Genomic DNA, 55,712 nt, shown 5'->3' with positions numbered 1-55,712 from the left:
CCGCCGTCGAAGGCGCGATGCTATGCAAGTTCCGCAACAACGGCCAGACCTGCGTCTGCGCCAACCGCATCTATGTGCAGGCCGGTGTCTATGACGCCTTTGCCGCCAAGCTCAAGGCCGCGGTCGAGGCATTGAAAATCGGCGACGGCCTGTCCGAAGGAACAACGACCGGTCCGCTGATCAGCGACGAGGCGGTGGCAAAGGTGCAGGAGCACATCGCCGACGCCAAGGCCAATGGCGGCGCGATCCTGACCGGTGGCCTGCCGCACGATCTGGGCGGCACCTTCTTTCAGCCCACGATCATCACCAACGTGACCCAGGACATGAAGGTCGCGCAGGAAGAGACCTTTGGCCCGCTGGCGCCCCTGTTCAAATTCGAGGACGAGGACGAGGTGATCGCGATGGCCAATGACACGATCTTCGGCCTCGCCTCGTATTTCTACGCCAAGGATCTGAGCCGCGTGTACAAGGTGGCCGAGGCGCTGGAATACGGCATCGTCGGCATCAACACCGGTATCATCAGCTCGGAACTGGGGCCGTTCGGCGGCGTCAAGCAATCCGGCCTGGGCCGTGAAGGCAGCCATCACGGCATCGACGAATATCTCGAGATGAAATACATCTGCATGGCGGTCTGACCGAACCGGCCATGACACGAAGGGCGCCCGGCGGCGCCCTTTTTCTTCCGACAATCGAAAAACCCCACGCTCCGAAGGAACGCGGGGCTGGCGATAATCGAGGGAGGAAGCGATTATCGGATCGGTCGGTTGCCGCCTCAGTTCACGGGCTTGGCGTCGACCACATCCTTTTCGATGGCCTTGGCCGAGGTGATCGCGATCCGGCGCGGCTTCAGCGCCTCCGGCACCTCGCGTTTCAGGTCGATATGCAGCATACCGTTTTCTAGGCTGGCGCCGGTTACGCGGACATGATCGGCCAAGGCGAAACGGCGTTCGAAGGCACGGGTGGCGATGCCACGGTGCAGATAGGTACGCTCCTTGTCGTCAGCGGCCTTCTTGCCGGCCACGACCAACGCGTTTTCCTTCACTTCGACCGATAGGTCATCTTCGCCAAAACCGGCGACGGCCAGCGAGATGCGATAGGTGTCGGCATCGGTCTTTTCGATGTTGTAGGGGGGATAGCTGGGTTGTGACACTTCGCTGGTCAGAACCCGGTCCATGATATCGGCGATCTGATCAAAGCCGATGGTTGCACGATGCAACGGTGCAAAATCAAAACTGCGCATTGTCGTCATCCTCATGTCAGAGCGATCTACGATTTGCCCTCCATCCGGACGGGCGGTGATGTTCAACGGGCCCCGATATGGCGGCCCGCCAGACATGAGATGGGAAGCGGTTCGGCGCGGTTCAAGACCCGCCCGGGCGGATGAATTTCGCGCCCGAGCCGGATTTGCCCGAGCCGACCTGCAGCCGCTTGATCGAGGCCTTGGGCTGCGGCGCATCACGCCGCAGGATCGCCTTCAGGTCCGTCACGATCCCCGACAATTCCATTCCAAAGCCGATCTTACCCCGACCGTCGTTGCCCACGGCCGAAACGACCGACAGGATCTGCCAGCGCGGCCCGTTGCGGGCCAGAATGGCCGACCCGGACGATCCGAAGGTGATGTCGCAGTTGAAGGTGATCAAGCCCTGCCGCCGCTCGAGGATCCGGCAGGACCGCTCGCGCGTGATCGCCTCGGACCGGCCCCGGCCATAGGATGCGATGCTGATCTCGTTTCCGGCCACCCGGCCGCTGTGCAGGGCAAAGGGGTTGGCGATGCCATAGGGGATGGGCTCGTCCAGCCGCATCAGGGCCACGTCGGCGCGCACGCTTTCCGCTGACAGTCCGGCCCTAGGGTCGTAATCGGGATGCGCGGCGATCTGCACTACCTTGCGTTCGGCCAGCGCGTGGCCATTGCTGAGGCCCGCGCGAAACGTGACCTCGCCCGGCGCATAGGGCTGTCCGGTGGTTCGGTCCATCGCGCAGTGGGCTGCGGTCAGCACCAGATCCTGCGCGATCAAGGTTCCGGTGCAGAACGACCGGGTTCCGATATCCAGTCGCCCGATCGCCTCCCAGCCGTACAGGTCGTCGCGGTCGGTCAGGCGGCGTTTGCCGCTGTCCTGGGCCAGCGCGGCGCCTGCCAGGACACCCAGGCAAAGCGCTGCCCTGAAAATCGCCCCGATCATGGCCGCACGAACCTTGCGCCCAGGTTCTTGCCCGCGCCCGCCGCGCTGCCCGACAGGCCAAAGCCCCGCCCCGCGGACAGTTCCGCCTGCAATACCTCAAGCGACTCTTCCAACGCCGTGCCCAGCGCCACGCGCTTTCCTTCCAGTTCTGCCTTGGCTGAAACGACCGACACGATGCGTGGGTGATCGCCCGAGAAGGAAAAGATCGGCGCCCCCGAGGCGCCGAAATCCACATCGCAGGACATCACCAGAACCCCGGATTGCCGCGCCATGACCGAGCAGACCTCTTGCAGCGAGGGGGCCTCGGCGCGGTCATGCGCATAGGACACGACACCGACGTCCTCGCCGCGCGACGGGCGATAGCCGGTCTCGAAAGGAATGACAGCGGTGTTGCGGATGGGCTGCCACAGCTCGATCAGCGCGATGTCATGGCGCACACGGGTGACGGTGGCCCTGCCGTCATAGTCATAATCGGGGTGGATTACCGCCTGCCGCGCCGCACGATAGGCCGAGGCCCGCCCCCGCCGCCAACCGGCCAGAAACTCGATTCGCGACGGGTCGATCCGTTGGCGCGTGGCCTTGTCGAATAGGCAATGCGCCGCGGTCAGGACAAGAGTCGGGGAAATCAGCGCACCGGTGCAGAACCCGGTGCCGTCGATGTCCAGCCGCCCGACCGCCATCCAATCGCGCCCCGCCTCCGAGGTCTCGAGGCTTTGCAGCCCGGTATCCTGCGCCATGGCCGCCATCGGCAAGACACACAGCGCAATCGCCCTTATCCATCTGCGCACGCGGTTCTCCGGCTGTTTGGTTTCGGGCCATGGTGGTACGCGCCGCGTTTGGCGAAAATAGGGCAGGGCCGAGCCACGGCGATTCCTCCATCGACTGATGCGCCGGCGCACCAGGCCCGCTCACCGCAGGATCGGCACCGTATCCGCAGGCTGTCCGGCCCGGTTCAGCGCGGGAGGCCGAGGCCCGCCCGTGGCCCAATCCAACAGCTCGACCGTATGCACGATGGGCAGTCGGGTGCCCGACCCGATCTGCATCATGCAGCCGATATTCCCGGCCGCGATCAGATCGGGGTTCTTGGCCTCCAACGTGCGCACCTTGCGCTGTTTCAGCTTGGCCGAGATCTCGGGCTGCATCAGGTTGTAGGTGCCCGCGCTGCCACAGCACAGGTGGCTGTCGGCGGGTTCGACCACCGAGAACCCCGCCTTTTTCAGCAGATCCTTGGGATAGGTTTTGATCTGCTGCCCGTGTTGCAGCGAGCAGGCCGCGTGATAGGCCACCGTCAGCCCCTTGTCATCGCCCTGCGGCAAGTCCAGCTGCATCAGGATTTCGCTGACATCCATGGCAATGCCCGACACCCGCGCCGCGTCCTCGGCCAGCGGGTCGTTGCGGAACATGTGCCCATAATCCTTGACGGTGGTGCCGCAGCCCGAGGTGTTGATGACGATCGCATCCAGCCCCTTGCCGTCCATCTCGCGCGTCCAGGCGCGGATATTGGCGGCGGCGGTGTCATGGCTTTCGCGGGTCTTGCCCATGTGATGGGTCAACGCCCCGCAACAGCCGGCGCCCTCGGCCACAACGACCTCGCAGCCCAGCCGGGTCAGCAGGCGGATCGTGGCATCGTTGATGTCGGTGTTCAGCGCCTTTTGCGCACAGCCCGTCATTAGAGCCACGCGTTTGATCGCCTGCCCCTTGGGCGCAAAGCTTTGGGGGTCGTCATTGCGGCTGACCGGCGGGATGTGTTTCGGCGCCATGTCCAGCATCGCCTTCAGGCGCGCGTCGGGCATCAGAAAGCGGAACGGCCGCCCCAGCTTGGCCCCGATCAGCGCCCAGCGGAACCGCATCGGATAGGGCAGGATCCGTGCCAGAACCCACCGCAACGCCCGGTCCGAGAAGGGTCGCTTGTACCGGTTTTCGATATATTCGCGGGCGTGATCGACCAGATGCATGTAATGCACGCCCGACGGGCAGGTCGTCATGCAGGCCAGGCAGGACAGGCAGCGATCGATATGCTTGACGGTCTTTTCATCCGGCACACGCTCGTTTTCCAGCATGTCCTTGATCAGGTAGATGCGCCCGCGGGGGCTGTCCAATTCGTCGCCCAACACCTGATAGGTCGGGCAGGTGGCGGTGCAGAACCCGCAATGCACGCAGTTGCGCAAAATCTCGTTTGCGCGGCGGGTGCCGGGGTCTTTCAACTGGTCTTCGGTGAATGTGGTCTGCATCGCCCTATCCCATCAGCCCGGGGTTGAACACGCCGCGCGGGTCGAATTTCTGTCGAATCCCCTGTGTCAGAGCCGCAATGCCCTGCGGTTCCGGCTGAAACCGGCCTAGCCGGGCAAAAGTATCGGCCCCGGCCCGCACCAGCGTGGCGTGGCCGGAAAACGCGCCGATGCGCGCGCGCAGGTCGGTGCCTGCGGGCACCAGCGCCCAGATCAGCCCCCCGCCCCAGTCGAACAAGGTCCGATCGGCCTCGGCCCGCGCGGCGATTTCGGGCGCATCCCCGGGTTTGACCGAGATCCGCCAGACATCGCCTGGCGTGTCGGCAAAATCGACCGCATCGCGGATCCTCTGCCACAGCTCAGCCGATGGCTCGACCAGATCAACCGCGCCAAACTGGCCCAGCAGGTCCTGCAGGCGCCCGGTGCGATACGAGACGGACGCAGCAAACCCCTCGATCCGGATCAAGGCGCGCTGCTGCTGCGGATCATAGGCTGCTCCGGAGACTTCAAAGGGTGATTTCAGCGCCTCAGACAGGATGCGAACCGCAGTCGCGGCGTCCTTAGCGGGTACGGCCAGCGTCGCGCTGGCCTCGGGTTTGGGCAGCACCTTCAGCGACACCTCGGTCAGCACGCCCAGCGTGCCCCAGGACCCGGCCATCAGCTTGACCAGGTCATAGCCGGTGACGTTCTTCATCACCCGGCCGCCATTCTTGATGATCTGCCCTCGCCCGTCGACAAAGCGCACGCCCAACAGGAAATCGCGGCAGGCCCCGGCCTGGATCCGGCGCGGCCCCGAGACGTTGGCGGCCACGACACCGCCGATCGTGGGCGCGCCCGAGGACCCCAGCAGGCCGCGATGGTCCATCGGCTCGAATGCCAGTTGCTGACCTTCTGCCTCCAATGCCGCCTCGATCTCGGCCAGCGGCGTTCCGGCCTGCGCCACAAGCGTCAGCGCCCCCGGCTCGTAAAGGGTGATCCCGCGCAGCCCCTCGGTGCCCAGCACCCGGTCGGGGCTGGTCACACCGCGCGTGCCGCCACCGAGAACGCGTATCGGTTCGTTCAGGCCGGTCACGATTTCGGCCAGTTCAGACTCTGATTCAGGTCTCATTGCGAGGTCCGTTCTGTCTTGGGATTCATTCCGCCGCCATCGGCACGACGCGTCGGTCCGCGCTGGCATCCAGCGGGAACACCTTGGCGGGGTTCAGCAGCCATTTCGGGTCGAACACGTCCTTGACGGCCATCTGCGCCTCAAGGTCCTGAGGCGCGTATTGATGATGCATCAGGTCGCGCTTTTCGATGCCCACCCCATGCTCGCCGGTCAGGCAGCCGCCGGCATCCACGCACAGTTTCAGGATCTCGGCCCCGAAGGCCTCGCATTTTTCCAGATCGCCGGGCTTGTTCGCATCGAACAGAATCAGCGGGTGCATGTTGCCGTCGCCGGCGTGGAAAACATTGCCCACGGGCAGGCCAAACTCTTTGCTCAGTTCGCCGATGCGGCGCAGCACGTCCGGCAGGGCCGACACCGGGATCGTGCCGTCCAGGCACATATAGTCGTTGATCTGCCCCATCGCACCAAAGGCCGATTTCCGACCCAGCCAGATGCGGGCGCTTTCCTCGGCCGACTGGCTTTCGCGCAGCTCGACCGGGTTGTGGCGTTTGGCGATCTCGACGATCTTGGCCAACTGGCTGTCAATCTCGGCGTCCGAGCCCTCGACCTCGACGATCAGCAGCGCCTCGCAGTTCGGATAGCCGGCATGGGCAAAATTCTCGCAGGCCTCGATGCACAGCCGGTCCATGAACTCGATCGCCACGGGCAGGATGCCGGATTTGATGATGTCCGAAACGCATTCGCCCGCCACCGCATTGTCATCAAAACCCATCAGGACCGGGCGCGCGCCCTCGGGCTTGCGCAGGATGCGCAGCGTCGCCTCGGTGACGACCCCCAGCTGCCCTTCCGAGCCGCAGATCACGCCCAACAGGTCCAGCCCGCCGCAATCCAGATGCGCGCCGCCGATCTCGACCACGCGGCCATCCATCAGCACCATGGTCACGCCCAGCAGGTTGTTGGTGGTCACGCCGTATTTCAGGCAATGCGCCCCGCCCGAATTCATCGCGATATTGCCCGCGATGGCGCAGGCCAGCTGCGACGACGGATCGGGCGCATAGAAGAAATCCTGCTCCTCGACCGCGCCGGTGACGCTTAGATTGGTGCGGCCGGTCTGCACGCGGATGAAGCGGTTGTCATAGTCGACCTCAAGCACCTCGTTCATGCGGGCCACGCCCAGGATCACGCAATCGGCGGTGGGCAGCGCCCCACCGGCCAGCGAGGTCCCAGCCCCGCGCGGCACGACCGGCACGCCTTCGTCATGGCAGATGCGCAGAATGTCCGAGACCTCCTGCGTCGAGGACGGCAGAACCGCGATCATCGGCGCGCATTTGTAGGCGGTCAGGGCGTCGCACTCATAGGCGCGGGTTTCGGCCGGGTCCGCGATGATGGCATCTTCGGGCAGGACCTGCCGCAGACGGGCAAGCACGTTAGCCTTGCGGGCCAGAACGTCGGGGTTGGGCTTTGGCATGTCCATGGCGGGTCCTCCAGTTTGGTAAAATAATATTACCAATTTCTGCATCTGGCAAGTTGCCTTCGTCGGACGTACTGTCGCGCCATGACATTGACCGACCGCGCCCTGCTGTTTTCGCCCCTGGACTACGCCGCCGTCCTGTTGTTGTTGATCGCGTGGCAATGGATGGGCTGGCGGATCGAGAACCCCGCGCCCGGCAAGCGCTCGGTCGCGGTGATGATGGACGAATTCCGCCGCTGCTGGATGCGCGAAATGGTGACCCGCCAGCCCCGCATGTTCGACGCCCAGGTCGTGGGCACGATGCGTCAGGGCAGCACGTTCTTTGCCTCGACCACAATGATCGCCATCGGGGGCGGTTTGGCCCTTCTGGGCAATACCGAACGGCTGTCGGGCGTCGCCAAGGATCTGGCCATCGGCAGCGCGCCGGCCATGGTGTGGGAGGTCAAGATCCTGACCGTGCTGCTGTTTTTGTCGAATGCCTTTCTGAAATACGTCTGGGCGCACCGGCTGTTCGGCTACTGCGCGGTGCTGATGGCGGCGGTGCCGAACGACCCCGAGGATCCGCAGGCCTATCCCCGCGCGGCGCAGGCGGCCGAGATCTGCGTGACCGCCGCGCGCAGCTTCAACCGTGCCCTGCGCGCCACCTATTTCGCGCTGGCTTCGCTGGCCTGGATCCTGGGCCCAATCGCGCTGATCATCGGCACGCTTCTGACGCTGGGAGTCCTGTACCGGCGCGAGTTTGCCTCGCATTCCCGCGCGATCCTGCTGAGCCTGCCGCCGGACACGCAGACGTGATCGCGCCCCGCCCGATCAGACCCTAGACTGGCGAAATGCGACACCTGATCCCCTGCCTGTTTCTGGCCGCCCCGGCCCTCGCCGACCCGCCGACGGTCGAAAATGTCACCGCGACGCGCACGGGTAAGACCTGGCGATTCGACGTGACCATCCGCCATCCCGATACCGGGTGGGACCACTATGCCGATGGCTGGCGCGTTCTGGCAATGGACGGGACCGAGTTGGGGATGCGAGTGCTGCATCACCCGCACGAGACCGAGCAGCCCTTTACCCGGTCGCTGGGCGGAGTCGCGATCCCCGAAGGCGCGAGCCAGGTTCAGGTGCAGGCCCGGTGCAGTGTCGATGGCTGGAACGCGGACACCACGCTTGTGATGTTGGAATAATCGTCAGAACACGCCCAGCGACAGCCCGGCGCCAAGCGCGGCGCCGATCTCGCGGCATTTGTCCAGTTCATCCTCGGGGATGGTCTTTTCCGCCAATATCGCCTCGGGCGTCTGGGCATGGGTGCAGACAATGAGGGGCGGCTGCACCTCTTTCAGGCGCCAACCGGTGGTGATGCGCGCCAGTTGCCGCGCCGCGTTCTGACCGTCGGACCCGGCGCAGATCATCTGCGCATAGGGCCGCCCCTCGATCCTGCCCAGAACCGGGTAGTAGCAGCGGTCGAAGAAATCCTTCATGACGCCTGACAGCGCCGCCAGGTTCTCGGGCGCGCAAAAGACGTATCCGTCGGCCGCCAACAGATCGTCGGACCCCGCCTGCGCGGCGGGCTTCAGGCTGACCTCGGCCTCGGCGCTGGCCGCCTGTGCGGCCGCCTCGGCCATCTGTCGGCTGCCGCCGGTGCGCGAATGGTAGACGATCAGTAGACGGGCCACAGCGGTCAGGCCCGGTGATACGGGCCGCCCGACAGGATCGTCGCGGCACGATAGAGTTGTTCCGACAGCATCACCCGGACCAGCATATGCGGCCAGACCATCGCGCCGAAAGAGATCGAGAAATCGGCTTCGGTCCGTAGCTCCGGGTCGATCCCGTCGGCGCCACCGATGACAAAGGCCAGATCCTGCCGGCCCATGTCACGCCACCCGGCCAGCTTCTGCGCGAAATCGGGTGACGACATCACCTTTCCTCGCTCGTCCAATGTGCAGATCACCGCCCCGCCGGGCAGCGCCTTGCGCAGCAAGGCGGCCTCGGCGCCCATACCGGCATTCTTCTTGTCTTCGACCTCGATCACGCGCGCAGGCCCCAAACCCAGGCCGCGGCCGGTCCGGTCGAAACGGGTCAGATAGTCGTCAAGCAGGGTTTTTTCCGGTCCGGCGCGCAATCGCCCGACCGCACAAATGCTGATACGCATGTCGCTCTCGCCGCCGACCCTTCAATACGGGCCGGGATGGCGCCTCAGTTGGCCGAGGCGCTACCGCCCTGAGGCAGCCACATCTTTTCCAGCTGGTAGAATTCGCGCACTTCGGGGCGAAAGATATGGACGATCACATCGCCCGTATCGATCAGTACCCAGTCGCCGGCATCCTTGCCTTCGACCTTCGAGGTGAACCCGAATTCCTGCTTGATGCGATCCGTCAGCTTTTCAGACATCGCCGACACCTGTCGTGTCGACCGGCCCGACGCGATGACCATGTAGTCGGCCACCGAGGATTTTCCGCGCAGATCGATCTGCACGACGTCTTCGGCCTTGTCGTCGGAAAGAGAGGAAAGAACGCGCTCAAGCAGCTTTTCGCTGATTGGCTGAGACTGGGCCATCACCGTGGCCCCATCGTCGGCGGGCAAACCCGCCTGTGTATGCAGAGACAGGACATGGTCCTCCTTGATAAAGCGCCGCCAAACCCCGGCGCCGGGGTAGTAATAAGGTAGCAAGCCGATTGCAACAATTCAATGAATCGCGGGCCGTGTGCGCACAGGCGTGATCACTCCGTGTCGATTTGTTGCGCAACCACGCCGGTCTGCCCCTGGCCCAGAAGGCGCACCTCGCGCTGCGGGAAGGGGATCGAGATGCCCTCGGCCTTGAACGCGTCCCACAACGCCAGATAGACATTGCCGCGGATGTTGGTCAGGCCGGCGGTCGGGTCGCGGATCCAGAACCGCAACACGTAGTCGACGCTGCTGTCGCCGAATCCGGTGATGTGGCAGACCGGTTCGTGCTTGCCACCGCTCAGCACGCGCTTGACCGTTTTCACCGTCCGCACGGCGGTCTCGCGCACCGTGTGCGGATCGTCGCCATAGCTGGTTCCGAAGGTCAGATCCAGCCGGACGAACTCGTCGGAATGGGACCAGTTCACCACCTGTCCGGTAATCAGGTCCTCGTTCGGGATCAGGTATTCGCGCCCGTCGCGGGTGACGACCGAGACATAACGAGCGCCCAGCGCGTTGATCCAGCCGAACGTGTCGCCCAGCGAGATCACGTCGCCCGGCTTGATCGACCGGTCCATCAGGATGATGATCCCCGAGATCAGGTTCGAAACCACCTTCTGCAAGCCGAAACCGATGCCCACGCCCACCGCGCCGGACAGCAGCGCGATCCCGGTCAGGTCGAAGCCCAGCGTGCGGATCCCGACCAGAAAGACCAGCCCGTAGAGAGCCACCTGGATGCCCTTGGCCAGCAGAACCTGCATCGAGGGCGAGATGTCGTCGTTGCTTTTCAGCCCCCGTTCAGCCGCCCGGGTGCCCAGTCGGGCCAGAACCAGCAACGTGCCAATCAGCAAGATTGCCTTGAGGATCCCGAGAACCGAGATGTGCATCTCTCCGATCGTGATCGCGACCCCGTCCAGAAACTCGGCCACGTCGTCGGTCAGGCTCAGTGCCACCAGCGTAGCATAGACCCACATCGACCAGCGAAAGATGCGCCGGATCGTGCGGTTGCGTACAAGATGCGACAGCAGCGCAATGACCAGCCACGCGGTTGCCAGCGTTGCCAGAACGCCGATGATATAGCTGCGCGACGGCCATGTGACCTGCTGCATCACCAGGTAGACGCTCCAGGACAGAAGCACGAAATAGACCAATGTCAGCCGCCGCATGAACTGGACCAGAGTCCGTAGCCGCCATTTGGGCCAGCCGCTTCGCGCCCTTGCCCATGTTTCCCATCTACCAAGTGTGGCGGCCTTCAGAACAAAGGATGCGGCCACCAGAAGCAGCACGATCAACAATTGATACTGACGCCATCCCGGGGTCACGATCAGCTCGATCAGTGCTCCGAACTGAAGCAGGAATGCCTCGACCATTGTATCGAACAGCTCGGAAATCGAGCGGGGGATCAAGTCGTTGTCCAATCGCGCCTCCTGCCTGCCAGATTGACCAGCTATGCGCCGGTATGCAAGGCAATTGGCGGCCACTGGATTGAACCTTGATTGACAGGCGCTCGCGATATATCTGGATCGCATGAGATTCAATCAGGCCCCTGCTCCCAACCTGCAAGACCGCGCGCGCCTGCGTGAACGGTTCTTCGGGGCCGCCCGCACGGTTCTGGCCCGCCTATAATCGGCGCCCAGCCACTCGCCAGCATTTCTCAATACAGACGGGAGAGGACCGATGTCCCCCAAAACACTCTATGACAAGATCTGGGATGCCCATGTCGTGCACGAAGCCGACGATGGTACCTGCCTTCTTTATATCGACCGCCACCTGGTGCACGAAGTGACCAGCCCGCAGGCGTTCGAAGGCCTGCGCATGGCAGGCCGCAAGGTGCGTGCGCCGGAAAAAACGATCGCCGTGCCGGACCATAACGTGCCCACCACACCCGATCGCGTGAACGGGATCGAAAACCCCGAATCGCGCATTCAGGTCGAAGCGCTGGACAAGAACGCCCGCGATTTCGGCATTCACTACTACCCGGTGAATGACATTCGTCAGGGCATCGTTCACATCGTGGGCCCCGAACAGGGCTGGACCCTGCCGGGCATGACCGTTGTCTGCGGCGACAGCCACACCGCCACTCACGGCGCTTTCGGCGCGCTGGCCCACGGCATCGGCACCTCCGAGGTCGAGCATGTTCTGGCCACTCAGACGCTGATCCAGAAGAAATCCAAGAACATGAAGGTCGAGATTACCGGCAAACTGCAGCCGGGCGTGACCGCCAAGGACATCACCCTGGCTGTGATCGGCGAAACCGGCACCGCCGGCGGCACCGGCTATGTGATCGAATATTGCGGCGAGGCGATCCGCGACCTGTCGATGGAAGGCCGCATGACGGTCTGCAACATGGCAATCGAGGGTGGCGCACGGGCCGGCCTGATCGCGCCGGACGAAAAGACATTCGAATACGTCAAAGGCCGCCCGCACGCCCCGAAGGGCGCGCAGTGGGAGGCCGCTCTGGCCTGGTGGAAGACGCTCTATTCCGATGACGACGCCCATTGGGACAAGGTCGTCACCATTCGCGGCGAGGACATCGCCCCCGTGGTCACCTGGGGCACCAGCCCCGAAGACGTTCTGCCGATTACCGCCACCGTACCCAACCCCGAGGATTTCGAGGGCGGCAAGGTCGAGGCCGCGCGCCGCTCGATCGAATACATGGGCCTTAAGCCGGGCCAGAAGCTGAGCGACATCGAGATCGACACGGTCTTCATCGGCTCCTGTACCAACGGCCGGATCGAGGATCTGCGCGCCGCCGCCGAGATCCTGAAGGGCAAAAAGATCAAGGACGGCATCCGCGCCATGGTCGTGCCCGGCTCGGGTCTTGTCCGCGCTCAGGCCGAAGAGGAAGGCATAGCCGAGATCTTCAAACAGGCCGGCTTCGAATGGCGCCTTGCGGGCTGCTCGATGTGCCTGGCGATGAACCCCGACCAGCTGAGCCCGGGTGAGCGTTGCGCCGCAACCTCGAACCGCAACTTCGAAGGCCGTCAAGGCCGCGGCGGACGCACCCATCTTCTCAGCCCGGCCATGGCTGCCGCCGCAGCAATCACTGGAAAGCTGACAGATGTGCGCGAATTGATGTAAGCTTCCCTCATCATTGATTTTTTGAGGGAGAGAATGAAATGAGTGATTGGGTCAAATGGCTCCTGATGGGGCTGCTGTCGATTGTGTTCGGCATCTTCGTTCTGGGTGCGCCCATCGTGGCATCGGTGGCGGTGACCGTGGTCACCGGCGCACTGCTGCTGATCTCGGGCGTGCTCCAGGTCGTGGGCGGGTTCTCGGTGGAAGGCACCGGAAACAAGATCCTGGCCTTCATCATGGGCGCCGTGATGCTATTTCTGGGCTGGTCCTTTCTGGCCCATCCGCTGCAGGGCGTGCTGACGCTGGCCACGGTGGTGATGATCCTGTTCATCGCCGGCGGTCTCGCCCGGATCATCCTGTCGTTCCAGATGCGCGGCACGCAGTATTTCTGGCCCACGCTCATTTCCGGCCTGCTGTCCCTGGCGCTGGCCGCCTACATCATGGCCAATGCCTCGGTCGGACTGGCGCTCAGCCTGCTGGGAATCCTTTTGGGCATCGAGATGCTGTTCAACGGGTTCGGCCTGATCTTCATGGCGTTCTTCGTCAAGAACGCCGGCAACGAAACGACGGAAGCGAAACAAGCTTGAAACGCGGGGCATGGGGCCGGGCCTCTCCCGCAGGAGTGTGAACATGGAAAAGTTTGAAAAAGTCCACGGCGTGGCCGCCCCCATGCCCCTGATCAATATCGACACCGATATGATCATCCCCAAAGTGCACCTGAAAACGATCAAACGTTCGGGCCTAGGCGTCGTGCTGTTCGACGAGATGCGCTATCACGATGACGGGCGAGAGAACGAAGAGTTCGTTCTGAACAAACCCGCCTATCGCAACGCCGAGATCCTGGTGGCCGGCGACAATTTCGGCTGCGGCTCGTCGCGCGAACACGCGCCTTGGGCGATCAAGGATTTCGGCATCAAGGTCATCATCTCGACCAGCTTCGCCGACATCTTCTTTAACAACTGCTTCAAGAACGGCATCTTGCCGATCGTGGTCGAGGACGAGCATCATGCCATCCTGATGGAAGATGCCCACAAGGGCGAAAACGCCCGCATGACCGTGGACCTCGAAGAGCAGAAGATCGTCACCTCGGACGGGGTCGAGATCACCTTCGACATCGACCCGCACCGCAAGCACTGCCTGCTGAACGGCTTGGACGATATCGGCCTGACGATGGAGAAGGCGCACCACATCGACCAGTTTGAATCCCAGGTCAGCCAGGCCCGCCCCTGGACGTGACGCGGGCGGCGAATCTGTCGATACTCAACCAGACGGGGTCGCCGCGGCGGCCCCGTTCGCGTCTTAGGGGTTGACGGCCAAGCAACCACAACATGTAGTCACACCCGACGAGCCAGCGACGATTCTGCGGCGCAATTGATGCAAAGCCGCACCAGTTTCGCCATCATTTTGCCTGAAATCACCTGTTTCCTGCCCATCGGCTTGAGCAAAATGCCGCTTGTCGCTGATGATGGCGCCAATCGGCATCCGCCACTTGGGAATGGGCGGGCACAAGTTGGAATTGAGTCGGCAAAGAAACGACGGGTCCGGTTTGGAAAGGGTTCGGATAGTGATTGCACGCACAACAGGGGCGGCAGTTCGTGGGATTTTAGTAGCGCTTCTGGTGCTGACCCCCGCGCTGTATCTGCCGGTCTCGGCCACCAACGGTACCGAAGTTGTCGTCTTTGTCGCCATCCTGGCATTCATCCTGACCTTTGCCGAATACAACTCGGCCTTCCCCAGCTTCATCGAGTTCCGCGACGCGCCGCCCGTCAACCGGCTGAGGTTCGTCGGGCTGATGTCGATGGTGTCGGTCCTGACCCTGATCTGCAAGAACGTCTACACGCCAACGGATCTGACCAGCGCCGCCTATTCCGTGGGCCTGGCCGTGGCCAATGTCGTCGACTTTCCCTATTCACCGGTCCGCCTGGTGGTCCTGATGCTGCCGACCGAGGCCAGCGCAATGCTGACCGAACTGGTCCGCATCACCGCAAGCGTCGCCTATGTCGCGGCGCTGGTGACGATCGCCAGCTTCGTCTATGCGGTCAAGGTCCGGGGATGGCCCACGGGGAACGGGGCCTTCAACGTCTGGACCAATCTGCCCCTGTTCGACCCGACCAAGGGCGGAGACGTGGTGACCCGCCTGCAGCGCGACGGGCGCCTGAACATTTCGATCGGCATCCTGCTGCCGTTCCTTATCCCTGCGCTGATCAAGCTGCTGACCAATGTCATCGATCCGCTGACGCTAGCGAATCCGCAGACCCTGATCTGGACCATGAGCGCTTGGGCCTTCCTGCCCGCCAGCATAATTATGCGCGGCATCGCCACGCTGCGAATCGCCGGGCTGATCGTCGAAAAGCGGCGCGCCTATTCCACCTCCGAGGCCACCCAGACCGCATGATCCGCATTCTGGTTCTGGCGCTGCTGCCTTTTGCGGCCCAGGCCGACCCCCTGCGCGTGGCCAGCTTCAACACCGAGTTGCAGCGCGATGGGCCGGGGTTGATGCTGCGCGACATCCGCAAGGAGACACCGCAGGTCCGCGCCGTCGTCGATGTTTTGCTAGCCACGGCGCCGGATATCGTCGCCCTGCAGGGGGTGGACTGGGACCACGACAACCTGGCCCTGTCGGCGCTGACCGATCTGCTGGCGGCTGCGGGTCTGGATTATCCCTATCGGTTCGCCCGTCAGCCCAATTCGGGGCTGATGTCCAACCTCGACCTGGACGGAGACAGCAGGCTTGGCGGGCCGGGCGACGCGCAGGGCTGGGGGCGTTTCACCGGCAATGGGGGAATTGCCGTCCTGTCCCGGTATCCGATCATCGAAAGTCAGATCGCAGACTACTCGACCCTGCTGTGGAAGGATCTGCCGGACGCAACGCTTCCCAGCCGGGACGGCGCCTCGTTTCCCTCGCAGCAGGCGCAGTCGGTACAACGGCTCTCCTCGACCGCGCATTGGGTCGTTCCGATCGATACGCCGCAGGGCCGGTTGACCCTCATGACCTTCCACGCCACCCCGCCTGTCTTTGACGGCCCCGAGGACCGCAACGGCCTGCGCAACCGCGATGAAATCCGGTTCTGGTCCGTTCTTCTGCGGGGCGATCTGGGGCCGGCGCCGACCCGCCGCTTCGTAATCGCCGGAGATGCCAATCTGGACCCCGAGCGCGGAGAAGGCCACACCGAGGCCCTGCGTGCCCTGCTGACCAACCCGTTGGTTCAGGATCCGCGACCGACAGATGCAACCGGCGCAGACACCACCGTCACCTGGAAAACCGTCGGAGACCGCCGCGTCGACTATGTGCTGCCATCGGCGGATTGGGTGGTCGAAGATGCCGGCGTGTTCTGGACCGGAGCGGACGGTCAGCCCCATCCCGCGGCCCGAGCGGCAAGCCGGCACCGGCTGGTCTGGGTCGACCTGACCGGATCGGGCGCGCAGGACCGGCAGGCCGGTACCGACTGACGTGCCGCCCACCCTTGCCGACCTGCGCCCGCATGACGCGTGATACCCGGGCAAAACGGTCGGAACGCCTCATTGACCATATGCCCCGCAAACGCTAGGCCCGGTTCTGAAAAACGCAAGGAGACCGCTCATGTCCAACCCCTCGCTCCTCATCCTGCCCGGAGACGGAATCGGCCCCGAAGTGATGACCGAAGTGCGCAAGATCATCGACTGGTTCGGCGCCAGGCGCGATCTGAAATTCGACGTGAGCGAGGATCTGGTCGGCGGTGCCGCCTATGACAAGCACGGCGTTCCTCTGGCGGATGAGACGATGGCCAAGGCGCAAGAGGTCGACGCGGTTCTGCTGGGCGCCGTAGGCGGCCCGAAATACGACGATCTGGATTTCAGCGTGAAGCCCGAGCGCGGCCTGCTGCGCCTGCGCAAGGAGATGGACCTGTACTCGAACCTGCGCCCGGCCCAGTGCTTTGACGCGCTGGCCGATTTCTCGTCGCTGAAAAAGGACGTGGTCGCCGGCCTCGACATCATGATCGTGCGCGAGTTGACCTCGGGCGTCTATTTCGGCGAGCCGCGCGGCATCTTCGAGGAAGGCAATGAACGCGTGGGCATCAACACCCAGCGCTACACCGAATCCGAGATCGAGCGGGTCGCGCGTTCGGCTTTTGAGCTGGCGATGCGCCGCAACAAGAAGCTGTGCTCGATGGAAAAGGCCAACGTGATGGAATCGGGCATCCTGTGGCGCGAGGTGGTGACCCGCGTGGGCAAGGATTACCCCGAGGTCGAGCTGAGCCACATGTATGCCGACAACGGCGCCATGCAGCTGGTGCGCGCGCCCAAGCAGTTCGACGTGATCCTGACCGACAACCTGTTCGGCGACATCCTTTCGGACTGCGCGGCGATGCTGACCGGGTCGCTGGGCATGCTGCCTTCGGCCTCGCTGGGGGCGCCCATGGCCAACGGCCGGCCCAAGGCGTTGTACGAGCCCGTCCACGGCTCGGCCCCCGACATTGCCGGGCAGGGCAAGGCCAACCCGATCGCCTGCATCCTGAGCTTTGCCATGGCGCTGCGCTATTCCTTCGATCAGGGGGCCGAGGCCGACCGTCTGGAAGCCGCCATCGAGAAGGTGCTGGCCGATGGTGCCCGTACCGCCGATCTGCTGGCCGAAGAGGGCGTGCAGCCGGTGTCGACCACCGAGATGGGCGACGCGATCGTCGCCGCGCTGGAGGCCAGCCTTTGAGCTTTGATCCGGGCGGCGCCGCGCGCCGCCCGTCCGATCATCCGCGGCCTAGTTGCCGCCGAAGATATCCTTCAACAGATTGTCGACCGCCCGCGCGAAACTGCCCTGCTGTCTGCGGCGGGGCTGGGATTGCTGCGTGGTCTGAACCGGAGCCGCCGGCGCCAGCATCGGCAGGGGCGTGGGGGTCATGCCCTCGGTCACGCGCAGCATGGTTTCCCGCCAGATCTCGGCCGGCAGCCCGCCGCCGGTGACCCCTTTCAGGGGCGTGTTGTCGTCATAGCCCATCCAGACGCCGGCCACGTAATCGGCGGTGAAGCCGATGAACCACGCATCCCGCGCGGCCTGGGTCGTACCCGTTTTGCCCGCCACCTGCCATCCGGGCAGCTTGGCCCGCTGACCGGTGCCTTCGGACACCACCCGCTCCATCATCCAGATCAGCTGTTTGGCGGCCTCGTCGCGGATCACCCGTTCGCCGATCCCGGTCGTCGTCACCATCACCGGCGAGTCATCGCCCAGCAGCTTCAGCTCGGTCAGGCCATAGGGTTCCACCGCCGAGCCCCCGTTCAGGATACCCGCATAGGCGCCGGTCATCTCGATCAGCGTGCTTTCCGACGCGCCCAGCGCCAGCGCAGGACCCGCCGCCAGATCGCTTTGGATGCCGAAGCCACTGGCCACCGTGCGCACATTGTCCAGCCCGGCCACCTCGGCCACCTTGACGGCCGGAATGTTCAGCGAGTTCTTGAGCGCATCCGCCAGCGTAACACGACCGTAGAACTTGTTGGTATAGTTCTTGGGGCACCACTGGCCGGACCCCGGGATGTCGATGCAATAGGGCTCGTCCACCACCGTGGCCAGCGGTGAGTAGCCAAGCTCCAGCGCGGTGGCATAGACGAAGGGTTTGAACGAGGACCCGGTCTGGCGCAGCGCCTGCGTCGCGCGGTTGAACGCGCCCGACACCTTGGTCTTGCGCCCGCCCACCATGGCCCGGACCGCACCATCGGCCGACATCACCACGATCGCGGCCTGCGCCTTCGACCCTTCGCTGACCTTTTCGTCGAACACCTGTTTCAGCGCCGCCTCGGCCGCCTGCTGGATCCGCTGGTCCAGCGTGGTCTTGATCACCACGTCCTCGGTGGTGTTGCGGGTAAAGAACTCGGGGCCGCTGGCCATGACCCAGTCGGCAAAATAACCGCCAGCGCGCGCGGCGGCGGCCTCGGACAGCTCGGCCGGGTTGTTGCGCGCCGCAGTTGCCTGTGACGTGGTCAGGTAACCCTGATCCTCCATCAGGCTGATCACCACCTTGGCCCGGTCCTGCGAGCGCTGCAGGTTGTTGGTGGGCGCATAGCGCGTGGGCGCCACCAACAGCCCCGCCAGCATCGCCGCCTCGGCCGCGTCGACCTCGGCCGCGGACTTGCCAAAATAGCGCTGGCTGGCCGCCTCGAACCCGCGTGCGCCGGCCCCCAGAAATGCCCGGTTCAGATAGATGGTCAGGATCTCGTCCTTGGAATACTTGACCTCCATCGCCATCGCGTAGATCGCTTCCTTAGCCTTGCGCCACAGCGACCCCTGGCGGCAGTCAGCCTCATACGCCGCTTCCGACTCCCACTGGCTCGGATCATACGGGACACCCAGACACAGCAGCTTGGCCGTTTGCTGGGTGATGGTGGACCCACCATGCCCCGACAGCGGCCCGCGCCCTTCCGACAGGTTGATCCTAACCGCGCTGGCGATGCCGCGCGGGCTGATGCCGAAGTGACGATAGAACCGCTTGTCCTCGGTGGCGATGACCGCGTTCTTCAGATGGGGTGACACGGTATCGGCGGTGATGACGCCGCCGAACTGATCACCCCGCCAAGCGAAGACCTTGCCGTCGCGGTCCAGCAGGGTGACCGACCCACGCGCGCGCCCGTCCAGCAGGGCATCGACCTCGGGCAACGTGCTGTAGACGACACCGACCGCCAGCGCAATCAACAGCGCCACAACCGCCGCCACGCGCCAGGTCAGGCCCCAGATCAGCCGTCCGATCCATCGGAACAGCCGGCGAAAGAAACCGCCATGCCCGCCACCCGAACGCTTGCGCCGGGTTTTGCGCGTTGTGGTCTTGCGCGCCGTCGCCTTCTTGCCCGCCGGTTTCGCCGACCGCTTGGCAGACGCGGTCTTGCGGCCTCCGGACGGATACCGTTTGTCCGCCACCAGCGGTTTTCGACGCTTGGACTCAGTCATGCTCAAACTCTGCCCGTTTTTGCTTTTGTGGCACCATACCGTGCTGTCGCGCCCATGTAGAGGTGTGAAATAGCAGCAATTTCCCTCTCAAATTTGCCTGTTTTTTGATCACTTCACATATTTTGTGCAAAAAATGTGCAACTTTGACCCTCTTCCCCAGCGTCTTTTTGCCGAAATCGTTCCTTGAGCGGCCATGTCGGGCTCTTTTTCTGCAGGTGCAAAGCCGGACCCACCGGAACAGAAGAGGGGAAAGACGTGAAACTGATCATTGCGACAATCAAGCCGTTCAAGCTCGAGGAGGTGCGCGAGGCACTGACCGAGGCGGGCGTGCGCGGCATGATGGTGACTGAGATCAAGGGCTTCGGCTCGCAATCCGGTCACACCGAAATCTATCGGGGTGCCGAATACGCGGTGAACTTCGTGCCCAAGATCAAGCTGGAAATCGTGGTGCCTGCCGCGATGACAGACCAGATCGTCGAGACCATCACCAAAACCGCCAAGACCGGCAAGATCGGCGACGGCAAGATTTTTGTCCTCGATGTCGAGCAGGCCCTGCGCGTGCGGACCGGGGAACTCAACGAAGAGGCGCTCTGAGCGCCGCCACCGACAATCATTCGAGGACTGAACATGAACCTGATGAAATCACTCATCCCTGCCGCCGCGATCGTCGCGCTGCCGCAGATGGGCCTGGCGCAGGAGACCGCCGCAACCGGCGAAACCGCGCAGCATACGCAATATATCCTGACTTCGCTGCTGTTCCTGATGGGCGGCTTCCTGGTGTTCTGGATGGCCGCGGGCTTTGCCATGCTCGAGGCCGGTCTAGTGCGCTCCAAGAACGTGGCCATGCAGCTGGTCAAGAACATCGGCCTGTTTTCTTTTGCAGCCATCATGTATTGGCTGGTCGGCTTCAACCTGATGTATCCGGGCGACGGCTGGACCATCACCGGCATTCTGGGTGCCTTCTCGCCCACCTCGTTGGAACCGGTCGGCCTTGAAGGCGTCGAAACCGATCTGTCCTATGCGTCGGTCGGTTCGGACTTCTTCTTCCAGCTGATGTTCTGCGCCACCACCGCCTCGATCGTGTCGGGCACCATGGCCGAGCGGGTCAAGCTGTGGCCCTTCTTCATCTTCGTGATCGTCCTGACCGGTGTCATCTACCCGATCGAAGCCTCGTGGCAGTGGGGCGGCGGCTGGCTGTCCGAAATGGGCTTCAGCGATTTCGCAGGCTCGACCCTTGTGCATGCCGCAGGTGGCTTTGCCGCACTGGCCGGTGCGATCGTGTTGGGCCCCCGGATCGGCAAGTACAGCAAGGACGGAAAGGTCGTTCCGATCCCCGGCTCGAACCTGGCGCTTGCCACCCTGGGTACGTTCATCCTGTGGCTGGGCTGGTTCGGTTTCAATGGCGGCTCGCAGCTGGCCATGGGCACGATCGGCGACATGGCTGACATCAGCCGCATCTTCGCCAACACCAACATGGCCGCTGCCGCCGGCGCCGTCGCTGCCCTGATCCTGACCCAGGTGATGTATGGCAAGGTCGACCTGACCATGGTGTTGAACGGCGCGCTGGCCGGGCTGGTCTCGATCACCGCGGAACCGCTGGCACCGTCGCTGTTCCAGGCACTGATCATCGGCGGCATCGGTGGCGTGATCGTGGTCTACACCGTGCCGCTGCTGGACAAGATGAAGATCGACGACGTGGTCGGCGCCATCCCGGTTCACCTGATCGCGGGCTTCTGGGGCACCTTCATCGTGGCCTGGACCAATGGCGACGCGTCCTTCGTGACCCAGATCATCGGCTTTGCGGCCATCGGGATCTTCGTCTTCGTGGTGAGCTTCATCCTGTTCTCGATCCTCAAGGCCACCGTCGGCCTGCGGGTCGGCGAGGAAGAAGAGATCAACGGCCTCGACATGGGCGAGCTGGGCATGGAAGCCTATCCCGAGTTCTCGAAGGGCTGAGCCCTTTTCAAATCAAACAAAAAACCCGGGCATTCGTGCCCGGGTTTCTTTTTTGAGAACTGTCTGAGCTCAGACGCCGACGTCGATGATGGCCTTGGCGAGGATCGGCACGGTGGCATCATTCAACCCGGCGATGTTCATGCGGCTGTCGCCGACCATGTAGATGCCGTGTTCGACCCGCAGCTTCTCGACCAGCTCGGGCGCGGCGCCCAAGCGCGAGAACATGCCGCGATGCTGGGCCAGGAAGCCGAACCGGTCCGATCCGCTCAGCCGCTGCAGCTCATCCGCCAGTTGGCGGCGCAGGCCCAGCATCGACAGGCGCACCTCTTCCAGTTCGGCCATCCAATCAGCGCGCAGGCCCTCATCCATCAGGATCGTGGTCACCACGCGCGCGCCGTGATCCGGCGGGAACGAATAGTTCTGGCGGTTCAGAAACGCCAGCGTGCCCTGGTTCAGCGCGGTCTGTCCCGCATCGGCGCTGACAGCCATCAGCAGGCCGGTGCGCTCGCGGTAGACACCGAAATTCTTCGAGCAAGACGCCGCGATCAGGCATTCCTTGACCGAAGAAGCGACCAGCCGGGTCGCCTGCGCATCCTCGTTCAGACCGTCGCCAAAGCCCTGATAGGCGATGTCGATCATCGCCACCAAGCCGCGGTCGTTGATCAGGTTCACCACCTCTTGCCACTGCACCATGTTCAGGTTGGCGCCGGTCGGGTTGTGACAGCAACCATGCAACAGCACCACGTCGCCCGCCTTGGCAGTCTTGAGGTCCTCGATCATGCCGTCGAAATCGACGCCGCGGGTTTCCTCGTCGAAATAGCGATAGGCGACGGTTTCGATGCCCAGATAGTTCAGGATCGAGATGTGATTGGGCCAGGTCGGGTTCGACACGAACACCCGGGCCGAGGGGTTAGCCATGCGGATCAGTTCGAACGCCTGACGGCAGGCACCGGTGCCGCCCGGTGTGGCCACGGCGGCAATATTGGCGCGCGGCACGCTGGTGCCCAGTATCAGCGCGATCATCGCATCGGCATAGGCCGGGTCACCGGCCAGCCCGGTATAGGCCTTGGTCTGCTGTTCTTCCCAGATGCGATGCTCGGCGGCCTTGACCGCGCGCATGACGGGCGTCACGCCCTCGGCATTCTTGTAGACGCCGACGCCCAGGTCGATCTTCTGCTCGCGCGGGTCATCGCGATACATCTGCATCAGCGCCAGGATCTTGTCGGCTGGCTGCGGCTTGAGGTTCTCGAACATCAGGAGTCTCCGGTTGCGACGGGCAGGGTCGGGAAGGCGCCCCATTCGGCCCAGCTGCCGTCATAAAGTGCATGGTCTTTCTTGCCCATGCGCTCGAGCGCAAGGCTGAGGATCGCGGCGGTCACGCCCGACCCGCAGGTGGTGATCGCAGGTTTCGACAGATCGACGCCTGCGGCTTCGAACACCGCGCGGCAGTCCTCGGGCGATTTCATGGTGCCATCGGGGTTCAGCAACTGTCCGAAGGGCACGTTGCGCGAGCCGGGGATGTGCCCTGCCCGCAAACCTTCGCGCGGTTCGGGCTGGGTTCCGGCGAAACGGTCGGCCGCGCGGGCGTCGATGATTTCGTGATCGGCCAGCTTGGCGGCGGCCGATACCTGGGTCACGTCGCGGACCAGGTGGTTCTGCACACGCACGGTCATGTGGCGGTCACGGATGACGGGGGGCAGATCCTCGATCTCGCGCCCTTCGGCGACCCATTTGGGCAGGCCACCGTCCAGAACCGCGATGTTCTCTTGCCCCATCAGGCGGAACAGCCACCAGACCCGCGCCGCCGAAAACAGACCCGCGCCGTCATAGACCACAACCTGATGGCCGTCGCCCACGCCCATGGCCCGCAGGCGCGACATGAATTTCTCGACCGGAGGGGCCATGTGCGGCAGGTCCGAGCGGTGGTCCGAAATCTCGTCGATGTCGAAGAACCGTGCGCCGGGAATATGTCCGGCCTCGTACTCGGCCCGGGCGTCGCGCCCTTGCTGCGGCAGGTACCACGAGGCGTCGAGGATCCGCAGATCCGGGTCCTTTAGGTGGGCGGCCAGCCATTCGGTGGAAACCAGGGTTTTTGGATCGTCCAGCATCAAAGCCTCCCCTATACGCGCAAGGATTTCCCTATACGCGCAAGGGTGCGGGTTCAAGGCTGGATCGGGTCCCTGCGGCCCTATCGCACCCGTCGCAGGCGGAAATGCTGGATGATGCCGATCACGCTGATGGCGATCCAGAAGCTTTCGATCAGCATCGAGGCCAGGTTGAAGTTCTGCAGCAGCGAATAGACGATCAAAACCGACCCTACCAGGTTGACCACCGGAAAGGCCAGATCGTCGGAATTCATCATCCGCATCTGGGTGGCGAAATAGGCCGCAACCACGATCAGCGCCCCGAAGGACCCGATGCCATCGGCCAGCGTCAGGCCGTTCAGGAATTCCGTCATCGGGTCATCTCCTTCCGCCGTATCAACCGGCCGCAGCGGTCGCGGGCCGGTGTCCGTAGTGATGCATGTTCAAGAAGGCCGCGCCCTCGGGCCCGGCGCGATAGCCATGCGGCAGGTCGGCCGGAAAGCGCAGCCCCTGGCCCGCGCTCAGCGGCACCCATTCGCCGTTCCGCAGCACCTCGAGCGCGCCGCTCAGTACAAAGACTTCCTCGGTTACGCCGGCGGCATGGGCGGGGGATTCGTGGCATTGGTTGCGGTCCAGTTCGACGTGAAAGGTCTCGGCCCCCAGAACCGGGTCGAAGGGAAAGACGATCTTGACCTTCAGACTGCCCGGAAAGGTCACGGTGCGGAACCGGGCCGCATCCGCCGGGTCGCGCAGGGCGCTGGTGCCGATCAGCGCGCTCAGCGGCATCTGGAACCCCTTGGCGATCTTCCACAGCGTCGCGATGGTGGGGCTTGATTCTCCGCGTTCGATCTGGCCCAGCATGGCCTTGCTGACCCCGGTCAATTCGGCCGCTTTGGCGAGGCTCAGCCCCGATGCCGTCCGGACGTCTCTGAGTTTCAGGGTGATGTCGTCCGATTCCATGGCCACGTCCCGCGATTTACCTTGTGCGTTATAACGCACATGTGCTACGTGCGCTATAACGCACGCAACCCTGGTTTTGCAACCGGGCAAAAGGGAAACAGCATCATGCCAATGTACCGATCCAGAACTTCGACCCATGGCCGCAACATGGCCGGTGCCCGCGGCCTGTGGCGCGCCACCGGGATGGGAGACGACGATTTCGGCAAGCCGATCATCGCCATCGTCAACTCGTTCACGCAATTCGTGCCGGGGCACGTCCACCTCAAGGATCTGGGTCAGATGGTCGCCCGCGAGGTCGAGGCCGCCGGCGGTGTAGCCAAAGAGTTCAACACCATCGCCGTCGATGACGGCATCGCCATGGGCCATGACGGGATGCTGTATTCGCTGCCCTCGCGCGAGATCATCGCCGACAGCGTCGAATACATGGTCAACGCGCATTGCGCCGATGCGATGGTCTGCATCTCGAACTGCGACAAGATCACCCCGGGCATGCTGATGGCGGCGATGCGGCTGAACATCCCGGCCATCTTTGTCTCGGGCGGCCCGATGGAGGCCGGCAAGATCGACATTGCTGATCTGGATGTGAAGAAGATCGACCTGGTCGATGCCATGGTCGCCGCCGCCGATGACAAATACACCGACGAGCAGGTCAAACATATCGAAGAAAACGCCTGCCCCACTTGTGGGTCGTGCTCGGGCATGTTCACGGCGAATTCCATGAACTGCCTGGCCGAGGCGCTGGGTCTGGCGCTGCCGGGCAATGGCTCGACCCTGGCCACCCATGCCGACCGCAAGGAGCTGTTCCTGGAAGCCGGGCGTCGCATCGTCGAGATCACCAAGCGTCACTATGAGTTGAACGAAAAAGGCTTCCTCCCGCGCGAGATTGCGACCTTCGAGGCCTTCGAAAACGCCATGAGCCTGGACATCGCCATGGGCGGCTCGACCAACACGGTGCTGCACCTGCTGGCCATCGCGCATGAGGGCGAGGTGGATTTCACCATGTCCGACATGGACCGCCTCAGCCGCAAGGTTCCCTGCCTGTGCAAGGTCGCGCCCAACACTGAAAACGTCCACATGGAGGACGTGCACCGCGCGGGCGGCATCTTCTCGATCCTGGGTGAGCTGAGCCGCGCTGGTCTGCTGCATGACGACTGCTGCACGGTGCATTCGGCCACAATGGCCGAGGCGATCGCCAACTGGGACATCAAGGTGACCAACAACCCCAAGGCGCAGGAGTTGTTCAAGGCCGCGCCGGGCGGTGTGCGCACGACACAGGCCTTCAGCCAGTCGAACCGCTACAAGGAACTGGACACAGACCGGGCCAACGGCGTGATTCGGTCCAAGGAACATGCGTTCAGCCAGGATGGCGGTCTGGCCGTTCTGTTCGGCAACATCGCGCGCGACGGCTGCATCGTGAAGACCGCAGGTGTGGATGAGAACATCCTGAAATTCACCGGCACCGCCTATGTCTGCGAAAGCCAGGACCAGGCGGTGAACGACATCCTGACCGGCAAGGTCAAGGAAGGCGACGTGGTCGTGATCCGGTATGAAGGCCCCCGCGGCGGGCCGGGCATGCAGGAGATGCTGTACCCGACCTCGTACCTGAAATCCAAGGGCCTGGGCAAAGCCTGTGCGCTGCTGACCGACGGGCGGTTCTCGGGCGGCACCTCGGGCCTGTCGATCGGCCACGTCTCGCCCGAGGCGGCCGAAGGCGGCGAGATCGGTCTGGTGCAGAACGGGGACACGATCGAGATCGACATCCCCAACCGCTCGATCCACCTGGCCGTATCCGACGAGGAACTGGCCGAACGCCGCAAGGCGCAGGACGCGAAAGGCTGGGAGCCGGCCCAGCCGCGCAAACGCAAGGTGTCCACGGCGTTGAAGGCCTATGCGAAGCTAGCCACCAGCGCCGCAAAAGGCGCCGTTCGTCAGGTCTGAACGCTGACGGCCCGCGTCATGCGGGCCGGTCCGTTGCCTGAATCCAAAGGGCTCCCGCGTCTGACAGGATCCATCGGCTGCGCCGCTGCCTCCGTCAGCCTTGGGCCGGGCGCCGCGCACAGCGCGGCGCCCGGCCCAACCAGAGGAGGTGTCTCGCCAGAGACATCGAGGATGGGTGGGAGCACCCCTGCCTATGGGATCAATCACCCAGCTTGGCGTGAATCTCATCCAGATCGATTTCACCCGTCGGCATCTTGTTGGCCGGATTTTCGAAATCGTATTTGAACAGTTCGAAATCCTGCTTGTAGATCTCGTAGACCAGATGCATCGACAGGTCGTCGAAATAGTCCTCGACCGGATGCGCGCGTTTGGGGCCGTGGCCTTCGGACTCGTTGAAGCGCGGGATTTCGGACAGAGTCACAGGGTGGGGCGTTTCGATCTGATCCAGCACGCCCTGCATGCCCTCGTTGAACTTCTCGGTCCAGAATATCCGGTCATAGCGCCCGCCATTCACGATGAAGGTCGAGACATGCCCCGACATGGCCGACCAGTGGATGTCCGGGTCCATCGGTCGGCGCCAACGGATCGTGTCGCGGGCAAACAGAAGAAACCGGCGGAAACTGGCGATCTGGTCGAATTCGCCCTTGCCGTCTTCGCCCCCGACCTCGATCCCGTAATTGTAGATCAGCGTCGGCACCAGATTGCCCCGGTACCGTTTCCCGTTGCGCTGAATGCCGCAGATCTTGTCGAAGAACGAACTGAGGATCCGCGTATAGGGGTTGCGCACGCAGGTGAAGGCGAAGGACTTGTGCCCGCGCACATTGGCCGAGATCACATCCTGGCTGTGGTCAAACGCCCATTTGTGCATCCCGTCTTTGGCGTCGTGGATATCGCCATCAAAGAACCGGCCATGATCGGAGTAATACATGATCTGCCCGATGGTCGAGCAGGCGCATTTGGGCACCACGCGATAGACCATGCTTTCGCTCTCGGTCATCCATGTGCCGGGAAATCCCATCTGCCATGCCTCCTCTGCCAGCCGAGTCTCAGGGTGATGAGCCAGCTTTTGGCGCCAGACAAGCAAAAATATTCTGTTTATTCAATCGTTCATCCTCAGTATCACGGTCGGAACCGGGCAGTAACGGAAAACAACCACGCCAATGGCCAGAATCGCCTATGTTCTGCTGTGTCACAAAGACCCCGATGCGATCATCGCGCAGGCCCAACGCCTGACGGCGGTCGGCGACTACATCGCGATTCATTTCGACGCCAGCGCCTCGGCGGCCGATTTCAGCCGCATCCGGGACGCATTGAAAAACAGCCCCAACGTCGCCTTCGCCAAAAAACGGATCAAATGCGGCTGGGGCGAATGGTCGTTGGTGCAGGCTTCTCTGCATGCGGTGCAGGCCGCGGTCGAGGCCTTCCCCCGCGCCACCCATTTCTACATGCTGTCGGGCGACTGCATGGCGATCAAGACCGCGGAATACGCCCATCGCTTTCTGGATGAAAACGACAAGGACTTCATCGAAAGCCACGATTTCTTCGCCAGCGACTGGATCAAGACCGGCATGAAGGAAGACCGGCTGATCTATCGCCACTATTTCAACGAACGCACCCAGAGCAAACTGTTCTACGCCGCCTACGAGGTCCAGAAGCGCCTGGGGCTGACTCGCGAGATCCCGGAGGATCTCCAGATCATGATCGGCAGCCAGTGGTGGTGCCTGCGCCGCCGCACGATCGAGGCGATCCTCGCGTTTCTGCGCCAGCGCCGGGACGTGGTCCGGTTCTTCGCGACGACGTGGATTCCGGACGAGACCTTCTTTCAGACCCTCGTGCGGCACCTGATCCCGCGCTCGGAGATCGAGAACCGCACACTCACGTTCCTGATGTTTTCCGACTATGGCATGCCGGTGACCTTCTACAACGATCACTACGACATGCTGCTGAGCCAGGATTACCTGTTCGCGCGCAAGATCAGCCCCGAGGCACATCAGCTGAAACAGAAGTTGGGGGCGCTCTATGCCAGCGAAGGGGTCGCGTTCCAGATCTCGAACGAGGGCCGCAACCTGCATGGTTTCCTGACGGGCCGCGGCCGTGTGGGCCGCCGTTTCGCCCCCCGCTTCTGGGAGGTCGCCAACACGATCGGCCCCGATCGCGACCTGTATCTTGTAGTGTGCAAGAAATGGCACGTGGCCAAACGGCTGATCGACCAGATCGCCTCTGAAACCAACCTGCCCTGCATCGAATACCTGTTCAACGAAGAAGCCGCCCCCCTGCCCGATCTGGGCGGGATCGAGACGACGCTGGTCAAGCGGTCACGCCATCGCCGCGCGGTGATGCGGCTGCTGTTCGATCATTTCGACACCGACAAGCTGGTCATCTGCCTGGACCCGGCCAGCCTGGATATCGTGCAGGATTTCTGTTCGGACCGTGCCCGCACCCATGTTCTGGAGGTGCAATGCACCTATTCCGACGACTACTTGGTGGGGCATGCCCACCGGGTCGGGCTGGCCGGGCAGAACTCACCCGCCGCCACGGTCCAGCGTCTGCTGCCCACGATCCGCAGCGATCTAGCCTATGAATCCGAACAATTGCGCAGCGCCGGGCTGGACCGATTCCACCGGCTGCGCGAAACCGGAGATCCGGCGGAAAACATCGCCGCGATCTCGAAGTTTCTGGGGGTGCCAGAAGAAACCGCGCAATCCATTCTGCGGCTGGACTATCTGTTCGCCGATTGACGGCCCGGCCGGACCGGGCCGCCGGACCGGGCGGTCAGATGTCGAACTTGACGCCCTGCGCCAGGGGCAGCTCGGCCGAATAATTGATCGTGTTCGTCTGCCGCCGCATATAGCCCTTCCAGGCGTCCGAGCCGCTTTCGCGTCCGCCACCGGTTTCCTTCTCACCGCCGAACGCGCCACCGATCTCGGCGCCGGACGGGCCGATATTCACGTTGGCGATGCCGCAATCGGACCCGGCAGGCGACAGGAACTGCTCCGCCTCGCGCATGTTCAGCGTGAACACGCAAGACGACAGGCCTTGCGGCACGTCGTTCTGCATCTCGAGCGCCTCGTCGAAACCGTCATAGCCCATGACATAGAGGATCGGCGCAAAGGTTTCGGTCTTCACGATCTCGGTCTGGCCCGGCATTTCGGCGATCGCGGGCTGTATGTAGACACCGCCCTCGGGCACGCCGTCGGTGACGCGCTTGCCGCCGAAGACGGTGCCGCCCTCGGCCTCGGCCGCCTTCAGCGCGGCCTCCATCGCCTGCCCCGAGGCCTCATCCACCAGCGGCCCGACCAGCGTGCCTTCGGCCAGCGGATCACCGATGGGCAGACCGGCATAGGCTTTTTTCAGCCGCGCAACCAGATCGGCACGGATCGAGTTGTGCACGATCAGCCGCCGCAGCGAGGTACAGCGCTGACCCGCGGTGCCCACGGCCGAGAACACGATGGCCCGCACCGCCATTTCCAGGTCGGCCGAGGGGCCCACGATCATGGCGTTGTTACCGCCCAGTTCCAGGATGCACTTGCCGAACCGCTGCGCCACGACCGGCGCGACCGCGCGGCCCATCCGGGTCGAGCCGGTGGCCGAAATGATCGGCACCGTCTCGCTGGCCACAAGCGCCTTGCCCAGATCGGCGCCGCCGACCACCAGTTGCAGCAGCCCGTCGGGTGCGTCGCCGAACCGGGCCACGGCCTTTTCAAAGATCTTCTGACAGGCCATCGCGGTCAAGGGCGTTTTCTCGGACGATTTCCAGATCACCGGATCGCCGCAGACCAACGCCAGCGCCGCGTTCCACGACCAGACCGCGACCGGGAAGTTGAAGGCCGAGATCACGCCGACCGGCCCGGCCGGGTGCCACGTCTCCATCATCCGGTGGCCGGGGCGTTCGGAGGCGATGGTCAGGCCATACAGCTGCCGCGACAGGCCGACGGCGAAATCGCAGATGTCGATCATCTCCTGCACTTCGCCCAAACCTTCCGAGGTGATCTTGCCGGCCTCCCAGCTGACCAGCGCGCCCAGGTCCTCCTTGGCCGCGCGCAATTCCTCGCCCAGCAGGCGGATCAGCTCGCCCCGGCGCGGGGCGGGCACGGTGCGCCAAGCCTTGAAGGCCGCCGTGGCGCGGGCAAAGACCGCGTCCATGTCGGCAACAGGCGTTTCATGCACCCGCGCCAGCACGCGGCCGTCGATGGGCGAGCGGACCTCCAGCGTGCCGCCGGTCAGCTCGGCCGCCGTCAGGCCCAGTTTTTCGAGTGTGTGTTCTGCAGTCATGACTACGTCTTTCATGTTCAGGCCGCCTTGTTCTGGGGGGTCACTTCGCCAGCGCGGTACAGCTGGCCGAATTCGGTGTTCAGGAAATCATCCAGCCGGACCTGCTCTTGCCGGACAAAGCCTTGGGTGGGCAGTGCGCCGGTGCGCATCAGATCGACCACGCCCAGAACGCCGGCGGCGGTGGTGATCTGGATCGCACTCCAGACCTGGCCGTCGATGGTGCGGGCAAAGGATTTGTTGATCAGGGATTTCTCGCGCAGTGCCCCGTCGATCATGCCCTTGGCCGTGCAATAGACCAGAACCACGTCCTGATCGGTGCGCGGCAGCGCAGATTCAAAGATGTCCTTCAACAGGTCGCGGCGCTGGCCCAGGCCCAGATCCGTCAACAGCAGTTTCAGGATGTCGCGATGGCCGGGATAGCGGATCGAGCGATAGGACACCGCCCGGACCTTGCCGGCCAGCGTCTCGGGCAACGTGCCCAGGCCGCCCGAGGTGTTGAAGCATTCGTATTCCACACCGTCATGGCCGATGATCTCGTAATCCTCGAGCGGCGCGGTCTTGACCCGCTCGCCATTCACGATGGCGTCGCAAGGGTTGCAGTATTCGTTGATCAGCCCGTCGGTGGACCAGGTCAGATTGTATTTCAGCGCATTTGTCGGATAGAGCGGCAGCGCGCCCACCCGCATGTGCAGGCTGTCCAGCGTGTCGAACCCGGCCGCAAGAGAGGCCCCCGCAATGCCAACGAAACCCGGTGCCAACCCGCATTGCGGCATGAAGGCGGTGCCGCTGTCGCGGGCCAGTTCGCGCACGGCGTTCGTGGCGGCGACATCCTCGGTCAGGTCGAAATAATGCGCACCCGCGGCCTTGGCTGCCTTGGCGATGGCAGGCGTCAGGAAAAACGGTGCGGCCGAGATCACCGCATCGAACCCTGCAACCCCCTGTGCCAGCCCGGCTTCGTCGCCCGCGTCGATCTGGCGGGTGGTGATGCCCTGCCTGTTCAACGCCGACAGGGCCGTCAGGTCATGATCGGCCACGGTTACAGTGTAGTTGTGCGATTTCTTCAACAGGGCGGCGATCATCTGTCCGATCTTCCCGGCCCCGACGACGCAGATGTTCCAACTCATTGCGCGCCTCCTCCTCTGCTCTGGTTCCAGTATGACCGCGCCGCCGTCCGAGCACAGCAATCGAGTTGACGAAACGGACAGCTTTTCCGTCATATTGACGGTAATTGAATCAAAATGTCAGATCGAGATCCGCAGCGCTTCGAAACCTGAAGTCAGGGGAGGAAATGCTTTGCAACCGATTGCACCATTTTTGCAATGATGCGACATTCAACAGATCCAATCGACCGCATAGAGGAGAGCAAGCAGTTGGGCGTTACGCTGAAGGAAGTTGCGGCCTTGGCCGGGGTGTCGCGGTCGGCTGTGTCGCGCACCTTCACGCCGGGCGCCTCGGTCTCGGCCAAGACCCGCGCCAAAGTGGAAAAGGCCGCCAAGGAACTGGGCTACAGCCCCAACGCGCTGGCCTCGTCGCTGACGACGGGGCGGACCAAGCTGATCGGCCTGATCTCGAACAACTTCCACAACCCGATCTTCCTTGAGGTTTTCGACCAGTTCACCCGCGCCCTGCAGGAACGCGGGCTGCGCCCCCTGATCGTGAACCTGACCGACGAGACCGAGCCCGCCAATTCTGTGCGCATGCTGCGGCAATATTCAGTGGATGCGGTAATCGTCGCCTCGTCGACCCTGCCACCCAGCTTTGCCAAGGCGTTCCACGATGCAGGGGTGCCGGTGGTGCACACCTTCGGGCGCTCGGCGACCTCGCCCGAGGTGCATGTGGTGGGCATCGACAATGTGGAATGCGGACGCATGGCCGCGCGCGAGTTGGTCGCGCGGGGCTATGCCAGCGTGGGCTACCTGGGCGGGCCAGTCGATGCGACCTCGGCGCTGGACCGGCAACGGGGCTTCATCGAGGAAATGGCCAACCATCCGCAGATTCCGGTCAGCCACTCTTTCGCCGGGGCTTATTCCTTCGAGTCCGGCCGGGCCGAGATGCTGCGCCTGCTGGCGGGTGAGCCGGCGCAGGCCTATTTCTGCGGCGACGACATCCTGTCGATCGGGGCGCTGTCGGCGCTGGCCGACCACGGGCTGAAACCCGGCACCGATATCGGGATCATCGGCCTGAACGACATGGAGATGTCGCGCTGGGAATACATCAACCTGACGACCATCCATCAGCCGATCAAGCAGATCATCACCGCGTCGGTCGATCTGGTCGAAGAGATGCTGAAGACGCCCGATCGCTACCCCGAGGCGCGGATTTTCCCCTGCCGGGTGATCGAGCGGGGCACGTTGCGGCCCCGCCCCTGATCAGCGGAACATCGGCGGGCGCGCGTCCTGCCAGGCGCCCTCCGCCCGGGCCGAGGCCACCGCTGCGTGCACCGCGGCAATCGAGCGGACGCCATCGGCGGCATCGGGCAGCCCGTCCCGCGGCTCACCCCGGATCGCGTCTGCCAAATCGCAATAGATATTGGCCACGGCCAGCGGAAAGCCCTCGGGATGGGCAATCGCCACGCGCGACAGGCGCATCGCGTCTTCATGCAGGCCGCCCTCTCCCTTTTCGATGATCTGCGTGCGTCCACCGACCGGTGTGTAGAACAGCTGGTTGGGATGTTCGGACGCCCAGCGCAACCCACCGGTTTCGCCGAAGACCTGGATATCGAACCCGTGCTGCCGCCCGATCGCCACGGACGAGGTCCACAACCGGCCCACGGTGCCGCCCTCCATCCGAAAATTGACCATGGCGTCGTCTTCCAACTGACGGCTGGGAATGGTCGAGGCCATGTCGGCCGACAGCGTCGCGACCTCGTCATCGCAGATGAAGCTGGCCATGTGCAGCGCGTGGATGCCGCAATCGGCGAATTGCCCCGACACGCCCGCCATGGCCGGATCATAGCGCCAGCGCACGCGCGGATTGTCCGCGTCGGTGGCATCCCCATGATGGCCGTGGCTGAAATTGGTGACGACCAGGCGCACCTTGCCGATCTCTCCGGCGCGGACCATGGCGCGGGCCTGTCGCACCATCGGATAGGCCGAATAGCAGTAGTTGACCGCACAGATCTTGCCCGAGGCCCGGGCCACGCGCACGATCTCCTCGCCCTCTTCCACGGTCATGGTCATCGGCTTTTCGCACAGGACGTTGAACCCGGCCTCGAGATACGCTTTAGCGATCTCGAAATGGGTCGCGTTCGGGGTGGCGATGGTCACAAGGTCGATCCGGTCGGGCCGGTCCTTTTCGCCGGCCAGCATTTCCTGCCAGTCGCCATAGGCCCGGTCGGCGGGCACACCCAGCCGCTGCGCATAGGCGCGTCCCTCTTCGGGCCGGTGGTCCAGCGCGCCGGCGGCGAATTCGAACAGGCCGTCGGCCTGTGCGCCCAGACGGTGGGCGGGCCCGATCTGGCTGCCTTCTCCGCCCCCGATCATGCCCCATTTCAACTTTGCCATGGTCTTGGTCTCTCTGCGAACGATGTTGGAAAACGTGTCGGGCCTAGAACGCGCTGACGTCCTGCCAACCGCGACTGTCGGCTGAGGCCAGAGCTGCGGCCAACACCCGGTTGACCTCGTGCCCGTCCCGGAAGGTCGGCCAGATGTTCCGGCCGGAGTGAATGGCGGTCAGAAAATCCTTGGCCTCGATGATGATCTGATCCTGATATCCGGTGCCGTGGCCGGGACCCTGGCAAAAGGGCTCATAATCGGGATGCGCCGGACCGGTCAGGATCTTGGTGAAACCGCGCTGGGCCTCGGGGCCTTCGCGGCGATAGAGCCACAGGGCGTTCTGATCCTCCTGGTCAAAACGGATCGCGCCCTTGGTGCCTGAGATCTCGTAGGCATAACCCATCTTGCGGCCGGTCGCGATGCGGCTGAAATAAAGGTTCCCCATGACGCCGTTTTCAAACCGGCACATCATCTGGGCTTGATCGTCATTGGTCACCGCGCCGCCCGGGCGGGTGTGGTGAACGGTTTCCACATCGGCCATAACCTGCGCGATCGGCCCAACCAGAGCCAGCGCGCCATTGACCATGTGCGGCGCCAGATCACCGATGGTGCCGTTGGCCATACCGGTCGTGCGCCAGGTCGCCGGGGCCTCGGGGTCGGCATAGAAATCCTCGGTATGTTCACCGCGGAACCATGTGATGTCGCCAATCGCGCCGTCGGCGATCAGCTGGCGGGCAAACTGGCTGGCCGGGGTGCGGATATAGTTGAACCCGACCATGTTGACGGTGCCCGAGGCCTCGGCCGCCGCCACCATGGCGCGGCTGTCCTCAAGCGACGCGCCCAGCGGTTTTTCGCACAGCACCGGCTTGCCCAGCGCCAGCGCCGCTTCCGCGATCTGCCGGTGCGTGGATTGGGGCGATGCGATCACGACGGCCTCGACCGCCGGATCTTTGACCAAGGCCTGCCAGTCGGCTGTGGCACGGCGGAACCCGTAGGCGGCGCGGTAGCGTTCGGCGCTATCGGGGCTTGAGGCGCAGATCATCTCGAGCCGCGGTCTGAGCGCGGTGTCGAACACGGCGCCCACGGCGGACATGGCCACCGAATGGGCCTTGCCCATATAGCCGCCTCCGACGATTCCAATTCCGATTTCTGGCATTTTGGGCGGCTCCGAACATACTGATTGCAACCGGTTGCAAAATCAGTATCGTGAGAATCGATCCAATGCAAGATCCATCGGATCGGCGGGTCAAAATGCCTGGGAGGAACAGTTTGAGTCACTTGATCGACGGAATCAAAGGAAACCGGTTTGCCGTTTTCGGCCGGGCCGGCATGGACCTGTTCGCCGATCCGGTCGGTGTCAAAAGCGAACATGCCGACATGTTTCGCGCCGATCTGGGCGGCTCGTCCGCGAATATCTGCGCAGGTCTGGTCAAGCTGGGCAGCCAGGCGTCGCTGATCACCTCCGTCTCGGATGACGCGGTAGGTCGGTTCTGCCTGAACAAGCTGCACCACTACGGCGTGGACACGTCCTACATTCGCGTCGTCGGCGGTGAATACCGCACGTCTCTGGCCGTCTATGAAAGCTGCATCGAAGACTTTCAGAACGTCATCTACCGAAACGGCGCCGTCGATTTCCAGGTCACCGAAGATGACATGGAGCGAGTCGACTATGGCCGCTTCAGCGCAGTAATCTCGGCCGGAACCGTGTTTGCCGCCGAACCGTCGCGCAGCGCCACGTTCCGCGCCTTCGACACCGCGCGCAAGGCTGGCCTGCCGGTGATCTTCGACATCGACTACCGGCCCTACAGCTGGCCCTCGGCGCAGGTCGCCGCGGATGTGCTGTCGCGCGCGGGCGAGGCCAGCGACATGATCGTCGGTAATGACGAAGAGTTCGGCTTCATGGCAGGCGGGATCGAGAAAGGCTTCCGGAAAGCCTGCGATCTGGCCGAGAAACCCGGCCGCATCGTCATCTACAAGATGGGCGAAAAGGGCGCCGTCACCCTGACCGACGGGCAAGAGATCCACACGGGCATCTACCCGGTCACCGCCGTCAAACCCAACGGCGCGGGCGACAGCTTCATGGCCGGGCTGCTGGCCTCGATCGCGGCAGGCCATTCGCTGGAACAGGCGGTGTTGCGCGGATCGGCCTGCGCCTCGATCGTCGTGTCCAAACCAGGCTGCGCGCCCGCCATGCCAACCACCGAAGACCTGGACGCTTTCGTTGCGTCCCACCCCGGCCCCACCCCGGCCGGATAGGAGAGCCCGATGCACATCCCCCCGTTCGACAACCAGAACAAACCCATCGTCGATGTCGATGACCCAACCGTGCCGCTGAACTATTTCAACATCGTCAAGTTGAAGCGGGGCGAAGCTTTTGAATATCAGGTCCCGGGATACGAGACCTGCATCGTGCCCGCCACCGGCAGCGTCGACGTGGATGTCGAGGGCGTGAACTTTGCCCATCTGGGCAACCGGGGCGAGGATGTCTGGGACGGCGAGCCCGAGGGCGCCTATGTCCCGTCGGGGGCCCGGGCGCAGATGGTCTGCGTCTCGGATACGGCCGAGGTGTTCGTGGCCGGCGCAAAGTATGACAAGGTGCTGGACCCGTTCGACGTGCGCGAGCACGACTTGGTGCAATATGGCAGCGACGACACCAAGACCCATCGCAAGATCAAGCATATCCTGGGTCAGAAACAGCATGACAAGGTCGGCCGCCTGCTGGTGAGTGAGCTATTCACCGTGGGTCAGGGCGGCTGGTCGGGCTTTCCCAGCCACAAGCACGACACCAACCGCCTGCCGGACGAGACCCGGCATGACGAAACCTACAATTTCCGTTTCAAACCCAACTGGGGCTCGGGCCTGCAGATGTTGCAGCGCGAGGACAACGAACCGGGCGATGCCTATCACATCGTCGATGGCTCCACGATCTGCATCGACAAGGGCTATCACCCCTGCTGCGTTCTGCCGGGATATGAGATGTATTACTTCACCATCCTCGGCGGGCTGACCCAACGGTCGCTGGTGCAGTATTTCCAACCCACCCATGCCTATCAGATCGAGACGATCCCGGGCATCAAAGACATGATCGCCAAATTCAAATGACCCTCGCTACGCTCAAAGACGTCCTGCAACCCGCCTATGAACAGGGCTATGCCGTCGGCGGCCTGGTGACGCTGGGCTGGGAGGACATGCGCGCCTATGTCGCCGCGGCCGAGGCCGAAAACGCCCCGGTGATCCTGCAGGCCGGCCCCAGCTGCCGCGAACACACGCCGCTGCCGATCCTGGGCAAGATGTTCCGGTATCTGGCCGAGAACGCCTCGGTACCCGTCGTGGCGCATCTGGATCACGGCTATACGTTCGAGGATTGCAAGATCGCGCTGGACAGCGGGTTCACCTCACTGATGTTCGACGGATCGCGTAAGCCGCTGCAGCAGAATATCGACGAGACCGCCGCGATTGCCGAAATGGCCCGCGCCGCGGGTATCTCGTGCGAGGGCGAGATCGGATTCGTCGGCTATTCCGGCGGCGAAGGCTCGGCCGGGACCGACCCGGACGAGGCAGCCACCTTCGCCGCCCAGACCGGCGTGGATGCGATGGCGATCTCGGTCGGAAACGTCCACCTGCAGCAGAACAAGGAAGGCGGGCTGGACGAGGACCGCATCCGCCGGATTCAGGCCGTGACCAACGTGCCGCTGGTGATCCACGGTGGATCAGGTGTGCCGGTCGAACAGCGCGCGCGGCTGGCGCGTGAAACCGCGATCTGCAAGTTCAACATCGGGACCGAGCTGCGCATGGCCTTCGGTGCCGCCCTGCGCGAGGCCGTGAACCGCGACCCCGACCGGTTCGACCGGGTGACTATCCTGAAGGAAACCCATGACCCGGTTGAGGCTGCTGCCCGCACCGTGATCCGCGCCTTTGGTGCGCCGCCGCAGCGGTGACGCTCAGAGCGTGAATGCCGACCGGAAGGCGTCCAGCGCGTCTTCCGGATCGCCTGAGGCAAAGGCTTCCATCCCGACAGGGCCACGATAGCCTAGGTCGTTCAATGCACGCGCCACTGTGGCATAATTGATCTCGCCGGTCCCGGGCTCGCAGCGGCCGGGATTGTCGGCCACCTGCACCTCTCCGATCCAGGGCAGGCATTTTTCACACCAGCGGATCAGGTCCCCCTCGCCGATCTGGGTATGGTAAAGGTCGAGATTGATCCGCAACTGCGGACGATCAACCGAAGAAACCAAGGAAAGCACGTCCGCCGTTGACCCAAACGGACAGCCGGGATGGTCTAGCAGATTCAGGTTTTCAAGCGTGAACACCACATCGTTGGCCTCGGCCAGATCGCAGATGCGGTTCAGGGTGTCCCGAGCCTTGAGCCACATCGACCCTGTGACCACGTCATGCTGCCAGATCGGGATTCCGCCATCGCCCAGACCGGTGCCATGCAGGTTCAGACGTGCAACGCCAAGTCGCTTGCCGACCTGAATTGTTTCGGCGGCCGAAGCCAGCAGCATATCGGCCCCGTCATCATCAGCCAGCCGCCCCCGAAGATAGCCGTTCATGATGGTGAAACTGGCGCCGGTTGCGATCAGCTTGTCAATATCGAGATCCGGCCAGTTCCACAGCCCGACGCCGAACCCCAACTCGGCCAGCCGGGCGGCGCGCCATTCCATCGGCCTGTCCAGCCACAGCATCTCGGCACAGGCCGCAAGTTGAAACGGTTGAGGCATTGATTTCGCTTTCGGCATGAAAGTACTCAGATCGAGCCGCCCTCGACCATGAAGTTCCCGGCACTGCACATGGCCGCGTCGTCCGAGGCCAAAAACAGCACCATCCGCGCCACATAGACCGGGTCGATCGGGTCGGGCAGGCATTGGCGGTCAATCTGTTTGGCCAGCGCTTCGGGGGTGACCCACAAGTCTTTCTGGCGCTGGGTCATGATCCAGCCGGGCACGACCGTGTTGACCCGGATCCGGTGATCGCCCAGTTCCCGCGCCATGGTGCGGGTCAGGCCGTGCACAGCGGATTTTGCGGTGGCATAGGCGGGAAAGCCCGCGCCGGCCTCCCACCACGAGTTCGAGCCGATATTGATGATCGACCCCGCGCCCTTGTCGATCATGCCGGGCGCCACGGACTGGATGGCAAAGAACATATGGCGGAGGTTGGTCGCCATGCGCTCGTCCCAATAGTCCGACGTTACCTCGCGCCAGTCGTGCCGGTCGTCATGCGCGGCGTTGTTGACCAGAACGTCCGCCGCGCCCAGCGCGCCCGCCAGCTCGTCAAAAGCGGACCGCAGCGCCGCGATGTCGCGCAGGTCGCAGGCGGCAAAGGCGTGGGTTCCGTCCAGTTCGGCCAGCAGCGCATTGCCGCCCTCGGCGTTGATGTCAACAAAGCCGACCTTGGCCCCCTGTTCGGCAAATCCGCGCACGATCTCGCGCCCGATGCCCGAGGCTCCGCCGGTCACGAACACCGTGCGCCCCTTCAGGCTGGGATAGATGGCAAAGGCCTTGGTCATTTGTCGCGCTCCATGATCCATTCGACTTCGGGCGCCGGAACGAAACGCCATTTGCGCAGCGGCCCGGCCATGACGTTCAGGTAATACATCTCGAACCCATAGGGCGCCCCGCAGGGGTGGTGCCCGCGCGGCACCAGTACCACATCGCCATCGGACACGGCCATGGTTTCGTCCAACTGACCGTCATCGGTATAGACGCGCTGGATGCCAAAGCCGCTGGCCGGGTTCAGGCGGTGGTAGTAGGTCTCTTCCAGATAGGTGATGCGGGGATAGTCATCCTCGTCATGCCGGTGGCTGGGGTAAGATGACCAATGGCCGCTGGGGGTAAAGACCTCGGTCACCAGAAGGCTGTCGGCATAATCTTCGGCCTCCATCGCGATGTTGTTGATGTGGCGCGTGTTCGTTCCCTTGCCGCGCTCAGTCAGGGTGATGCCCTCGGGCCCGATCCGGCGCGGGGCATGGCCGCCCTTGCCCGGGGCCGAGCACACGGCGATCACGCAATCGGTTTCGGCCGTGGCCTCCCACTCGGTGCCGTTGGGCAGGTACAGGCAATGGGGCGGAGATTTTTCGAACACGTTCATCCGGTCGCCCAACACGCCCCAATCCTGCCCGGCGCCGGTGATCCGGGCCTTGCCCTCGACCATCACCAGAATGACCTCGCGGTCGCCGGTGACCTCGGCGGCGCGGTCGCCCGCCCACAGGTGAAAAAGACCAAAGCCCACATAGCGCCAGCCGGCGCTGGCGGGCGTGATGTCATGCACCTTACCATGGGTTCCGAACGGTTTTCTCAGAAGTTCTGCCATCGGTTTCACCTGTGTTGGGGCAGCACCGGCCGCCCGGGTTCCCTCATGCCGCCTGCCGCAACCGCAGCGCGTCCAGCGCCTGTTCCAACTGCGCCTGCGTCCAGCTTTCCGACACCGCCCGGCGCAGGATGTCCGCCTGGCTGGGCGGAGCGTTCCCACCTATCGGCGGATCGGTATCCAGATTGGTCGGAAAGGGATAGCCTTCGGCCGTGGCCGCGATTGCGGCGCCGATGCGGGCATCATCCAGATCGCCGCGCTGTTTCAATGCCACCAGCGCGGGGAATACGGCCAGACACATCGCCTTGCGATCCACAGCTTCCATCGCGCGCCCGAAGGCCGACGAAACCTGCAACAGGTTGGCCATCCGGTGGATGTCGGCGCTGCTGTTTTCGCCGGCGGCATGGAACAGCGCCGGGTTGAAGAACACCGCATCGCCCTTGGCCAGCGGCAACTGGATGCAGGCCTGTTCGAAATGCGCCCGATGCGCGTCGTCGTGGAATGCGACATAGCCGGGGCCATAAAGCTGCGAGAACGGCAACAGTTTGGTCGGGCCACTTTCGATGGGCATGTCGCAATGGGCAACCGCGCCCTGCAGGGTCAGCGCGGCGGTGACCATATGGGCATGCGACGGGAACTGCGCTGCCTTGTCGGCGGTCTGGAACCCCAGGTGATAATCGCGATGCGCCTGCTGCGCCTTTCCACCCGGCCGCACCTGGTTTATCTGCGCGGTCATCTGGTAATCGGGACCCAGCCAAGCCTCGCAGGCGGCGGCAATCGCCGTGTTGCCGAAATAGAGCGCAAAGCCCTCGGGGTCGCGCAGGCACTGCTTTTGCAGCGCGTTCCACACCCTGTCATTCGCGCCCGAGGCCGCAAAGTGATCGCCTTCGCCGCCACCGGCCTGACGCTCATCTTCGATGATCCGGCGAAACACCTCGGTTGCCCGGTCGATGACCGTGGTATCGGCATAGGCGCCTTTCAACGCGATCACCCCGGCAGATCGGCCCAAAACCCAGCCCCATTCCGCCAGCAGGGCGCGCCGGGCTTCGGGTGTTTCCAAGGCGGGCCGCAGCGCGTGCATGTCATAGACCGGCACGTTCTTTTCCACCGCGGCCGCGTGGGGTACCTGCTCGGGCCGCAGACTCTGCGAGGTCAGCGCCTTGAATTCGTCCAGATCACAGGACTCACGACCGAAATAGCCGACGAAACCAGGTTGCTGACGGACCATGAAACGCTCCTTTCCCATGGCGGCGCCCCGGGGGGCGAAAGATCAGGCCGTGATCGTCAAGCCGGCCTGACCGCAGACCTCGACGATGTGGTCATAGCCCATCTTCGAGTATTCATAGGGCGGGGCCTTGGCCGGGTCCTGCTCGGCCTCGACCACGATCCAGCCTTCGTAATCCATGGCTTTCAACGCATGGGCGACCTCCTGAAAGTCGATGCAGCCATCGCCGGGAACCGTGAAGGCCCCCGCGATCACCGCATCCAGGAAACTGCGCCGGTTGCCGCGGGTGTCGCGCACGATGCCGGGGCGGATGTCCTTGAAATGCACATGATGCACCCGGTCGCCCCAGCGGTTCAGCGTGGCCAGCACATCACCGCCGCCGAACAGCAGATGCCCGGTGTCAAAGCACAGTTTCACCTCCGGCCCGGATCCGTCCATCAGCCAGTTCACGTCATCTTCGCTTTCTATGATCGTGCCCATGTGGTGGTGATAGGCCATCGGCATGCCCTGATCGGCCATCCACTTGGCCAGTTCGGTGATCTTGGCGCCATAGGCTCTGATCTCGTCCTTCGAAAGCTGCGGGCGGTCATTGACCGGGGTGCCGATCTGGCCCTGAACCGTGTTCGAGCATTCGGCATAGACGATGCAGGGGCTGCTCAGCGCCACGAACTGTTCGACCTGCGCGCGCACGGCGTCGCGTTCAGCGGCGAAATCGTTGACCAGCGAATTGCCCGAACACCAGCCACCGCACAGGGCAATGTCGTTGCCTTCCAGATAGGCGCGCAGCCCCTTTGTGTCGGCGGGCATACGCTGCCCGCGCTCGACCCCGGTATAGCCGATCTGACGCGCCTCTTTCAGGGCCTGTTCCATCGTGAACGCCGCCGTCAGGTCGGGCAGGTCGTCATTTTGCCACGCAATCGGAGAGATGCCGATCTTCACGCTCATTTGGTGTTTCTTTCCTTGATAGCAGCCTCGTAGGCTGCGCGTTTTTCATTCACTTCGGGGCGGGTGCTGACCTCGGGCACCGCCACCTCCCACCACGTACCGCCATATTCGGTCGAGGGGTACGGGTCGGTGTCGATGACGATCACATAGGGGCCTTTTACGTCGCCGCGTTTGGCCAGCGCCTCTTCCAGCTCGGCGATCGAGCCGACCTTGACCGAGGTCGCCCCCATCGCCGCCGCGTGGGCCGCAAAGTCGATGGCCGAGGGCGTCTCGTGCACCGCATGGTCCAGCAGGTTGTTGAACTCGGCCCCGCCGGTGCCCATCTGCAGCCGGTTGATGCAGCCAAAGCCCCGGTTGTCGGTGATCACCACGGTGAAGGACACGCCCATCATCGCTGCCGTCGCCAGTTCCGAGTTGGCCATCATGTAGGTGCCGTCCCCGGTGAAACAGATCACGTCCCGGTCGGGCTGGGCCATCTTGATGCCCATGGCGCCGGCGATCTCGTAGCCCATGCAGCTGAAGCCGTATTCCATGTGATAGGCCCCCGGACGCGGCGCCTTCCACAGCTTGTGCAGCTCGCCCGGCATGGTGCCGGCGGCGCACATCACCACCGTGTCGTCATGCGCCGCGCGCTGTACCGCGCCTACCACCTGCATGTCGGTGGGCAGCGCGTTGGCGTCGCCCGGCGCATCCGTCAGCGCATCGACCTTGGCAAACCACTCGGCCTTGAGCGTGTCGGGAACCGGCTGGGGGCGATAGCCCTGCAGGGCCGCACCCAATTCCTCGATCCCGACCCGCGCATCGGCCAGCAGCGGCATCGCGCCGTGTTTCGCGGCGTCATAGGCGGCGGTGTTCAGGCAGACCATCTTGCGCTCGGGGTTGGAAAATAACCCCCAGGACCCGGTGGTGAAGTCCTGAAACCGCGTGCCGATACCCAGGATCAGATCCGCCTCGGCGCACACGGTGTTGGCGGGTTCGCCCCCGGTCACGCCGACCGGGCCCAGGTTCAGCGGGTGATCCCAGGCCAGGGCCGATTTGCCGGCCTGCGTCTCGGCCACGGGGATGTTGTGGGTCTCGGCAAAGGCCTGCAGCGCATCGATCGCGCCGGAGTAATGGACACCGCCGCCGGCCACGATGATCGGGCGTTTGGCCGACCGGATGGCCTCGGCCGCGCGGGCCAGCTCGCTTTCGTCGGGGCGGATGCGGCGCTGGTGCCAGATGCGCGGCTCGAAGAAGCTGAGCGGATAGTCATAAGCCTCGGCCTGCACGTCCTGGCAAAAGCCCAGGGTCACCGGCCCGCAATCGGCCGGGTCGGTCATGGTGCGGAAGGCGCGCGGCAGGACAGTCAGCAGATGTTCGGGCCGGGTGATCCGGTCGAAATAGCGGCTGACCGGGCGGAAACAGTCATTGGCGCTAACGGTGCCGTCGGTGAAATCCTCGATCTGTTGCAGAACGGGGTCAGGGCCACGGCTGGCGAACACATCGCCCGGCAACAGCAGCACCGGCAGGCGGTTCACATGAGCCAGCGCGGCGGCCGTGACCATGTTGGTCGCCCCCGGCCCGATCGACGAGGTGACCGCCATGGCCCGGCTGCGCCGCATCTGCTTGGCATAGGCGATCGCGCAATGGGCCATGGTCTGTTCATTGTGACCGCGATAGGTGGGCAGGCTGTCGCGCACGCCGTAGAGCGCTTCGCCCAGACCGGCCACGTTGCCATGGCCGAAAATCGCCCAGACACCGGCGATGAAGGGCTCGCCGTCTTCGTTCATCTGCGCGCCGAGGTAACGCACCAGGGCCTGCGCCGCGGTCAGTCGGATTGTCTTGCTCATCATGATCCCTTTCAGAACGAGGCCGCCGTGGGCAATCAGTTGCAATCATTCTGTCGTGAAAGGATCCGACACGCCCACCACCCAGACCGGGTGGCCCGGCCTGCCGGACCCTGGTGATACTGGCGCCCCCCATGATGCGGGACACCGGGGAGAATCCTTCAGACGGTGCCGCCCAGCGACCCTTCCAACTCGGCCATCTCCTGCCCGCCGGCCATCATGTCCTGCAGCTCTTCGGGCGAGATCTCGCCGCGCCGGGCGGTGCCCAGCGTCTTGCCGCGGTTCAGAACCGTGAACCGGTCGCCCACGGCCAGCGCGTGCCGGACATTGTGGCTGATGAAGACCACGCCGATACCCTGGCTGCGCACCTTGTCGATGGTGGCCAGCACGTTCGAGGTCTGCCGCACGCCCAGCGCCGAGGTCGGTTCGTCCAGGATCAGGATCTTGGCGCCGAAATAGACCGCTCGGGCGATCGCCACGGTCTGGCGCTCGCCCCCCGACAGGGTGCCTACCGCCTGATCGGGGCCACGCAGGTTGATGCCCATCTTGCGCATCTCTTCCATGCAGACCTCGTTGGCGTGCTCGATGTCGAACCGTTTCAACAGGCCTTTCCCCTTGGTCGGCTCGCGCCCCATGAAGAAATTGCGCGTGACGCTCATCAGCGGGATCATCGCCAGGTCCTGGAACACGGTGGCGATGCCCGCCTCCATCGCGTCGCGAGGCGTGTCGAAGGACATCGGCTGACCTTCGAAATAGATCTCGCCCTTGGTGGGTTTGTGCACGCCCGACATCGTCTTGATGAAGGTCGATTTGCCCGCCCCGTTGTCACCCAGCAGGCAGTGGCATTCACCCGGTTTGACGTCGAAGCTGACGCCCGCCAACGCGATGATATTGCCGAAATGCTTTTCGATGTCCTTCATTTCGACGATCGGGGCCACATCCCTGACCGCGTCGCCGTGATGGAACTTGGTATCTTCGGTCATGTCAGCGCTCCCCGGTTACGCGTTTGCGGATCGCGTTGTTGAACAGAACGGCGATCAGCAGCATCGCCCCCAGGAACACCTGGAACCAGTCCTGATCGAAATCGGTATAGGTCAGGCCGATGACCACCATGCCGAAGATGATCGCCCCGAAGAACGCTCCGATGGCCGAGCCATACCCGCCGGTCAGCAGACAGCCGCCGATCACCGCGGCGATGATCGCCTCGAACTCCTTCTGGAAGCCGCGCCGCGCGTCGGTCGAGCCGGCGTCGATCACGGTGATGATCGCCACCAGCGCGGCGCAGCAGGCGGTCAACATGAACAGGGATATCTTGACCCGGTTCACCGGTACGCCCGAGTTCGACGCGGCAACCCGATCGCCGCCCGAGGCGAAGATCCAGTTGCCGGCCGGAGTGCGCAGCAGAACATAGGTGGCGGCGATGGCGAAGGCCACGAACCACAGGATTTCAACCGGGACACCCGGCACTTTGGGCGCGCCGCTTTTGAAAGTGTCGATCAAGCCCTTTTCGGCCAGCCAGGTGAACAGGCTGCCGAAGGCTTCGCCGGAAAAGAACGGCGCGAGCCAGTCATTTTCGACCTGGTCGCGCACTCCGCGCAGCTGGGTCGACCCGCCAGTGGCGGCTTTGAGCCCCACCAGGGACAGGCCACGCAGAATGAACAGAAACGCCAGCGTCACGATGAAGGATGGCAGGCCCGAGCGGATGACGATGGTGCCGTTGACTGCCCCGACAAAGGCCGCAAAGGCAAACGTCATCGGGATCGCGGCCGCCAGCGGCAGTTGCCAGGTCACCACGCAGACCCCGAAGAACAGGCCGGCAAAGGCCACCATGGAGCCGATCGACAGGTCAAACTCGCCCCCGATCATCAGCAGCGCCGCGCCGATGGCCAGAATACCCAGTTGGGCGGCCGGGGTCATGAAGTTCATGATGCCGGCAAGCGTGAACATCGATTCATCGGCCGTGATGGCGAAGAAGATGAAGACAAGGATCGCCCCTGCAATGGCCCCCAGTTCGGGCCGCTTCATCAGCTTGGTCAGGAACGGTTCCTTTTTGATCCGTTCGTCCACCGCCACTTGTGCAGACTCGGTCATGGTTTCCTCCCGTTTGGCAGGGGCGGCGCCCTAACGCCGCCCCGATTTTCAGCCCGCCTGTATCAGCGGATGCCCTGAGCGGACAGCTCGACCACCTGACCGGCCTTGTCGGCGGTGATCAGGTTCGGACCCGAGGGCACGTTGCCGCCCGGCATCAGGCCGTACTTGGCGTTCAGCGCCATGAATACGACCGGCAGATAACCCTGCAGATACTGCTGCTGGTCCACCGCAAAGGCCGCGTCACCGTCGACGATCGATTGCAGGAAGTTGGCCGACAGGTCGAACGAGGCCACGTTCACGTCGCGCCCCGACCCTTTGACGGCGGCCACGGCGGGCTCACCGGCCGAGCTTGCGCCCAGCGCCATCACGGTATCGACGCTTTCATCCGCAGCCAGAGCCGCCGACACTTTCGACTCGATCTCGGACGGGTCGTTCGACGTGGGCAGAACGGTCACGTTGCCACCAAAGCCCTCGGTGAAACCGGCGCAGCGCAGGTCCAGCGCGACGTTGCCGACTTCGTGGTTCACACAGATCGCATTCTTGCCGCCCATTTCGGCCAGCTTCTCACCGGCGGCCTTACCGGCGTCGAACTCATCCTGGCCGACATGCAGCGCCGCGCCCAGCTCCTTGGACACGTCCGAGCCCGAGTTCATCGAGATCACCGGGATGCCCGCGGCAACCGCGCGTTCGATCGAGGGGCCAAGCGCGTCGGCATCCGGGATCGAAACGATCAGCCCGTCGGGTTCCTGGTTCACGGCGGCGTCGATCAGCTGCGACATGGCGACCATGTCGAAAGTTTCGGGCGCGCGGTATTCGACGTTCACGCCCATGTCCTTGCCGGCCTGCTCGACGCCGTTCTTGACCACGTTCCAGAACGCGTCATTCGCCTGGCCGTGCGACACGACCACGATATCCTGCGCAAAGGCCGGAGTGGCCAGCGCCAACGCGCCGGCGGCGAGCGCCCCTTTGAAAAATTTGTTCATTACGTTTCCTCCCACTAGGACAGATCATTTCCTTGTCCGGGTCTCAGGACCCTTTCATTCGACCGAGGCCGAATCTCTGCCGTCCCGTAGCGCTACGAGACCATTTCAGTTTCCGCATCTGGCGTCATTTTGCAACCGGTTTCAAAAATTCCTCCAATCGGACCGGCGCGCCGGTCCGCGCCGAGCGGGTCGCGGCCTCGGCCATCGCCAGCGCGGCGACCCCGTCTTCCAGGGTGACCGGCACCTGGCTTCCGGTGGTAATCGCCGTCACGAACGCATCCCATTCGGCGCGATACGCCGCCATGTAGCGTTCGAGAAAGAAATAGGTCGGTTTGGCACTGAGGACGCCAGCGGCGGTTGATTTGACGACCGTGTGTTCCAGAACGTTCTGCGCCTGCAGCAATCCGCCCGAGCCCAGAATTTCAACGCGCTGGTCATACCCATAGACCGCGCGGCGCGAATTCTTGATGACCGCGATCCGCCCATCCGCATAGGTCATGGTGACGACAGCGGTATCGACATCACCGGCTGCGGCGATTTCCGGGTCGACGACCGAGGTTCCGACCGCCGAGATGGTGTCGGGCAACGCACCCATCATGTAGTTGGACAGGTCGAAATCGTGGATCATCATGTCCCGGAACAGCCCGCCAGACACTTTGATGTAGCCGACCGGCGGCGGCGCCGGATCGAACGAGGTCACGGCCAGCAGTTCGGGCGCACCGATCTCGCCGTCCTGCAGCGCGGCCTTTAGAGTCGCGAAATTCGGGTCGAACCGGCGGTTGAACCCGATCATGACGGGTTGCCCGTTCTGCGCGGCGACGCGCTGACAGGCCATGGCGCGGGCCAGGTCAAGGTCCACCGGCTTCTCGCACAGCACCGCCTTTCCCGCAGCGGTTGCGGCCTCGATCAGGCCCGAATGGGTATCGGTCGGCGTCGCGATCAGGACCGCGTCGATCTGCGGGTCCGCGATGATGTCGTCCGAACGGCGCATTTCGGCACGATGGGCCGCGGCCAATGTTCGGGCGTTGTCCTCGATTGCATCCGAAACCGCGGACAGGACACTGTTCGGGTGCTGCGAGATGGTCCGCGCATGAACCTGCCCGATACGACCCGCCCCAAGCAATCCGACCCTGAGCATTTCGATCCCCCCAGATTAGAAATCTGAGGGGACCATGTTATTTTTTGCAACCGGTTGCAAGCCTTTTCTTCGGGGTGGCGTGCCACAAGTCACGGCGGCAACCGGACAAGCGCCAGGCGCGCTGTTGCAATACAGCCTACCGCGACAGACAGTCGGCCAAAGTCTGCGCCATGTAGCGGATCGTCTGCGGATACAGATCCGCGCCCGGCTCAAGATTCGCCCCCAGCGGGTCTATGACAGCAGTCTCGGCCGTTGACCCCTCCAAAACGGTTGCGACGAGACCTGGGTTGAATTGCGGCTCGGTCAACACGCAATCGACGCCTTCGTCACGAATGCGCGCCCGGATTTCCGCAAGTCGCGCCGGCGACGGGTCGGTCGCGTCGCTGATCGAGATCGCACCGGAGGCCGGGAAATCGAACGCGTACTCGAAATACTGATAGGCATCGTGGAACACGACGAACCGCCCGCCCCGGACCGGCGCAAGCATGGTGGTCAGTTCATCGGTCAGAGCCGACAGATCCTCTTGCGCAGCTGCGGCGTTGGCGTAGTAGGTGCCTGCATTCTCGGGATCGGCCGCCGAAAGCTGTGCTGCGATCAAGGTCAGCCAGTTTTGGGCGTTTTGCGGCGACAGCCAGGCGTGCGGATCATGCGCGCCATGTGCATGACGATGTTGGTCCGCGTGGTCATCGTCATGCTCGTCCTCGTGGCCATGGGCATCATGGTCGTCGTGCTCATGATTGTCGTGATCCGCATGGTCGTGCCCTTCATGGTCAGCATGATCATCGTGATCGGCATGACCATCATGGTCGTGTGCTTCGAACAAAGCCCCTTCGCGGATGTCCAAAAGATGCGTGCTATCGGACTCCAGCAGGGTGGTCACGGTCGCCCCGCCCGCCAGCGAATCGATCGCACCTTCCAACCAGGGGGTCAGATCTTTTCCCATCCAGAACACCAGATCGGCCTCTTGCAGCGCGGCGGCTTCGGACGGACGCAGATTGTATTCATGGGGCGAAGCGGTGGGCGGCACGATCAGGTCAGGGCTGCCCACCCCGGCCATGACCCGCACCACCAGCGAATGGACCGGCGCAATATCGACAGCCACGCGGGGCACATCTGCCATGGCCGCGCCCCCGAGCAAGACCGCGGCGATCGTTTTCAAGACAAGCGTTCTGGACATCGGACTCTCTGTGTGATTTTATAACATAGCGAGCGACATACATGATATGAAATAACATGACAAGTGATCCGCAATCCCTGCCGTCCGACCACACGGCCCCGGTCGGCTTTCGCGCACATGACCATGACAGTTGCGTTGAAACGGCCCTAGCCGCGGCCGAAGCACGGTGCAAGGAACGTGGGCTGCGCCTGACCCCGGTCCGGCGCAAGGTGCTCGAGATGTTGTTGCAGGAACATCGCGCGATGGGCGCCTATTCCATTCTGGATCGCCTGCGCGAAGCGGGATTCGGTTCTCAGCCACCTGTGGCATATCGGGCGTTGGAATTCCTTGTCAAAAACGAGTTCGCCCACAAGATCGAACGCCTCAACGCGTTTGTCGCCTGCTCGCATCCCGGGGCCACCCATTCGCCGGCCTTCATGATCTGTCGAAAATGCGATGCGGTCGCCGAGGCACAGGCGGCAACGGCAAAGGGAGGTTTGGGCGCCGCCGCCCGCGCGGCAGGGTTCGAAATCGAACGCACCGTGGTGGAAGCCGAAGGCTTGTGCCCGGATTGCACCGAAAAGGCCCAATAATGCCCCTCGTAACCGTTGAACACCTCAGCCTGCGCTACGGCGCCAACACCGTTCTGCGCGACGTGGACATGGTGATCGAACCGGGCGAGATCGTCACTATCGTCGGCCCCAACGGGTCGGGCAAGACCAGCCTGTTGCGGGCCGTTATCGGCGCGGAGAAACCAAGCTCCGGCCGGGTAATCCGCAAGCCCGGCCTCAAGCTTGGCTATGTGCCACAAAAGCTGCATATCGACCCGACACTGCCGATCTCGGTCGAACGGTTCATGCGCCTGACCCACCCGGTGACGCACAAAGACTGCGTCGCGGCCCTGAACCGCGCCGGTGCGCCCGACCTGATGAAGCGCCAGATGTCGCAGCTGTCCGGCGGGCAGTTTCAGAGGGTTCTGCTGGCGCGCGCGCTAATCGACCAGCCCGATCTCCTTTTGCTTGACGAAGCGACCCAGGGCCTGGACCAACCCGGCTCGGCCGCCTTCTATCGTCAGATCGAGGAGGTTCGTAGGGAAACCGGCTGCGCCATTTTGATGGTCAGTCACGAGTTGCACGTGGTCATGAGCGCCTCGGACCGGGTCATCTGTCTCAATGGGCACGTGTGCTGCGCGGGCTCTCCGGCGGTGGTGGCCTCGGCACCGGAATACCGGGCACTGTTCGGAACGGGCACCGGCGGCGCGCTGGCCTTGTACCGCCACGACCATGACCACGCCCATGACCAATGCGACACCACGCGAGAAGCTGCTGAATGATGCTCGATGATTTCATGATGCGCGCCACGCTCGCGGGGGTAGGCGTCGCCTTTGCCGCGGCCCCTTTGGGATGTTTCGTCGTCTGGCGCCGTATGGCCTATTTTGGGGATGCGACCGCCCATGCCGCGATTCTGGGCGTGGCGCTTTCATTGGCATTTCAGATGTCGGTCTTCACCGGCGCCCTGGTCGTTGCTCTGCTGATGGCCCTGACGGTCACCATGCTGTCACGGCGCGGCTACGCGATGGATACGTTGCTGGGCGTCATGGCTCACTCGGCGCTGGCTTTCGGGTTGGTGGCGGTGTCCTTCCTGTCCGGCGTACGAATCGACCTCATGGCGTATCTCTTCGGCGACATCCTGGCAGTGTCGCCCGCGGATCTGGCCGTGATCTGGGGCGGGGCCGCTCTTGTCGTCGCGCTGATCGGCTGGCGCTGGTCGCGGTTGCTGACGGCGACATTGAACGAGGATCTGGCCTATGCCAGCGGATTCGACCCAAGGAAGGAACAACTGATTCTGACGATTGCTCTGGCCGTGACGGTGGCGGTTGCCATCAAGGTCGTTGGCGTGCTGTTGATCGCAGCGATGTTGATCGTTCCGGCCGCTGCCGCCCGCAACCTTGCGCGATCGCCCGAAGCCATGGCCTTGACCGCAGCGGCCATTGGTGGGGCGTCAGCAGTTGCCGGACTTCGTGCCGCCTATATGGCGGACACGCCGGCAGGCCCGACGATCGTCTGTGTGGCAGCCCTCGTTTTTGCTTGCCTGAGCTTGTTCGCACCGAACGTTCAGGGCCGCCGCTAGGATCCCGAGTCCCAACGGGTCTTTTCGTTTGGGGCCGATCCGACTGCCTTGGCGTGCCACTTCGTGGTGGTCCGGTTTGATTGTTAGTTCATCGTGGGCCTTGCGACCATCGGGACGACGCTTTGGGGCGCGGTTGGGCGTTAGCCCAATGCGCTGTGCGGCCTGACGGTGTTGTAGTGTGTGCGCCAATGCTCGATCAGGATTTGAGCTGCCCGAAAGGTGTAGAACAACTCGCCATTCAGCAGCTCCTCCCGGAACCGCGCGTTGAAGCTTTCACAGTATCCGGTTTCCCAGGGTGATCCCGGCTCGAAATAGGTCGTCTTTGCCTGGACCGCCGCGATCCAGTTCCGCACCTTCTGCGCGATAAGTTCCGGGCCATTGTCGGATCTTGTATATTGGGACGGTCCGCGCAGTATGAACAGGTCCTTCACCGCAACCAGTACGTCCGTGGAGTTGAGTTTGCGATCCACGCGGATCATAGCGCCCGTATTGATCGGCCAACTCGATGATGTCGTCCGCTAGACGACGTTGCTCATGGGCACAGCCTTGGGGCACTTCGCGCTGGGTGGATCGGTGCTGACCGAGCGTGCGACAGGCGCGGCGCTCAGACACGCCAAGCTCCCGCCGCACATGGTCGATGCATTTCCGACGACGCGAAGGCCGCAGAAGTTTCCCTTCGCAACTTCCGTCAGAACGAGATTGTCCAGCGTCTGGTCGGATATTTGCCAAGAGGGTAAACGTGATCCGTCGCGAAACCCTCTATGAGCATTTCCTCTGTCCCGTGGCGCGTCGTCGCCGCTGAGAGGCCTCGGGGCTGGACGTAATTGATTGAACCCTTTGAGGAGCGGAGGGACGCGCTTTCAGCGCCATGTCGCATATAAAAGCCGCGCTGAGGGCGGCGCTAGCGTATTGTAATATATGTTGGAATTTGGTTGCGGGGAGAGGATTTGGCCTATACCGAACGTTAACGGAACTATTAATCTAAGAAGCCATCTCTACGCATTCCCTGTCTGTTTGAAATAATGGCCGTTTTGGACTAAAAAGTGACAATCAAGAAACCCGTTTCAAGGTCCGCACTGAGCCCTTACGGACATGATCCAGCTCTGACGCTCGCAGATGCGGCGTAAAATCGACTGAAGCTTTCAGCTGCGCCGCAAAAAATGCGGTCGTTCATGATGACCGCACCGAGTTCCCGGGCATCAATGTCCGAGTTTCGGACCAAACGGACCTTCATCCATTCCGTCTCAATCGGCGCGATAGCGGCTCAAACTGGTCATTGATTTCAGGCGCAGAGAAGTTCCGTTTCGAGCCCTTTTGTGACCGATGCTGCGCCACGCACTAAGGTCTGAGATGGGTCTATTTTGTTGAAAAACTTGCCCTTGATCGGAACCGAAGTCGCTGATTCAATTTCCGTGTTAGATGGGGGATTGAACGATGATGGGACCGAGGCAGGAAGCGCAGGCATCACTGTTCTATGAGTTCTCATTCGAAGATCACGTGCCTCAGGGCCATTTGTTGCGGTCGATTGACCAGTTTGCCGATCTGAGCAGCATCCACGCCCACCTGGCGGATTGGCTTTTCACACGCCGTTCGCGGTGGCCCGCCAATGCTGCAGAAGAAAAGAATGAGGTCACTCAGGTGCAGTGCAGCTTTTCTTCTCAAGACAACGGTTGTGTTGTATGGCGATTTCTCAAGTCGATCACATCCCCAAGAGCACGCGGGCAGCTCGGGCCAGCACCATCGGGTCGAGGTCAGTGCGTGCCACTGCCGGCGGCGGGTCCACCCGCCCTGTCAAGCTCGACACGGCAGCGCGCGCGGAGCGCACAGAATACTCCACTGTGAAAACGCAATCCCGTGGCAGCTCGCAATATTGCCCGATCACCGCAAAGTTCCGCGCGCCAATCGGGCGCACATCGGGACGATCTCCTGGGCGACGCGGCATGAACTGGCTGGTAATGAACGGCATCCGACAGGGCAGTACGCGCGCGCCATCGAACCATGCCTTTTGCGCATTGTTCAGCCTCAGATGACAGGAGAGCTCGGAGATGATCTCATCACCCGTGGCCTCCCACATGGGTTTGTGTACGAAATCGCCGGAACGTTCACCCCGCAGCCCATAGCCCCAGAACGTGTATGTGCCATGTTTCTGACCGCGAAAGTGGGGCTGGTGAAAGAGCACGATGGAAAGGGTCCAGGCAGAATCGGCAAAGGTGACAAGTCCTCCGGTTCCGGTCCGATTGTTGGTGTAATCCTCCATGAACTCAAAGAAATCCGGACCATCCAGGGTGGCGGTGAAGGAATGCCACGCGGTCTTGCCGGTGTCGCTGCAGAACGCCTCGGGATGGCCAAAGCCTTCATGTTGCGCCGCGAGCTTGCGCCAAAGCAACCAGGCGCCGCCCTCTCTATCCTCCAAGGATGGTGCGCGGTTATTTGAACCCATGACAGACGAGTCAGTCATGGAGCCGAGAGTCAGATAGACGCGATCAGATTCGGTTATCGGTGCCGTAGTGCCATCCGCAAACTCCAGAGCGGTGACGCGGCGGTCCCGCCTTGCACCCTCAATCCTCACATCGACGACTTGCGCGCCGATGGCGATATGAACCCCCCTGTCTTGCAACCAGGTCACGATAGGTGCAATCAGCGAGTCGTACTGATTGTACCGAGTGCGCAAGATCCCGGAGATCCGGGTGAAGCCGGGAAACAGGTGGATGAACCGCCGCAAGTAGCGCCGCATCTCGCTTAGCGCGTGCCAAGGCTGAAACGAGAACATGGTGGACCACATCAGCCAGAAATTGCTTTCAAAGAAGGATGGCTTGAACCAGTCGTCGATTCTCTGGGAGCCCAGGCTGCGTTCCGAATGCAAGATCAGACGGTTGATATCGATGATGTCACGGGCTTCGAGCGTAAGGTCGTAGCGATCCGCAGCCGGTTTTCCGTCACGCACAAGGCGGCAGTTGGAGGATCCTGTCACCATGCCATTGAAAGCCAAGATGTCCTCGGTGACGGAGACGTTGGGGTCGTCCACTGAAGGAATGGTGTCCAGAAGGTCAAAGGTGCAAACGAAATGCTCTTCGAACATCCGACCGCCGCGGATCAGGTATCCATCCGCAGCGTTACCAGACCCGTCGAGAGACCCCCCGGTTACGTCGAGCTGTTCATAAATTCGGACTCTTTCGCCTTCGACACCCGCGTCCCGGACAAGGAATACGGCCGCTGCCAACCCGGCAATACCGCCACCCACAATATGGTGCTCTACATGTGGTACGTCGGCAGGCATGGCGTATGGCCCTTTCGTTGTGGACAATGCTCTTGTGGCACAGTTCCCGTGGCATGGCGTTGTCCCAAATCAAGGCAAGGCGCCTTGAAGCGAGCAGGCGCAGCGAAAGTCCCCTATCCGGAACTTAGTTCCCTTTCTCGTGTGATGCAGCATCCGCTTTGGGTTCGAAGCAGTCGTTGCTTGAATTCAACTCAAAGTCTGCTCTGCGGGCGATACAGACTTAGAATGTCTCTGTCGCTACGCGTTATGTGTGCACCTTAGAAAGGTTGAGCAGACTTTACATCACAGTGAAGGATTTTGCGAC

At 63.3% G+C, this 55,712-nt stretch carries 53 protein-coding genes and 2 pseudogenes (1 of these 55 running past the window's edge); 22 read left to right on the top strand and 33 right to left on the bottom strand.

Features of this window, described 5'->3' with window-relative positions:
* A protein-coding gene (locus AC2FMD_RS09290) for an NAD-dependent succinate-semialdehyde dehydrogenase (protein WP_496687668.1) crosses the window boundary here: on the top strand, positions 1-635 show its 3' portion. The gene continues 841 nt to the left of window position 1, outside the view; 635 of the gene's 1,476 nt are visible here — the last part of the coding sequence; its start codon lies beyond the left edge, outside the window; its stop codon occupies positions 633-635.
* Positions 636-772: 137 nt separating this feature from the next.
* On the opposite strand, the gene AC2FMD_RS09285 is transcribed toward AC2FMD_RS09290, so the two are convergent.
* The 6 genes from AC2FMD_RS09285 to AC2FMD_RS09260 form a co-directional block, all read right to left on the bottom strand.
* Positions 773-1,240 (bottom strand): Hsp20 family protein, encoded by a 468-nt coding sequence (locus tag AC2FMD_RS09285; protein WP_005979400.1) that lies wholly within the window; start codon positions 1,238-1,240, stop codon positions 773-775.
* A 121-nt stretch (positions 1,241-1,361) separates the two neighbouring features.
* Positions 1,362-2,180 (bottom strand): trypsin-like serine peptidase, encoded by an 819-nt coding sequence (locus tag AC2FMD_RS09280; RefSeq protein WP_496743352.1) that lies wholly within the window; start codon positions 2,178-2,180, stop codon positions 1,362-1,364.
* Positions 2,177-2,968 (bottom strand): trypsin-like serine peptidase, encoded by a 792-nt coding sequence (locus AC2FMD_RS09275; protein WP_496680520.1) that lies wholly within the window; start codon positions 2,966-2,968, stop codon positions 2,177-2,179. Before AC2FMD_RS09275 ends, AC2FMD_RS09280 begins: the two co-directional genes overlap by 4 nt.
* Positions 2,969-3,088: 120 nt before the next feature.
* Positions 3,089-4,411, bottom strand: coding sequence for a glycolate oxidase subunit GlcF (gene glcF / locus AC2FMD_RS09270; protein ID WP_496743350.1), 1,323 nt, complete (start codon positions 4,409-4,411; stop codon positions 3,089-3,091).
* 4 nt (positions 4,412-4,415) lie between these two features.
* On the bottom strand, positions 4,416-5,516 hold the full coding sequence (locus AC2FMD_RS09265) for an FAD-binding protein (protein WP_496743349.1): 1,101 nt from the start codon (positions 5,514-5,516) through the stop codon (positions 4,416-4,418).
* 25 nt (positions 5,517-5,541) lie between these two features.
* Entirely contained in the window at positions 5,542-6,990 is a 1,449-nt protein-coding gene (locus tag AC2FMD_RS09260) for an FAD-linked oxidase C-terminal domain-containing protein (RefSeq protein ID WP_496743347.1), read from the bottom strand.
* A gap of 81 nt (positions 6,991-7,071) precedes the next feature.
* On the opposite strand from AC2FMD_RS09260, the gene AC2FMD_RS09255 reads away from it, so the two are divergent.
* Positions 7,072-7,782, top strand: a complete 711-nt coding sequence (locus tag AC2FMD_RS09255) for a DUF599 domain-containing protein (RefSeq protein WP_496743345.1) — start codon at positions 7,072-7,074, stop codon at positions 7,780-7,782.
* A gap of 35 nt (positions 7,783-7,817) precedes the next feature.
* Entirely contained in the window at positions 7,818-8,165 is a 348-nt protein-coding gene (locus AC2FMD_RS09250; protein WP_496687467.1) for a hypothetical protein, read from the top strand.
* A gap of 3 nt (positions 8,166-8,168) precedes the next feature.
* Here the strand turns inward: AC2FMD_RS09250 and AC2FMD_RS09245 are convergent, their stop codons facing one another.
* The 4 genes from AC2FMD_RS09245 to AC2FMD_RS09230 form a co-directional block, all read right to left on the bottom strand.
* The gene (locus AC2FMD_RS09245) at positions 8,169-8,654 is read right to left on the bottom strand and encodes a flavodoxin family protein (RefSeq protein ID WP_496687465.1); all 486 of its coding nucleotides are present in this window, start codon (positions 8,652-8,654) and stop codon (positions 8,169-8,171) included.
* Positions 8,655-8,659: 5 nt separating this feature from the next.
* Entirely contained in the window at positions 8,660-9,130 is a 471-nt protein-coding gene (gene rlmH / locus AC2FMD_RS09240) for a 23S rRNA (pseudouridine(1915)-N(3))-methyltransferase RlmH (RefSeq protein ID WP_496743343.1), read from the bottom strand.
* 44 nt (positions 9,131-9,174) lie between these two features.
* On the bottom strand, positions 9,175-9,534 hold the full coding sequence (gene rsfS / locus AC2FMD_RS09235) for a ribosome silencing factor (protein WP_149775947.1): 360 nt from the start codon (positions 9,532-9,534) through the stop codon (positions 9,175-9,177).
* Positions 9,535-9,698: 164 nt separating this feature from the next.
* Positions 9,699-11,060 carry a mechanosensitive ion channel family protein gene (locus tag AC2FMD_RS09230; RefSeq protein WP_496712608.1) on the bottom strand — a complete coding sequence of 454 codons (1,362 nt, stop codon included), beginning with the start codon at positions 11,058-11,060 and terminating at the stop codon, positions 9,699-9,701.
* Positions 11,061-11,169: 109 nt separating this feature from the next.
* Here AC2FMD_RS09230 and AC2FMD_RS09225 point away from each other — a divergent pair, with 109 nt between their 5' ends.
* The 7 genes from AC2FMD_RS09225 to leuB all read left to right on the top strand — a co-directional run bounded on the left by AC2FMD_RS09225 (position 11,170) and on the right by leuB (position 17,404).
* A complete protein-coding gene (locus tag AC2FMD_RS09225; RefSeq protein WP_496687460.1) occupies positions 11,170-11,268 on the top strand; it encodes an isopropylmalate isomerase in 99 nt (32 codons plus the stop codon).
* A gap of 51 nt (positions 11,269-11,319) precedes the next feature.
* Positions 11,320-12,723 carry a 3-isopropylmalate dehydratase large subunit gene (gene leuC / locus AC2FMD_RS09220; protein ID WP_496687458.1) on the top strand — a complete coding sequence of 468 codons (1,404 nt, stop codon included), beginning with the start codon at positions 11,320-11,322 and terminating at the stop codon, positions 12,721-12,723.
* Between the two features lie 38 nt (positions 12,724-12,761).
* Positions 12,762-13,307, top strand: a complete 546-nt coding sequence (locus AC2FMD_RS09215; RefSeq protein WP_496680532.1) for an HdeD family acid-resistance protein — start codon at positions 12,762-12,764, stop codon at positions 13,305-13,307.
* A 43-nt stretch (positions 13,308-13,350) separates the two neighbouring features.
* Positions 13,351-13,956 (top strand): 3-isopropylmalate dehydratase small subunit, encoded by a 606-nt coding sequence (leuD, locus tag AC2FMD_RS09210; RefSeq protein WP_496680533.1) that lies wholly within the window; start codon positions 13,351-13,353, stop codon positions 13,954-13,956.
* 328 nt (positions 13,957-14,284) lie between these two features.
* Positions 14,285-15,115 carry a hypothetical protein gene (locus AC2FMD_RS09205; RefSeq protein WP_496794952.1) on the top strand — a complete coding sequence of 277 codons (831 nt, stop codon included), beginning with the start codon at positions 14,285-14,287 and terminating at the stop codon, positions 15,113-15,115.
* The gene (locus AC2FMD_RS09200; protein WP_496743340.1) at positions 15,112-16,170 is read left to right on the top strand and encodes an endonuclease/exonuclease/phosphatase family protein; all 1,059 of its coding nucleotides are present in this window, start codon (positions 15,112-15,114) and stop codon (positions 16,168-16,170) included. The genes AC2FMD_RS09205 and AC2FMD_RS09200 overlap by 4 nt, the downstream gene beginning before the upstream one ends.
* Positions 16,171-16,300: 130 nt before the next feature.
* Complete coding sequence (gene leuB / locus AC2FMD_RS09195) at positions 16,301-17,404, top strand: 3-isopropylmalate dehydrogenase (RefSeq protein WP_496743338.1); 1,104 nt, start codon at positions 16,301-16,303, stop codon at positions 17,402-17,404.
* Between the two features lie 48 nt (positions 17,405-17,452).
* On the opposite strand, the gene AC2FMD_RS09190 is transcribed toward leuB, so the two are convergent.
* Positions 17,453-19,627 (bottom strand): transglycosylase domain-containing protein, encoded by a 2,175-nt coding sequence (locus AC2FMD_RS09190; protein WP_496794951.1) that lies wholly within the window; start codon positions 19,625-19,627, stop codon positions 17,453-17,455.
* 255 nt (positions 19,628-19,882) lie between these two features.
* Here AC2FMD_RS09190 and AC2FMD_RS09185 point away from each other — a divergent pair, with 255 nt between their 5' ends.
* Together AC2FMD_RS09185 and AC2FMD_RS09180 are read left to right on the top strand one after the other, a co-directional pair.
* Positions 19,883-20,221 (top strand): P-II family nitrogen regulator, encoded by a 339-nt coding sequence (locus AC2FMD_RS09185; RefSeq protein ID WP_093963790.1) that lies wholly within the window; start codon positions 19,883-19,885, stop codon positions 20,219-20,221.
* A 33-nt stretch (positions 20,222-20,254) separates the two neighbouring features.
* The gene (locus tag AC2FMD_RS09180) at positions 20,255-21,583 is read left to right on the top strand and encodes an ammonium transporter (RefSeq protein ID WP_496687448.1); all 1,329 of its coding nucleotides are present in this window, start codon (positions 20,255-20,257) and stop codon (positions 21,581-21,583) included.
* Between the two features lie 69 nt (positions 21,584-21,652).
* On the opposite strand, the gene AC2FMD_RS09175 is transcribed toward AC2FMD_RS09180, so the two are convergent.
* The 4 genes from AC2FMD_RS09175 to AC2FMD_RS09160 form a co-directional block, all read right to left on the bottom strand.
* On the bottom strand, positions 21,653-22,837 hold the full coding sequence (locus AC2FMD_RS09175) for an amino acid aminotransferase (RefSeq protein ID WP_496743354.1): 1,185 nt from the start codon (positions 22,835-22,837) through the stop codon (positions 21,653-21,655).
* Positions 22,837-23,691, bottom strand: a complete 855-nt coding sequence (sseA, locus tag AC2FMD_RS09170; protein ID WP_496680546.1) for a 3-mercaptopyruvate sulfurtransferase — start codon at positions 23,689-23,691, stop codon at positions 22,837-22,839. Before sseA ends, AC2FMD_RS09175 begins: the two co-directional genes overlap by 1 nt.
* Positions 23,692-23,771: 80 nt before the next feature.
* Positions 23,772-24,041 carry a CBU_0592 family membrane protein gene (locus tag AC2FMD_RS09165; RefSeq protein WP_496712595.1) on the bottom strand — a complete coding sequence of 90 codons (270 nt, stop codon included), beginning with the start codon at positions 24,039-24,041 and terminating at the stop codon, positions 23,772-23,774.
* A gap of 22 nt (positions 24,042-24,063) precedes the next feature.
* The gene (locus tag AC2FMD_RS09160; protein WP_496712594.1) at positions 24,064-24,627 is read right to left on the bottom strand and encodes a helix-turn-helix domain-containing protein; all 564 of its coding nucleotides are present in this window, start codon (positions 24,625-24,627) and stop codon (positions 24,064-24,066) included.
* A gap of 105 nt (positions 24,628-24,732) precedes the next feature.
* Between AC2FMD_RS09160 and ilvD the strand changes: the two genes are divergently transcribed.
* The gene (gene ilvD / locus AC2FMD_RS09155) at positions 24,733-26,565 is read left to right on the top strand and encodes a dihydroxy-acid dehydratase (protein WP_496712593.1); all 1,833 of its coding nucleotides are present in this window, start codon (positions 24,733-24,735) and stop codon (positions 26,563-26,565) included.
* 199 nt (positions 26,566-26,764) lie between these two features.
* On the opposite strand, the gene AC2FMD_RS09150 is transcribed toward ilvD, so the two are convergent.
* Positions 26,765-27,583: a sulfotransferase family protein gene (locus tag AC2FMD_RS09150; RefSeq protein WP_496680551.1), complete on the bottom strand. Its 819-nt coding sequence runs from the start codon at positions 27,581-27,583 to the stop codon at positions 26,765-26,767.
* Between the two features lie 142 nt (positions 27,584-27,725).
* Here AC2FMD_RS09150 and AC2FMD_RS09145 point away from each other — a divergent pair, with 142 nt between their 5' ends.
* Entirely contained in the window at positions 27,726-29,303 is a 1,578-nt protein-coding gene (locus AC2FMD_RS09145) for a DUF5928 domain-containing protein (protein ID WP_496743263.1), read from the top strand.
* Between the two features lie 34 nt (positions 29,304-29,337).
* Here AC2FMD_RS09145 and amaB read toward each other — a convergent pair whose 3' ends face one another.
* Both amaB and AC2FMD_RS09135 read right to left on the bottom strand, forming a co-directional pair.
* On the bottom strand, positions 29,338-30,837 hold the full coding sequence (gene amaB / locus AC2FMD_RS09140) for an L-piperidine-6-carboxylate dehydrogenase (RefSeq protein ID WP_496794992.1): 1,500 nt from the start codon (positions 30,835-30,837) through the stop codon (positions 29,338-29,340).
* A 17-nt stretch (positions 30,838-30,854) separates the two neighbouring features.
* Positions 30,855-31,961: a saccharopine dehydrogenase family protein gene (locus AC2FMD_RS09135; RefSeq protein WP_496794950.1), complete on the bottom strand. Its 1,107-nt coding sequence runs from the start codon at positions 31,959-31,961 to the stop codon at positions 30,855-30,857.
* A gap of 246 nt (positions 31,962-32,207) precedes the next feature.
* Here AC2FMD_RS09135 and AC2FMD_RS09130 point away from each other — a divergent pair, with 246 nt between their 5' ends.
* The gene (locus AC2FMD_RS09130; protein WP_496680586.1) at positions 32,208-33,206 is read left to right on the top strand and encodes a LacI family DNA-binding transcriptional regulator; all 999 of its coding nucleotides are present in this window, start codon (positions 32,208-32,210) and stop codon (positions 33,204-33,206) included.
* On the opposite strand, the gene AC2FMD_RS09125 is transcribed toward AC2FMD_RS09130, so the two are convergent.
* Together AC2FMD_RS09125 and AC2FMD_RS09120 are read right to left on the bottom strand one after the other, a co-directional pair.
* Positions 33,207-34,340, bottom strand: coding sequence for a Gfo/Idh/MocA family protein (locus AC2FMD_RS09125; protein WP_496712588.1), 1,134 nt, complete (start codon positions 34,338-34,340; stop codon positions 33,207-33,209). It abuts the gene before it with no gap.
* A gap of 43 nt (positions 34,341-34,383) precedes the next feature.
* On the bottom strand, positions 34,384-35,487 hold the full coding sequence (locus tag AC2FMD_RS09120) for a Gfo/Idh/MocA family protein (RefSeq protein WP_496743257.1): 1,104 nt from the start codon (positions 35,485-35,487) through the stop codon (positions 34,384-34,386).
* Between the two features lie 95 nt (positions 35,488-35,582).
* Between AC2FMD_RS09120 and AC2FMD_RS09115 the strand changes: the two genes are divergently transcribed.
* The 3 genes from AC2FMD_RS09115 to AC2FMD_RS09105 are packed head-to-tail and all read left to right on the top strand — an operon-like array spanning position 35,583 to position 38,269.
* Positions 35,583-36,587: a PfkB family carbohydrate kinase gene (locus AC2FMD_RS09115; RefSeq protein ID WP_496743255.1), complete on the top strand. Its 1,005-nt coding sequence runs from the start codon at positions 35,583-35,585 to the stop codon at positions 36,585-36,587.
* Between the two features lie 9 nt (positions 36,588-36,596).
* Complete coding sequence (locus AC2FMD_RS09110) at positions 36,597-37,433, top strand: 5-deoxy-glucuronate isomerase (RefSeq protein WP_496794949.1); 837 nt, start codon at positions 36,597-36,599, stop codon at positions 37,431-37,433.
* Positions 37,430-38,269, top strand: coding sequence for a class II fructose-bisphosphate aldolase (locus AC2FMD_RS09105; protein ID WP_496680561.1), 840 nt, complete (start codon positions 37,430-37,432; stop codon positions 38,267-38,269). The genes AC2FMD_RS09110 and AC2FMD_RS09105 overlap by 4 nt, the downstream gene beginning before the upstream one ends.
* Positions 38,270-38,272: 3 nt before the next feature.
* On the opposite strand, the gene AC2FMD_RS09100 is transcribed toward AC2FMD_RS09105, so the two are convergent.
* The 11 genes from AC2FMD_RS09100 to AC2FMD_RS09050 form a co-directional block, all read right to left on the bottom strand.
* On the bottom strand, positions 38,273-39,052 hold the full coding sequence (locus tag AC2FMD_RS09100; RefSeq protein WP_496680563.1) for a TIM barrel protein: 780 nt from the start codon (positions 39,050-39,052) through the stop codon (positions 38,273-38,275).
* A gap of 26 nt (positions 39,053-39,078) precedes the next feature.
* Positions 39,079-39,837 (bottom strand): SDR family NAD(P)-dependent oxidoreductase, encoded by a 759-nt coding sequence (locus tag AC2FMD_RS09095; protein ID WP_496712578.1) that lies wholly within the window; start codon positions 39,835-39,837, stop codon positions 39,079-39,081.
* Positions 39,834-40,640: a 5-deoxy-glucuronate isomerase gene (iolB, locus tag AC2FMD_RS09090; protein WP_496743252.1), complete on the bottom strand. Its 807-nt coding sequence runs from the start codon at positions 40,638-40,640 to the stop codon at positions 39,834-39,836. Before iolB ends, AC2FMD_RS09095 begins: the two co-directional genes overlap by 4 nt.
* Before the next feature lie 43 nt (positions 40,641-40,683).
* Positions 40,684-41,865, bottom strand: coding sequence for a phytanoyl-CoA dioxygenase family protein (locus tag AC2FMD_RS09085; RefSeq protein WP_496743251.1), 1,182 nt, complete (start codon positions 41,863-41,865; stop codon positions 40,684-40,686).
* A gap of 42 nt (positions 41,866-41,907) precedes the next feature.
* Entirely contained in the window at positions 41,908-42,807 is a 900-nt protein-coding gene (iolE, locus tag AC2FMD_RS09080) for a myo-inosose-2 dehydratase (RefSeq protein WP_496743249.1), read from the bottom strand.
* Positions 42,804-44,636 carry a 3D-(3,5/4)-trihydroxycyclohexane-1,2-dione acylhydrolase (decyclizing) gene (iolD, locus tag AC2FMD_RS09075; RefSeq protein WP_496712573.1) on the bottom strand — a complete coding sequence of 611 codons (1,833 nt, stop codon included), beginning with the start codon at positions 44,634-44,636 and terminating at the stop codon, positions 42,804-42,806. The genes iolE and iolD overlap by 4 nt, the downstream gene beginning before the upstream one ends.
* A 158-nt stretch (positions 44,637-44,794) precedes the next feature.
* On the bottom strand, positions 44,795-45,616 hold the full coding sequence (locus AC2FMD_RS09070) for an ATP-binding cassette domain-containing protein (protein ID WP_496712572.1): 822 nt from the start codon (positions 45,614-45,616) through the stop codon (positions 44,795-44,797).
* A gap of 1 nt (position 45,617) precedes the next feature.
* Positions 45,618-46,724: an ABC transporter permease gene (locus AC2FMD_RS09065; protein WP_496680574.1), complete on the bottom strand. Its 1,107-nt coding sequence runs from the start codon at positions 46,722-46,724 to the stop codon at positions 45,618-45,620.
* 62 nt (positions 46,725-46,786) lie between these two features.
* Positions 46,787-47,707: a sugar ABC transporter substrate-binding protein gene (locus AC2FMD_RS09060; protein ID WP_496680575.1), complete on the bottom strand. Its 921-nt coding sequence runs from the start codon at positions 47,705-47,707 to the stop codon at positions 46,787-46,789.
* A 124-nt stretch (positions 47,708-47,831) separates the two neighbouring features.
* Positions 47,832-48,845 (bottom strand): inositol 2-dehydrogenase, encoded by a 1,014-nt coding sequence (gene iolG / locus AC2FMD_RS09055; protein WP_496743246.1) that lies wholly within the window; start codon positions 48,843-48,845, stop codon positions 47,832-47,834.
* A 136-nt stretch (positions 48,846-48,981) separates the two neighbouring features.
* On the bottom strand, positions 48,982-50,022 hold the full coding sequence (locus AC2FMD_RS09050) for a zinc ABC transporter substrate-binding protein (RefSeq protein ID WP_496743245.1): 1,041 nt from the start codon (positions 50,020-50,022) through the stop codon (positions 48,982-48,984).
* 56 nt (positions 50,023-50,078) lie between these two features.
* On the opposite strand from AC2FMD_RS09050, the gene AC2FMD_RS09045 reads away from it, so the two are divergent.
* The 3 genes from AC2FMD_RS09045 to AC2FMD_RS09035 are packed head-to-tail and all read left to right on the top strand — an operon-like array spanning position 50,079 to position 52,131.
* The gene (locus AC2FMD_RS09045; RefSeq protein ID WP_496687419.1) at positions 50,079-50,594 is read left to right on the top strand and encodes a transcriptional repressor; all 516 of its coding nucleotides are present in this window, start codon (positions 50,079-50,081) and stop codon (positions 50,592-50,594) included.
* A complete protein-coding gene (locus AC2FMD_RS09040; RefSeq protein WP_496687417.1) occupies positions 50,594-51,334 on the top strand; it encodes an ATP-binding cassette domain-containing protein in 741 nt (246 codons plus the stop codon). Before AC2FMD_RS09045 ends, AC2FMD_RS09040 begins: the two co-directional genes overlap by 1 nt.
* Positions 51,334-52,131 (top strand): metal ABC transporter permease, encoded by a 798-nt coding sequence (locus AC2FMD_RS09035; protein ID WP_496794991.1) that lies wholly within the window; start codon positions 51,334-51,336, stop codon positions 52,129-52,131. The genes AC2FMD_RS09040 and AC2FMD_RS09035 overlap by 1 nt, the downstream gene beginning before the upstream one ends.
* A 140-nt stretch (positions 52,132-52,271) precedes the next feature.
* Here the strand turns inward: AC2FMD_RS09035 and AC2FMD_RS09030 are convergent.
* Positions 52,272-52,853, bottom strand: a pseudogene (locus AC2FMD_RS09030) (integrase core domain-containing protein); the annotation flags it as partial.
* Between the two features lie 712 nt (positions 52,854-53,565).
* Here AC2FMD_RS09030 and AC2FMD_RS09025 point away from each other — a divergent pair.
* Positions 53,566-53,706 (top strand): annotated as a pseudogene (locus tag AC2FMD_RS09025) (IS5/IS1182 family transposase); the annotation flags it as partial.
* A 124-nt stretch (positions 53,707-53,830) separates the two neighbouring features.
* Here AC2FMD_RS09025 and AC2FMD_RS09020 read toward each other — a convergent pair.
* A complete protein-coding gene (locus AC2FMD_RS09020) occupies positions 53,831-55,408 on the bottom strand; it encodes an oleate hydratase (RefSeq protein WP_496713638.1) in 1,578 nt (525 codons plus the stop codon).
* Positions 55,409-55,712 lie beyond the last annotated feature (304 nt).

It is taken from the genome of Ruegeria sp. BHSC276, from assembly GCF_059612945.1.
Note: the sequence above shows the minus strand (reverse complement) of the source record. Positions and strands in the feature narration are given on the sequence as shown.

What these genes read in the sequence shown, in the direction of transcription:
- AC2FMD_RS09285 (WP_005979400.1), bottom strand. Translation starts at nt 1,240, where the DNA reads ATGCGCAGTTTTGATTTTGCACCGTTGCATCGTGCAACCATCGGCTTT.
- AC2FMD_RS09280 (WP_496743352.1), bottom strand. Translation starts at nt 2,180, where the DNA reads ATGATCGGGGCGATTTTCAGGGCAGCGCTTTGCCTGGGTGTCCTGGCA.
- glcF (WP_496743350.1), bottom strand. Translation starts at nt 4,411, where the DNA reads ATGCAGACCACATTCACCGAAGACCAGTTGAAAGACCCCGGCACCCGC.
- AC2FMD_RS09265 (WP_496743349.1), bottom strand. Translation starts at nt 5,516, where the DNA reads ATGAGACCTGAATCAGAGTCTGAACTGGCCGAAATCGTGACCGGCCTG.
- AC2FMD_RS09260 (WP_496743347.1), bottom strand. Translation starts at nt 6,990, where the DNA reads ATGGACATGCCAAAGCCCAACCCCGACGTTCTGGCCCGCAAGGCTAAC.
- AC2FMD_RS09255 (WP_496743345.1), top strand. Translation starts at nt 7,072, where the DNA reads ATGACATTGACCGACCGCGCCCTGCTGTTTTCGCCCCTGGACTACGCC.
- AC2FMD_RS09250 (WP_496687467.1), top strand. Translation starts at nt 7,818, where the DNA reads ATGCGACACCTGATCCCCTGCCTGTTTCTGGCCGCCCCGGCCCTCGCC.
- rlmH (WP_496743343.1), bottom strand. Translation starts at nt 9,130, where the DNA reads ATGCGTATCAGCATTTGTGCGGTCGGGCGATTGCGCGCCGGACCGGAA.
- rsfS (WP_149775947.1), bottom strand. Translation starts at nt 9,534, where the DNA reads ATGGCCCAGTCTCAGCCAATCAGCGAAAAGCTGCTTGAGCGCGTTCTT.
- AC2FMD_RS09225 (WP_496687460.1), top strand. Translation starts at nt 11,170, where the DNA reads ATGAGATTCAATCAGGCCCCTGCTCCCAACCTGCAAGACCGCGCGCGC.
- leuC (WP_496687458.1), top strand. Translation starts at nt 11,320, where the DNA reads ATGTCCCCCAAAACACTCTATGACAAGATCTGGGATGCCCATGTCGTG.
- AC2FMD_RS09215 (WP_496680532.1), top strand. Translation starts at nt 12,762, where the DNA reads ATGAGTGATTGGGTCAAATGGCTCCTGATGGGGCTGCTGTCGATTGTG.
- leuD (WP_496680533.1), top strand. Translation starts at nt 13,351, where the DNA reads ATGGAAAAGTTTGAAAAAGTCCACGGCGTGGCCGCCCCCATGCCCCTG.
- AC2FMD_RS09200 (WP_496743340.1), top strand. Translation starts at nt 15,112, where the DNA reads ATGATCCGCATTCTGGTTCTGGCGCTGCTGCCTTTTGCGGCCCAGGCC.
- leuB (WP_496743338.1), top strand. Translation starts at nt 16,301, where the DNA reads ATGTCCAACCCCTCGCTCCTCATCCTGCCCGGAGACGGAATCGGCCCC.
- AC2FMD_RS09190 (WP_496794951.1), bottom strand. Translation starts at nt 19,627, where the DNA reads ATGACTGAGTCCAAGCGTCGAAAACCGCTGGTGGCGGACAAACGGTAT.
- AC2FMD_RS09180 (WP_496687448.1), top strand. Translation starts at nt 20,255, where the DNA reads ATGAACCTGATGAAATCACTCATCCCTGCCGCCGCGATCGTCGCGCTG.
- AC2FMD_RS09175 (WP_496743354.1), bottom strand. Translation starts at nt 22,837, where the DNA reads ATGTTCGAGAACCTCAAGCCGCAGCCAGCCGACAAGATCCTGGCGCTG.
- sseA (WP_496680546.1), bottom strand. Translation starts at nt 23,691, where the DNA reads ATGCTGGACGATCCAAAAACCCTGGTTTCCACCGAATGGCTGGCCGCC.
- AC2FMD_RS09165 (WP_496712595.1), bottom strand. Translation starts at nt 24,041, where the DNA reads ATGACGGAATTCCTGAACGGCCTGACGCTGGCCGATGGCATCGGGTCC.
- AC2FMD_RS09160 (WP_496712594.1), bottom strand. Translation starts at nt 24,627, where the DNA reads ATGGAATCGGACGACATCACCCTGAAACTCAGAGACGTCCGGACGGCA.
- ilvD (WP_496712593.1), top strand. Translation starts at nt 24,733, where the DNA reads ATGCCAATGTACCGATCCAGAACTTCGACCCATGGCCGCAACATGGCC.
- AC2FMD_RS09150 (WP_496680551.1), bottom strand. Translation starts at nt 27,583, where the DNA reads ATGGGATTTCCCGGCACATGGATGACCGAGAGCGAAAGCATGGTCTAT.
- AC2FMD_RS09145 (WP_496743263.1), top strand. Translation starts at nt 27,726, where the DNA reads ATGGCCAGAATCGCCTATGTTCTGCTGTGTCACAAAGACCCCGATGCG.
- amaB (WP_496794992.1), bottom strand. Translation starts at nt 30,837, where the DNA reads ATGACTGCAGAACACACACTCGAAAAACTGGGCCTGACGGCGGCCGAG.
- AC2FMD_RS09135 (WP_496794950.1), bottom strand. Translation starts at nt 31,961, where the DNA reads ATGAGTTGGAACATCTGCGTCGTCGGGGCCGGGAAGATCGGACAGATG.
- AC2FMD_RS09125 (WP_496712588.1), bottom strand. Translation starts at nt 34,340, where the DNA reads ATGGCAAAGTTGAAATGGGGCATGATCGGGGGCGGAGAAGGCAGCCAG.
- AC2FMD_RS09120 (WP_496743257.1), bottom strand. Translation starts at nt 35,487, where the DNA reads ATGCCAGAAATCGGAATTGGAATCGTCGGAGGCGGCTATATGGGCAAG.
- AC2FMD_RS09115 (WP_496743255.1), top strand. Translation starts at nt 35,583, where the DNA reads ATGCCTGGGAGGAACAGTTTGAGTCACTTGATCGACGGAATCAAAGGA.
- AC2FMD_RS09110 (WP_496794949.1), top strand. Translation starts at nt 36,597, where the DNA reads ATGCACATCCCCCCGTTCGACAACCAGAACAAACCCATCGTCGATGTC.
- AC2FMD_RS09105 (WP_496680561.1), top strand. Translation starts at nt 37,430, where the DNA reads ATGACCCTCGCTACGCTCAAAGACGTCCTGCAACCCGCCTATGAACAG.
- AC2FMD_RS09100 (WP_496680563.1), bottom strand. Translation starts at nt 39,052, where the DNA reads ATGCCTCAACCGTTTCAACTTGCGGCCTGTGCCGAGATGCTGTGGCTG.
- AC2FMD_RS09095 (WP_496712578.1), bottom strand. Translation starts at nt 39,837, where the DNA reads ATGACCAAGGCCTTTGCCATCTATCCCAGCCTGAAGGGGCGCACGGTG.
- iolB (WP_496743252.1), bottom strand. Translation starts at nt 40,640, where the DNA reads ATGGCAGAACTTCTGAGAAAACCGTTCGGAACCCATGGTAAGGTGCAT.
- AC2FMD_RS09085 (WP_496743251.1), bottom strand. Translation starts at nt 41,865, where the DNA reads ATGGTCCGTCAGCAACCTGGTTTCGTCGGCTATTTCGGTCGTGAGTCC.
- iolE (WP_496743249.1), bottom strand. Translation starts at nt 42,807, where the DNA reads ATGAGCGTGAAGATCGGCATCTCTCCGATTGCGTGGCAAAATGACGAC.
- iolD (WP_496712573.1), bottom strand. Translation starts at nt 44,636, where the DNA reads ATGAGCAAGACAATCCGACTGACCGCGGCGCAGGCCCTGGTGCGTTAC.
- AC2FMD_RS09070 (WP_496712572.1), bottom strand. Translation starts at nt 45,616, where the DNA reads ATGACCGAAGATACCAAGTTCCATCACGGCGACGCGGTCAGGGATGTG.
- AC2FMD_RS09065 (WP_496680574.1), bottom strand. Translation starts at nt 46,724, where the DNA reads ATGACCGAGTCTGCACAAGTGGCGGTGGACGAACGGATCAAAAAGGAA.
- AC2FMD_RS09060 (WP_496680575.1), bottom strand. Translation starts at nt 47,707, where the DNA reads ATGAACAAATTTTTCAAAGGGGCGCTCGCCGCCGGCGCGTTGGCGCTG.
- iolG (WP_496743246.1), bottom strand. Translation starts at nt 48,845, where the DNA reads ATGCTCAGGGTCGGATTGCTTGGGGCGGGTCGTATCGGGCAGGTTCAT.
- AC2FMD_RS09050 (WP_496743245.1), bottom strand. Translation starts at nt 50,022, where the DNA reads ATGTCCAGAACGCTTGTCTTGAAAACGATCGCCGCGGTCTTGCTCGGG.
- AC2FMD_RS09045 (WP_496687419.1), top strand. Translation starts at nt 50,079, where the DNA reads ATGACAAGTGATCCGCAATCCCTGCCGTCCGACCACACGGCCCCGGTC.
- AC2FMD_RS09040 (WP_496687417.1), top strand. Translation starts at nt 50,594, where the DNA reads ATGCCCCTCGTAACCGTTGAACACCTCAGCCTGCGCTACGGCGCCAAC.
- AC2FMD_RS09035 (WP_496794991.1), top strand. Translation starts at nt 51,334, where the DNA reads ATGCTCGATGATTTCATGATGCGCGCCACGCTCGCGGGGGTAGGCGTC.
- AC2FMD_RS09020 (WP_496713638.1), bottom strand. Translation starts at nt 55,408, where the DNA reads ATGCCTGCCGACGTACCACATGTAGAGCACCATATTGTGGGTGGCGGT.